This window comes from Streptomyces sp. NPDC003393 (assembly GCF_053589015.1).
Map to the genome: position 1 here is coordinate 1 of NZ_JBSFRB010000017.1, position 55,805 is coordinate 55,805.

A 55,805-nucleotide genomic window follows, 5' to 3' on the forward strand; every position below is an offset into this window, starting at 1 on the left:
CGGGTGGTGGCGCTCTGGCTGAGTACGACGGCGTCGGCGACCTGCTTCATCTGCAGGTGACCGCCCTCGCCGTCGTGCTGGCGGCTGAGCACGTCCAGCAGCGAGTACTCGCGCACACTCAGCCCGTGCCGGGCCTGCAGGGCGCGTTCGATGCGGGACTCGATCTTCCCGTGCAGCAGGGAGAGCGCGTACCAGCCCTGAGCGAGGGCGGTGAGCGCCGGGTCCGTGGCCGTCATGTGGTCGGGAACCTCCGTGTCCGTGCAGCTGGAGCCCAGGATAGGGCATCGCCGAAATTGCCGCTGTTCGCACATATGCGGCGTACGCAAGAAGGTGCGCGGGCCCGCGCCCGACACCCCCCACGCCGCCGAACTGTGCCGCCGCCTGGGCGAGTTGCCCGCCGGATCCGAGGGCGGCCGCCTTCGGCCCCTGCGGCCCGCCCGCTTCGCCGGCCGGCAGTGACCTCGCAGCCCCGGGCGCGGCCCACATCCGTGTCCCTGCCTCGACACGACCGGGAGGTAAGGACACATGGCACGGCGGTCCACGGTCACGAGCGTGCAGATCGCGCGGGAGGCGGGCGTCGCCCAGTCGACGGTCTCGCGGGTGCTGAACGGCGGGAGCGCCGCGCCCGAGACCAGGCGCCGGGCCCTGGAAGTGGTCGCCAGTGATCGGCGAGGTGGCCGGCCAGTTCGCGCAGCGTGCGCAGCCTGATCAAGTTGCGTGGCCGCGTACCACCGGCGGTCGGTGACCGGTGACCGGGCCGACACGGGGGGATCAGTGGCCCGAGCCCGTCACACAGGCGCAGTGCCTTGGGCGGCAGAAGTGGACCTCAGGATACCGACGCACTGGTCGGTCGTCGGCCTTGGATATACAGGGCTCCCCGGCCGCGTGACTCAGGAACTAATCCGACACATATAGTGATAAGTATGGCGATGGGGCCTCCCGTGCTCGTATCGACTCCGCCCTCTCCATGGGAAGTGCGGCGAGATGTCGACATGGCGGCGTCCCTGCGTCGGCTGTTTGAACGACTGCATCCAGCGACAGCCGCTGTGTACCTTCTTACCGACGACACCGGCGCCCTCGCCGCCTCCATGGTCCTCGACACCGCCCTGGGTTTCACTGTGGCTCCGGGAATGCCGGTCGAGGATTTCGACTGGGCTGGGGCGGCAGCCCAGCAGACGGGGGAGATCGTCGTCCGGGACAGCGTATCGACGCGCTGGGCCATCGAGAGCAACCCGGCGGTTGTCCAGTACCTGCCGTATCCCGTACTCACGGTGGCCGCGCCGCTGCGGACGGCCCGCAAGCGGTTCGGCGTGCTCGTCCTGCGCTGGGCACCCCCTCGGGATCCCGACAGCGCGATGCTGGGCTGCGTCCGGAACGTCGCAGAGCAGTTGTCCACCGATCTGGAACGCTCGGCGGAGCAGGGTGCGTCCATGGTCGCCCCTCCGGTCCCCTGGTTCGTTCCGGTTTCAACGGACGGCGCCGGCCCCGTCTCGCAAGGCGCCTCGGCCACAGCACCGCCCATCCGGCCGACAGGGCCCAGCGGGAGTTCCTCCTTCCTCTACCAATTCCAGCGGGTGGCCACCGAGTTGACCGCAGGCGTGCGGGCCCAGGACATCGTCGCCACCACACATGCCGAGGTGGTGCGGCCGTTCGGCGGGGCCGGGGTGACGTTGTACCTGATCGAGCAAGGACGGCTGCGGGTCGCCGGCTCGGCCGGGTCTGCCAAGTCGGCTCTGAAGGCGGTGGACTACCTGCCGCTCACGCCTGGCGCGCCTGAGGCGGACGCGGTGATCAACAACCAGTCGATGATGCTGAGTGCGGCGCAGTTGCGCGCCGGCTATCCGGGGCTGAACCGCTACCACGAAGGGGCCGCCTGGCTGTTCCTTCCCCTCATCGCCGATCGCCAGGTGGTTGGATGCTCCGTTGTCAGGTACGACCATCTCCAGCGGTTGCGGGACGACGAACTCGCGGCACTGATGATCATGTTCGGGCAGGTCGGGCAGTCACTGCAGCGGGTTCGCTCGCACGAGTGGGCGGCCTCCATCGCCCGGACCATGCAGCAGGGGCTGTTGCCAGGCAGCTTTCCACACCTGAAGGAGATCGTTGCCACCGCGCGCTACCTTCCGGCCACCCAGGGCGCCGAAGTGGGCGGCGACTGGTACGACGTGATCAGTCTGCCCGGGGGAGGGGTCGGACTGCTCATCGGGGACGTCGAGGGACACAGCCTGGAAGCCGCCGGGATCATGGCTCAACTGCGCAGCGGCGCCCGTGCGTACGCCACGGAGGGGCACGACCCGGCCGCTGTGCTGGCACGCAGCAACCGGTTGCTGGCGGGTCTGGACACCAGGCTCTTCGCCACCTGCTGCTGTATGTGGCTGGACCTGGACACCGGTGAGGCCACCATCGCCAGCGCCGGCCATCCCACGCCTGTCATCAGCGACCCGAGCGGTCGGGTCAGCACGCCGGTACTCTCCGCGGGCCCGCCGCTCGGCATTTGCCCGGAGACCGTCTACACCCAGGTCGATGCCGTGCTCGCACCGGGATCACTGATCGCTCTGTACACCGATGGCCTGCTCGACCTCACTCACCAGTCTCTCGAAACCGCCCTCGGCACGCTCCGGCAACGACTGGCCGACCAACGGGACCTGGACCTGGAAGTACTGGCCGACCGCCTGGTCTCCGATGACGGACCGCACACGGCGCGCGACGACGACCTGGCGCTGTTGCTGGTCCGGTACGAGGGCGCCGGCGAGAGCGCCGCGGAGCGGGTCGCACGGGTGTCCATCCAACGCAACGGCCTGCACGAAGTACGCCGGCTGCGGCACTTCCTGACCGACCTGATGAATACGTGGATGCTCAACGTCGACATCGACGCGTTGGAGCTCCTGGTGTCCGAGGTGGTGACCAACTCCTTGGTACACGCTCAGAGCGAGGTCGATGTGAGGCTCCGCAACTACCCGGACCACCTGCGTGTCGAGGTGCGGGACACCAATCCGCACCCGCCCGTCATGGCCGCCATCGTGGGCGCCGACCAGGCGGTGAACGACGAGGCGGAGTCCGGGCGCGGCCTGCTGATCGTCAACGCCCTTGCCGCAGCTTGGGGTACGTCCCCCGCGGGCCGCGGCAAAACCACCTGGTTCGAGCTGGACGTCGGTTCACACGCCGCGACTTCGTGACCGTTCGCCGACCGCACGAGGTCTGTCCGGCCGTTCGGGCCGTCGTGCGGGCCGCTCCGGTCGGCGACCGGTCGGTTGGTGGCTCGGGGGTTCGTAGGGCGCTGGGGCAACAGCGCTAACTCGGCAGGTCCGGCGGGCTTTCGGGGCGGCGGGTCGCCTCGATCGCCTGCGCCAGCCGCATCGAGCGCTTGAGTCCCTCACGGTCGGGCAGGACGCACAGGCCGGTCAGGATCAGTTCCAGCCGGATGAGCAGGTCGGCGAACAGGGACGGGGCGTCGGCGGGCCGGTCCGGCGCAGCCCACCGCCACAGTGCATCGAAGTAGGCCGCGCGGATCAGCTCTCCCGCTGTCTGTGCGCTGATGTCGTCGCGGATCTCACCGGACCGCTGCCCCTCCTCGATGACCCCGGCGAATTGGGTTGCCAGCGTCCGCTCCTCCAGGACGGGGCCGCCCCATTTGACCCAGGCCAGGGTGTAGACCCGGCCGGCTGCCGGCAACCGCTCGTAGGATTCCGCCAGCACCTGCATGATCAGGACCAGGCGTGCGGTCGCGGACTTCTCCGCGAAGGCCCGGTCGTCGAGCGCACGCGTGATCTCTTCGCGGCGGAGGACGCCCCAGGCGAGGACGAAGTCCTCCTTGCGCGGGAAGTGGTTGAAGACCGTCTGGCGGGCGACGGCCGCGGCCCGGGCGATTTCGTCGTATGTCGTCTCCTCGAAGCCCTGCGCGGCGAACAGTTCGGTCGCCGCTCTCAGGAGACGTTCGCGGGTCTCCGTCTTGCGTTGCTGCCGCGGCGCCGTAGCGGTTCTCTCGCCACTCATGGGACTCCCGTTGCTCTCGATCCGATGGCCTGCTGGGCAGTCCTACCCAATGTACTGAAGTCTAATAGTTAGGTCCGTGGTGGAACGTTGCTACACCTCGATTGTTGACATCCTCTGATGTCTGCCGCAGGCTGACGGCCAACAAACTGTACTTCAGTCCACTAATGGTTACCCGGCTGAGCCGCTCTCGGCCGAGCCGACTCAGCGTCGAGCGAATCGAAGGCCAGGATGCGCAGAGGTCGACCCAGGACGCGCAGAGCGCGTTCAACTCCCTGCTGGAGCAGAAGCCGGCCGCGATGCAGCTCACCGGCACGGCGGACACCATGCAGCTTCCGAATGCGGCACGTGCGGCCGTGCACACCATGGGCGGACTCGCGGTTGCCGACTACATGACCGTCCTCCGGACGGCCTGATCCATCCGAGAAAGAGAGCAATTCCATGACATCGCACACCCAGCGCAAGGTCGCCATCGTGACCGGAGGGTCCCGTGGCATCGGCCGGAGCTGCGTGGAACGACTCGCGGAAGACGGGTTCGCCGTCGTCGTGGGCTATGCCACCAACGCGGCCGAGGCCGGCGAAGCCGCCGCCGCGGTCACGGCACGCGGCTCCGAGGCGCTGGCAGTGAGTGCCGACGTGGGCGACGAGACCGCGGTCGCGGGCCTGTTCGACGCAGCCGAAAAGACGTTCGGTGGAGTCGACGTGGTCGTCCACGCGGCCGCACGGATGACGCTGGCACCGCTGGCCGACTTCGACCTCGACGAACTGGACGAGATGCTCCGGATCAACGTCCGCGGCACATATGTCGTGTGCCAGCAGGCCGCGCGGCGGCTGCGCCCCGGTGGCTCACTGGTCAACTTCTCCTCCTCGGTGCTCGGCCGCGCCCTTCCGAACTACACCGGCTACGCCGGGAGCAAGGGTGCGGTGGAGGCACTGACATTCATCCTCGCCCACGAACTGCGCGGGCGTGACATCAACGTCAACGCGGTCGCGCCCGGCCCGACCGGCACGGAGATGTTCCTCGAAGGCAAGACCGACGAACAGATCGAGCTCTTCGCGAAGGCGGCGCCCCTGGAACGGCTGGGCACGCCGTCCGACATCGCCCAGGCGGTCGCCTTCCTCACCAGTGCCGCAGGGCACTGGGTGAACGGACAGACGATCAAGGTCAACGGCGGCCTTCACTGAGCCGCGAGACAAGAGGGACCGGCATGAGTGTGCGGGCCGTACCGATCGGCCAGTTCCTCATCGCCGTGTACGGCGGATACTTCGGCGGAGCCGTAGGCATCCTGATGGTGGCCCTGTGGAACATCGGCCTGGGCCTCGATACCGCAGCCGGCAACCCGATGCGGATCCACCCAACTCGCGGCCGTCTTCCTCACCTCGGGCGCGCTGTTCCTGTTCACCTCGGATGCACTGCGCGCACCCCTGCCTCTGGTCACCCTGCTAGCCGGTGCGACCGCTGGGGGTTTCGTCGGCGCCCAGCTGGCCCGCCGTCTTCCCGCCCGGCTGCTGCGGGGAGCCCTCCTGGCAACGGCCACGGTGACGACCGTCCTGTACTTCCTGCGCGGCTGACCATGCAGGGAAGTCACGCCTGGTCAACTCCATCATCGAGAGCTGAAGGCTGACTGACGTGATCGAAAATGGTGCCGGAACCACGGTCCGGTACACGGATGCGCGCGGGCGAGGCTGGTGATGGCCTACGAGGCGAACTGGCCGACCTCGCCCGTGCGTGTGTTCCGATCGGCGAGCACGAGCTGAACCCCGAGGGCACCAATCGTTCACCGGGCACCGTGCCGGCCGACGCGGCCCGAGTGATCGGAGCTGCGCAACGGTTCTTCGAGGCCGTGGTCGTGTACGAGCGGATGGGCGGTGCCGACTGGCAGGTCGTCGGCAATGTCCTGGGCGTGTCTGCGCGTACCGCGCGGGTGCGCTTCGCGGCGGCCGAGGCCGCCTTCCGGGAACTGCTCTCCCCCGAAAGGGGGTCAGCCGCCGGCGAGGCGGAGGGGTTGCGCGCCTACATGGCCAGAGGCCGCAGGGCGGCCGGGACGACCAGTGCCCCGGTCGCCCTGCCCGTGCTGTCCAGCATCCAGCCCATGCGTTTCGGGGTGCGCAAGTTGATCGCGTTCTCCCGCACCTGGAGCTCGGGCAGGCGCGCCCCGAAGAGCCGCTCGATGTGGAGGATCTCCGCCACGGTGCGGGTCCACACGGTCATCGCGAGATTCGTCTCCCCCGTGGTGGAGACGCACATCCTGAGCTCCGGCAGCGTCGCCAGGGCGGTGACGGCACGATCGTGGCCGGCCGGTTCGACCCGGGCCGTCCAGGTGCTGCTCACCGACCAGCCGGACACCTCCGCGGCCAGCTCGCAGCGGAACGACACCAGGCCCGAGCCGAGCAGGCGGCTGAGCTGGCGGCGTACGGTCGCGGGGTTGCGGCCGGTGGCCCGGGCGAGGTCGGCGGCGGTCGCCCTGCCGTCCTGAGCCAGCGCCTCGATCAGCGGCCATGCATCGAAGGGAAGCGCCCCGGACGCCGCTCTGGACGTGGTCGAGGCGAGCCGCTCGAAGGCCGCCACCTGCACCGGGTCCAGCGCGTCCAGGCGCCAGTGGCTGCCGTGGCGGTGCACGGCCGTCGCCACGTGACTTCGCTGGCGCGCGACACCGGGCAGGCACTCCAGCGCGTCGAAGAGGAACGCCGTCAGGGCGGGCAGGTCGCGGGTGATCACGGTGAGCAGGAGATCCCGGCCCCGTGTCGACTCCTCAACGGTGACGACCCGTGCGTCCTCACACAGCGCCCGCACGACCCCGGGCCGCGTCCCGGGCAGGCAGTCCACCTCGACGAGCGCCAGCGTCACGTCACGGTAGGCGTTGCCGGGCTGCGCGCTCACCCACGCCAGCCCCGCCGACCTCATGCGCTCCCACCGTGCCACCAGCGTCGCCCGGGTGCCACCGAGAATGCGGGCGACGTCCGTCCAACTGGCGCGAGGGGCGATCTGCAGAGCATGCAGGAGCTGCAGATCGCGCTCATCCAGCTCATTGCGATGCACGAAACGACTCTGATTCCTGACTACTGTGCACGATTCGATCGATTCTAGCTCAGGTGTGCGATCGCTACCCACACTACTCACAACGACGACGGGAGGCCCATGACGTGACGATCCAGCAGGAAGCGCAGGCACTGGCGCCCGAGTTGACGGTTCTACGGCACACACTGCACACCCGTCCCGAGATCGGCCTCGACCTCCCGCGCACGCAGGCCGAGGTCGTCCAGGCGCTGAGCGGACTGCCGCTGGACGTCTCGCTCGGCAAGCGTGCCACCTCCGTCACGGCCGTCCTGCGTGGCAGTGCGCCGCAACCCAGCGGGGCGCGGCCGGCCGTGCTGTTGCGCGCAGACATGGATGCTGTACCGGTCCAGGAAGAGACCGGGCTCGCTTACGCCTCCCGGTCCGCAGGCGTGGCGCACGCCTGCGGACACGATCTGCACACGGCGATGCTGATCGGCGCGGCGCGACTGCTCGCGGCCCGGCGCGCGGAACTGCACGGCGACGTGGTGCTCATGTTCCAGCCCGGTGAAGAGGGCTGGGAGGGCGCACGCACCATGATCGAGGAGGGAGTGCTCGACGCCGCCGGGCGGCGGGTCCAGGCCGCTTACGCGCTCCACGTCTTCTCGAACATGGCGCAGGGTTTCTTCACCCGGCCGGGGGCGATGCTCGCCTCGTCGTCGGCGCTGCTGGTCACCGTGCGGGGCGAGGGCGGGCACGCCTCGGAGCCGCACCGGGCCCGGGATCCCATCACTGTCGCGGCGGAGATGGTCCTCGCCCTGCAGACCATGATCACTCGCCGGTTCGACGTGTTCGAGCCGGTGGTGCTGACCGTGGGGAGCCTGCATGCAGGCACCCGGCGCAACGTCGTCCCCGCGACCGCTGTCTTCGAGGCGACGGTGCGTACCCTGTCCGACTCGGTGGCGGAGCAGGTCGGGCAGAGCGCGCTGCGACTGCTGCACGGCATCGCCGACGCCCATGGAACGCGGGTCGATGCGCGGTTCGTCCGCGAACGACCGGTCACCTGGAACGAACCCGGCGAGACGGCGTTCGTCGACGCAACGATCCACGAGGTATTCGGCGAGGACCTGCACCGGCCCTTGGCCCATCCGTTCCTCGGCGCCGAGGACTTCTCCCGCGTGCTCGCCGAGGTACCCGGAGCCATGATCGCGCTGGGTGCGCTGCCCACCGGGGCGGACCCTGCGCACGCCCCGTTCAACCACAGCGGTCGCGCCCTGTTCGACGACGCGGTCCTGCCCCTGGGTGCCGCGCTCTATGCCGAACTCGCGCTCCGGCGCACCCGTGCCGCCCAGCCGCCGTCCCTCGACACCGCGAGGGTGCCGTACCCCAGCCCCACCCCGCCGCCGGAGGCCCGCCCATGAGAGAGCCCGGCCCCCTCGCTGTCACACGACTGCTGCCGAGCCCTCGCCATGACGGTCGCGAGCATTTTCGTCGCGGCCGGTGTGGCAGTCCTGCCCGGCGGGTACGTCGAGATGTTCCCTACGGGGATCGGCAGGGTCGGCCTCGCGGTGCCGTACTCGATGGCCGTTGCCGTATTCGGCGGGACTGCGCCGTGCCTGCAAACCTGGACGGCGAGCATGTCGGGCGTGCCGCTTTCAACGGCTACGTCGTCGTCCTCCTGCTGGTGTCTGTGCTGACCGTCATCGCCTTGCCGGAGACCACGCCGGCCGAACTCGGGTCTGCCGCTGCCGGCACCGACGGAAGAAATGAGGAACATGAGACTGCTCGAAGCGCTCCGTCACGGTATCGAGGCGATCGACCTCGCGCAGCCGTTGGAGACCGGCATGCCGGTCTCACCCACACATCCGGCCTTCCAGTTCGCGCTCCGTCAGCGGCACGACGACGTGGCCCGCGCCGACGGGATCACCGGCTCGCACGAGATGATCGTCCTCGGCGGTCACGTCGGGACGCACATGGACGCTCTGTGCCATGTGGCCGTCGACGGCCACATGTTCGGCGGCGTCCCGGTGGCCGACGCCCTGCACGGCGGACGCTACCGGGTGCACGGAATCGACCAGGTGCCGCCGCTCGTCCGCCGCGGTGTGCTCTACGACGTGCCTGCCGCACGCGGCGTCGACCGGCTCGGATCGGGCGAGCCGGTACGCCTCGATGACCTGCGGGCGCACGGTGCGGCGCAGCCCGAGCGCGGCGATGTCGTGCTGATCCGCACCGGCTGGGCACAGCACTGGAACGACCCGCCCGCCTATCTCGGAGACGAACGCGGAGTCCCAGGCCTCGACACGTCCGCGGCCGCCTGGCTCGCCCAGTGCGGCGTCGCGGCGGTCGGCGCCGACACCATCGCCCTGGAGCACATCCCACCCGGGGCAGGCCCCGCGGCGCTTCCCGTGCACCGCCTGCTGCTCGCTGAGTGCGGCGTCAACCTCATCGAGGTGATGAACCTCGAAGCCCTCGCCGCGCGCGGCGCGGAGGAGTTCCTTTTTGTCGGCGCGCCTCTGAACGTCCGGGGCGCCACCGGGGCGCCCATTCGCCCTCTCGCGCTCATCGGCGCCTGAGGACACGGACACCGGTCTCCTGGTGTGCTGAAGACGCTCCCGCCTCCTCGTGGAACCGCCCACCGTCTCGGACGTCGACGGGCCGAACCGCCCGTCGAGACCGACTCGCCCGGACTTCTGGAACTCCCGTGGCGACGCCCACCGCTGTGTCATCCAGTCAAGGATCGTGCGCAGCCAGGCGCGTCATCGCCGTCGTCACCGCTGCGGGCAACCGCGTCGTGCCCAGGTCTCCCGGTTCGACTGCCTCACGACAGCTCGCGCACCTCGACGACGCATAACTCAAGGGTGATCAGGCGGCAGTGGGTGGGATCTCGGTGCCTGGCTCAGGGCGCAGGCGGAAGCGTCCGCGGTCGCTTCGGACTGTCCCGGCGGTCGGCTGGGGGAAGTGGGTGCCGAGCAGCAGGGTGTCGGTGCCCGCCAAGTGGTTCAGGAGGCGGGTGCGGGTTCGGGTGCGCACCGCCTGCTGGGCGTCGGTGTCGACGCAGCTGGTGAGATGTGGGTGGGACAACTGCACAGGGTGGTGGATGCTGTCGCCGGTGATCAGTGCCGTGCGGTCGGTGCCGCGCACTTCCACGGCCACCTGCCCGGGCGTGTGGCCGGGGGCCGGGACAAGCCGGACCCCGTCGGCCACCTCGTGCCCGTGGTCGGGTACTTCCACGGGGACGTACTGTCCGCTGTCGCGGACGGGGTGCACGGAGTCGCGGAACATCTGGCGGCGGTGAGGGGAAGGGCATCGGCCTGCCCCCTCACCGCCGCTCGCTGCCCCGCTCAAGTCCGGAGGCCGCCGTCGACCGACAGGGCAGTGCCGGTGACGTAGGAGGCGTCCGGCGAGGGCAGCCACACAGCCGCGGCCGCAACCTTCGCGGACTCCGCCAGCCCGCGCAGCGAGGTCACGGCCGCCTGCCGGCCGGCATCTGCGTACCTGCCGAGGCGACGACACCGTCGAACATGGCGGTCTTCGCCAGTGCCGGGCGCAGCGCGTCGACCCGGATGCTGTCCGGACCGTAGCCCACGGCGGCCACCTTGGACAGGCCGACGACGCCGGTTTGGCGGGCGCTGTCCTCGTCCAGGTCGAGTACGGCGACCACGGCCCCGCGCCGGGCGAATTCGAGCGCGTTGGCCCGCCCGATCCCACTGTCGGCGCCGGTGATCAGACCGGCCTTGCCGGTGTAGCTGCTCATGCCAGCGGCTCGTGGTTGACCCAGATCGCCTTGTACGGGTGGCGGCCCTGCCAGCGCTTGATGAGGTCGACCGCCCCGGGCATGGTGAAAGCCGCGTCCAAGGCATCGATGTCGGCCAGGCGCAGTTGCAGGACGGCGCTGGCGACGGCCACCGGAGCGTGGTCGTCGCCCGGGACGCGGATGTGGTGCTGGGCAGCGAACGACTCGACCAGACCGGAACCCATCACGAGTTCCTCGAACTCCTTGAGGTACTGGCGCAACGCGCTCTCAGGAATCGGACTGTCGAACGCTACGATCATCGTGTGGTGAATCATGTCTGCAGTGAACAGGCGATTTTCCCTTGCGTCCAAGATCTGACCGTTCTTATTCCATTCCTGGCAGGAATGGAATAAGCGATAGCCTTGTGCCATGGCTGAGCTGGAGACCCGCGAGCTGGAGTACTTCGTCGCTGTGGCCGAGGAACTGCACTTCGGTCACGCCGCGGCCTGCCTGGGGATTGCGCAGCCGGCCCTGTCCAAAGCTATCCGGCGCTTGGAAGCCCGGCTCGGAGTGAAGCTGCTGGAGCGTTCCAGCAGGCACGTCGCCCTCACGCTCGCCGGCGAAGCACTCCTGCATCATGGCCGGCACGCGCTCAACGCTGTCAGCGCGGCTGCCGAGAAGGCCCGCCGGGCCGGCGATCGACAAGCCCACCTGCGTTTGGTGATCAAACCCGGCAGTGATGCCAACCTCCTGTCCGCCATCCTGGCCGCCTACGCCGGCCGGCCCGACGCCCGCCAGGTGGACATCCTCTTCGGCGGAGCCACCGACCGCGCCGATCACCTGCGCGATGGCCGCGCCGATGTTGCCCTGCTGTACGCGCCGTTCGACGACATGACCGGTCTGGACCATGCAACCCTGACGGTCGAAGGACGTGTAGCGATCCTGCCGCCGGACCACCGGCTCGCTTCTCGCTCGGAGGTCACCCTCGCCGACCTCGCCCAGGAAACACTGCCACGCTGGAAAGGCGTGCGCTGGACCGGAGCGCCCGGGGCCGGGCGGGGGCCCGAGGTCACGGACACGGCCGAAGCCCTGCACATGATCAAGCTGGGACGCACCGTCGCGATCTTGCCTCGCTCGCTGGCTCAGCCGATGCACCCCGACCTCGTCTACCGGCCCGTGACCGACGCCCCCGACAGTGAACTTGTCCTCGCCTGGCTGCGGGACGACCACCGGCGCCTGGTCGCATCCTTTGTCGCTGCCGCTGTAGATGCCTCAAGGACGACCTGAGGGGGCGGGCGATCGGAACCGTCGGCCTTACGCTTGACCGTCACGGTCTTGACGCGGCCTTGTACGGGCCGGTGCTGGTGCACGCGTACGTGTCCGACACCTTGCAGACGTACACGGGTCTGGGCATCGTGCGGGGTGGAGTCCCAGCGGCAGCCGTCACCGTCCTTCGGGGAGTCACGGTGCCGAAGTGCCCGCAACGGCCGTTGTGGCAGGTGGCGGAACCACCCACCGACCTGTGGTCGGGTCGGACATGACCTGCCGGCCACGCCTGGCGGAATGGACCGAGAGCGTGCAGCCGCAGCCCGGCGCCGGCCGCGGTGGCGAGCACGGCGTCAACGCCCTTGACCGACTTGCGGCGGCCCATGGAGTCGGCCCCTGTCAGCGGATAGTTCGCCAGCCGTACGCCACGTTTGTCGTGCCGGTCAACTGGGTTCCGTCCCCGCTGCCGATCCGACCGTCGCCCCGTCGCGGCCCGGCACGTAGCGTGGACGGCGGGCCGGGTTGAGGCGGTAGGCGGGGTCGAACGTCTCCCGCTCGTACGCCTTCGCCGCGGCATAGGCGTCATCTGTCAACTCTCCGTCTCCGGCGAGGAGAGCGCGCACCAGCCCGGTGCCGTACGGGGTGTTGTCGTGGGCGGACAGGATGACGAGTCCGGGCAGCAGGCGGTGGAGCCACTGGATGCGCCGCACTGTGTCGACGAAGACTTCCTGCGCGCCCGTCTGCATCTGCAGAACGTCGTCGACTGCCAGGTGCAGGATGGTGTAGAGAGCGTCACCTGCGAGCAGGGCGTGCCGACCGCCACCGAGGCCTACGAGGGCGCTCGTGCTGCCGGCGCTGTGTCCCGGAGTGGGCAGCAACTGGAACGAGCCGTCACCCAGCAGGTCACAGGAGCTGTCGAAGCCGCCGATGGCTGGTCCGTCGAAGTCGACGGGACGCCACTTACGCACGCCGGCGACAGACTTGGGGAACGCGAGCGGCGCGAGCCCGGCGATCATGGAGTCGCGGGCGTCGTACTCAGCACGGCCGAGGACGACTTCGGCATCGGTGAACAGCGGCAGCGAGCCGATGTGGTCCTCGTGGAAGTGCGTGATCACGACGGTGCGGATGTCCCGGGGCGTTCGGCCGTGCCGGTCGAGCTGTGCCTCGATCCGCTGGTCAGCGGGAAGGTCGTATTCGTCCTCGTCGGTGACGTACTCCATGATCGTGCCGCCGTAGTAGGCGTCGTGTGTGTCGGCCTGGGCGGGGGAGATCCCGGTATCGACGAGGATCGGACCCGCGGTGGGGTGCTCGACGAGGTAGGCGTGGATCGGAACCCAGATGAAGCCGGACGTGGCGGCGGCGAGGTTGAAAACCGAGAAGCCGTCGTGGCCGCCGTAGAACTGACCGTAGGGGACCTTCGTGCGTCCGACACGGAGTGGGAAGACCTTCATGATCCCTCCAGGAACGATGAGTGCCAAAAACGCGGAACTGTTCAGTTCCGCAATGGAACAGGCCTCAGCGTAGCCCTGGGTAACTCGAAACGCTACCGTTCCGTTTCGTGTTTCAGGTAGGATGACGGCCATGGACACCCGACGTCGTCGCGGCAGCCGCGGTCCAGCACTGCAGGAGAATGTCACGACCGCCATCGCCACGGCGGCTTTCGATGAGCTGGCCGGCAACGGCTGGACGCGCCTGTCGATGGACGCGGTGGCCCGTCGTGCGGGGGTCGGCAAAGCCGCTGTCTACCGCCGTTGGCCCTCCAAGGAGGCGATGCTGCTCGACCTCGTCCAGGACCTCGTCATCCGTCATCTGCCTGATGTTCCGGACACCGGCGAACTGCGCGGCGACGTTCGTGCGTTTCTCGAGCTGACGGTCCGGCAGGCCGCTGACCCCCGCGTTCTGCCTATCGGTATCGATCTGCTCGCAGAGTCTCAGCGTAATCCTGCCCTTGCCGCAGCCCTGCGGGAGGCTGTCGCTGTCCCGCGCCGCCGCGCTGCCGAAGAGATCCTGCGCCGTGCCGTCGACCGCGGGGAACTGCAGGCCGGCCTTGACCACAGCCTCGCCACCGACCTGCTGATCTCCCCTCTCTTCTTCCGTCTGGCGATCACCAGCGAGCCCGTCGACGGCCCCTTTCTCGACCGCATGACGAGCGCCCTCGTCGCCGCCGTGGCCGCAGCGGGCCAGTGACCCGGGTTTCAGTCGGTGCCCAGCCGGTCGCGGGGGACCGGCACGTGACGGTGCCGACCTCCGTTATGACCTTGCAGCGAGGCCCTCGCCCGTCTGCCTGAGCTCGCCTGCGGCGGTCTTCTCGGCTGCGAGCGCGGTTCAGCAACTCTGCGGACAGTCCGTCGCCACCGCCGAGGACGACGCCGGCTGGCCGGCCTTCCTGCGCTCGCTGATCGCCCGCGGCCTGTCCGGCGTGTCGTTTCGTCGCTCCTGTGGAGGTCGTGAATGCTGTCGGTTGTCGGACTGCTGGAACGAAAATCCCGCCCAGGGGGATGTCCGAACCTTCAGGGGCACGTGCTCGGTGTTCGCTCAGGACGTTCAGATCGAACTCGAAGGACGGGTCTCGCGCGACACCGATCCGATGCCCGCCGCGACCCCAACGGGCCGACCAGCTCGCGGAACATGACTTCCAGGACCAGCGGCCCCCCGGCGCCTGCCCGCCGCGTGAGCGAGGACTTTATCGGGGATGTGTTGCCCTCTTCAGGGAAGCCCCCCCCGCAGGCGCAGGCGCAGGCGCAGGCGCAGACGCGGCAATCGGCAAAGGGCCGCCGCGTCCGTCTTCGGGGGAAGCCGCGTGCCTCCTGTCGCGTCGGGACCGGCCTGCAGTACCGGAGAGGGACCCGCTACCCTTCTTCATCGACTGGGCCTCGTGGCCTTTCGGCGACGATGCACCGTCGCCCTGATGTGGCTGGCCACCTCGGCCGTCGTCTTTGCCGCCTCCCAGGCCCCGGAAACCTCCGACGAGCGGTTTTCCATGCCGGGCATCGAGGCGCAGAAGGCCTATGACCTGGCGGATGAGCGTTTTCCCGGGGCAACGGCCGACGGCGCGACCGCCCGGGTCGTGTTCGTTGCCCCGGACGGGCAGAAGGTGACCGCGTCCGACAGCGACCATCGAGAAGGCCGTCACGACCATCGAGAAGGCCGTCACGGAGCCGGCCGACGGCCCTCAGGTCGACAGGGCCGATGATCCCTTGGCGCGAAAAGAGGACCGACGTGGAGTCATCGTCGCTGATCCCGGTGCCAATGGTTTCCACCGAGCCGAAGGCGGAGAACCCGCTGTGCGGGCGCGAGCGTATTACTCGCCCAGTTGTCCTGTGGTATGCGGAGTGGTCGCGTGCGTGCTTCCCTCCGGCCACAGTGCACGGGCGGCGTCCGACAGCCTGTCAACTCCTGAGGGACCCAGGACTGTCAACTGGAGAATGAAACCGGGCACGATTGTCGCCATCAACTGGGCGACTTCGTCGGCTGAGGCCCCCGGGGGCAGGGCGCCGGCATTTTGATGCTGCCGCACGATGTTGACGATTTCACCGCAGGCCTCGACGATTGTGGCTTTGATCCGCTCGGTGAGTGCTGGGACGTACAGGGCTTCGGACCACACCAGCAGCGTGAGGGCGGCGAAGCCGTTCTCTGCGTGCTTCGTCTTGATGACCTCGAAGAGATCGGCGAGTGCTTCTCCGATGCCGACCGTGGGTCTCCGATCGGCCAGTTTGCGGACTTCGGTGACCACCTCGCCCAGGTTCTCCTCGGCGATCGCGACAATCATGTCCTGCTTGCCGGCGAAGTACCTGTACACGGCTCCCGTGGACAGGCCTGTCTCTGTCAGCACGTCCTGCATGGTCGTCGCGTGGAAGCCGTTGCGTACGAAGCAGCGCCTCGCGGCGCTCAGGATCTCTGTGCGGCGGGCGTCTAGGTACTCCTGGCTCACCTTGGGCATGCTGCCAGCGTACATGAAAAAAAATGAGTGATCGTTCTTCTTGACGAGGGGCGGTGATCGGTGCACAGTAGGCGAAAGAGAGCGTGCGTTCGTTTTTTATGTCTTGCGTGCTTCCACGGAGCCCCGCCCGGGCCTCCCTCAAGCGCAGGACACAGTGGTGCAGCTGTGTGTCCGATCCGACAGGCACGGATGGCCGCTCAGCGTTCCGAGTTCGCTCGCGGCCCCGTGCCCTGCTCTTGAAAACTCCCCGCCGAGCCGTGGGCGCCGCGGTCCTGCCAGAAGGAGAAGGAATCATGAAGAAGCGGCTCATCGTCGCCGCAGCCGCCGCGGTGCCGGTGGCGCGCCTGGCCCGCAGCTTCGCGTCGTCGCCACTGCCTGCACCTCCCCCTCTGTCCGACTCGATTCCGATTCCCGAGGCCAATCCACCGGCGGAACTGGACGTCGTCGCGGTGCCGACCGGCGTAAACAAGCGCGTCGCAGCCTACGGTTACCGCGGCGGATCGTTCTTCGAGAAGCGCGACTTCAACATGGGTGCCGTCCTCATCAGGCACCCCAGCGGCGATCTGCTGGTCGACACCGGGTTCGGCCGCGGTATCGACCAGCAGATGACCACCATGCCGCCCCTGTTCCAGCGCATGACCAAGTACGAGATGTGGAAGCCGGCCCGGGATCAACTCGAGTCCGCCGGCTACGACTTCGGTCGGCTCGCGGGCATCCTCCTCACCCACGCGCACTGGGACCACGTGAGCGGTCTCCCGGACTTCCCCGGGGTGCCGGTGCTGGTCACCGAGCGAGAGAAGGCCGCCTTCAACAGGGAAGGCATGCACGGCTACTTCGGCCCACCCTTCAGCGAGACCAGCATCCCCTGGAGCGTCATCCACTTCGAGTCCGGCCCCTACCTCGGCTTCCCTCGCAGCCACGACGTTCACGGCGACGGATCGATCGTCTGCGTTCCCGCCCCCGGGCACACCCCGGGCAGCATTATCGTGTTCGTGACGCTCACCAACCACGTGCGGTACGCCCTGGTGGGGGACCTTGTGTGGCAGCGCGAAGGTCTCACCCGGCTGGAAGAGCGTCCCTGGCTGGTGCGGAGGTTCGCCGATCTGGACGCGGACGGCAACCGACGTAATCTCCTGCGGATGGCCTCCATCCTCCAGCGTATCCCCGACATGATCGTCGTGCCCGCCCACGACCAACGCGCCTTCGCCGAGATGACCACCCTGCCCAATGTGATGACCAAGGGCCTCATCCTCTGACGGCGTTCGGCCGTGGCTCGACGTAGGACGCCGCCACCCAGTCCAGGGCCGCAGGCGTCCGAGCATGCCTGACAGCAGGTGACGCCGACCTTCGACCGACCATTCGGCGCTGCGAGTTCCCCGGCCGCTCGGGCTTCCGGCCCGGCCCTCAGCGTTTCACCGAAATGTTCTGAGCCGATGAAGAGAGAAACTCGTGACGAAAGCAAGCAGTGACACCGCTACGGAACACAACACCGACATGGCTGCGCCCCGGGTCGCGCACGCTGTGGCCAGGGCCCTGAAAGACAACGGGATCGACCGTATCTTCCTGGTCACCGGTGGCGATCTGCTCCTCTGGCAGGCGCTGCGCGATCACGGCATCGCCATGCACCTCGCACGCAGCGAGGCCGCGTCTGTCGTCATGGCCGACGCGTACGCCCGGGTGACGGGCAAACCCGCGGTTGTCTACGGGCAGTGGGGGCCGGGCGCGGCGAACGTCGCTGGAGCGCTCGCGGATGCCTGGTGGGCACACAGCCCCCTCGTCGCCATCACCAGCACGGTGTCCACACAGGTCGAGTACAAGAACGAGTACCAGGAGCTCGATCAGCCGCCGATGTTCCAGTCGATCACGAAGTGGCAGGCGCGTGTCACCCGCGCGGACCGCGCCGGAGAACTCGTCGCTCAGGCCGTGCGCACCGCGGCCGCGGGATGCCCACGGCCCGTGCACCTCGACATCCCCTCCGACACGATCATGGAAGTCGCGCCGAACGCCCGCTACGCGCCCGCCTTCACACCCACGCCGCCGGCCCCGTCGGCGAGCGCGGTGGACGACATCGTCAGCAGGCTCGCCCGAAGTGAGCGGCCGATGATCCTCGCCGGGAACGGAGTGCTGCTCGCCGAAGCCGCGCTCGACCTCGTAGAACTCGCGGAGACCGCGTCGGTGCCCGTCGTGACGACACTTGGTGGGAAGGGCGCCATACCCGAGAACCATCCGCTGTCGGTCGGCGTCGCGGGACGCTACTCAAGCAAGATCAGCAACGCGATCGTACGTGAGGCGGATCTCGTCCTGGCCATCGGCACGGATCTCGGAGGTCTCGCGACCGACACCTACACGCTACCCTCGGCCGCCACCGATGTGGTCCAGGTCGACCTCTCGCCCGAGGCCGTCGGCAGGACGCGCGCCGTGCAGGCGGGTGTGGTCGCCGATGCCGGCGAAGTGTGCCGCTCACTCGCTGCGGCGCTGACCTCGGAGCCGGTCACCGACGCGCGCCGCACGTGGTGCGAGTCCGTCCAGCGCAGGCGCACCACCTGGAAAGAGGATTTCCAAGCAGTGGCACGCCGACCCGCCACCGGGCATGTGCGGCCCGAGGCCATCGTCTCGATCCTTCGGGAACTCACCCACGAGCGCGACCTGCTCGTCGTGGACACGGGCTTCATGGGGGCCTGGGGCGGCGCCCTGTTTCCCGTCCACTCGCCCGGCCGGACCTTCCTGCGCGCCGCCGGCACACTCGGCTGGGCCTTCCCCGCCGTCCTCGGTGCCCAACTCGCGGCGCCGACGGGGCAGCGTGCCTTCGCGCTGGTCGGCGACGGCGGTTTCGGCTACAACGTCGGAGACCTCGAAACCGCGATGCGACTGGACATCCCGGCGGTGACCATCGTCCTGAACAACGCGAGTCTCGGCTACGAGCACGTCGGCTTCCAGCACGCCCTCGGAGGCGACGTCGTGCACGAGGTCTGCGATTTCATCGACGTCGACCACGCGAAGGTCGCCGCCGCGTACGGGCTGTTCACGGCTCGCGTCGATTCGGCGGAGGACTTCAGGGGAGCCCTGAAGCAGGCGATCGCCGGCTCCCGCCCAGCACTGATCGACGTCGTGGTCGACAAGGAACGGATCGCCCCGGTCACCACCTTCGACGCGCTGCTCAAGCGCGACGTCTGAATCGGCCCGGTGACCGCGACGACGGCATCTTCCACACGACGACGTGCTGATCGGCCGGTCCACCGGTGTCTCACCACCCTGGAAACGCACCTGCACGCTCGGTGTTCGGCTGTCGAGCACAAGGAGATCACCATGCGACCGCCACCGATTCCCACGCCGGGCTGCGCCGGACCAGATCGCGGCCCTGAGCGCCGGCTCGCGCCCGGCCGAGGACGAGATCCTTGCCGCAGATGTCGCTTTCACCCTGACCCGCGGCGGCGCGGTGCCGGGGCCGCTGTACGACGCAGCGGTCGCCAAGCTCGGCCAGCAGGGCTTCGCCGCGGTCGCATTCATCGCGTCCACCATCTGGCGCTCGGCACCCCGCTCAACGCGTATGACGTGCTCGCCGGCCGCGCCGTGACCCAGACCGACTAGGAACGAATCATGCCCGATATCAACGAACTCAAGGCCATGCTCGAGCACCCGGAGGACTTCGGCACGTTCGGGCGCTTCACCGAGACGCCGGTCGACCAGATGTCGCCGAAGATGCGCGAGGCGTTCGACTTCACGCTGAAGCTGCGCGGACTCGTGCTGGGTCCGCACAAGATCTGGGCGGCGAACCCGACGCTCCTCAAGACGGTCGCGCCGGTCGGGGCGTATTTCCAGACAGAGTCGACGTTGTCGAAGGCCGAGATCGAGATCGCCACCTGTGTGATCTGCGGGCGCTGGGGCGCCGCGTACGCCAGCTACGAGCACGAGAAGATCGGTGTGATCTTCGGAGGGCTCGAGGCGGAGAAGGCCCAGGCGCTGATCGCGGGGCTGCCGACCGCGTTCGACGACCCGCGGCAGCAGATGGTGTACGAGCTCTCCTCGACGCTGGCCGCTGCGCGGATCGTGCCGCAGGGGATGTTCCAGCGGGCGCAGGAGCTGCTCGGCGACGTCGGCATCGTGGACGTGACGGTCCTGATGGGCTGGTTCAGCGCGGTCTCTCTCACCCTGATGGCCTTCGACGTGCCCTCGAACGCCGTCGGTCTCGACCAGTAGGCCTCGTCGAGTACTGCCCGGCCGGGCTCGACCCAGTTCTGGTGGTCGCGCAGGGACGGTATGGCGGTCCGTCGACTCGGCGGACCGTCACGCACGCCATGATCAGGGACGGCCAGTTCTGTCGCGCGCTCTGCGGCAAGTGTTGTTCAGTGCCGCTTCACGGTGCCGGAAGGACGTGTGGAGGTGCCGTGCCCGACAGCACGACCACCACTGCGGAGTGGGCGGAGACGTGCACTGTGAACGGGTTCGTCGTGCAGGGGCTTCGAGTTCACGCAGGTGGGCGTGACGGCGGTATTGGTTACGGCACACGAACGGAACGCGGTGACGAGAGGCTGGTTGGCGAAGCCGATCAGGGTGCTGGCGACATGGGTGGTCGCCCGGTTGCCGACGATATGGTCCCCGACCAGCCCTGGCGGTTGTTCGGCCGTTTCTGGCTGATTCGTGGAGCAGCGGTGGCCGCGTCTTCCTGCTGGGCGACGCCGCACACACGATGCCGCCGACCATGGGCCAGGGCGCCTGCTCCGGGATGCGGGACGCCATCACCCTCGCGTGGAAGCTCGATCTGGTGCTGCGCGGAGAGGCCGCGGAGGACCTGTTGGCGACCTACGAGGCGGAACGCCGGCCGCACACCCGAACGATCATCGAGACATCGATCCTGCTCGGTGAGGTCGCTTACACGACGGATCCGGCGCATGCCGCCGCCCGCGATGAAGCGTTCCTCAGCGGCTCCATGCCGCCTCCGTTCCCCGTCCTCGAGACCGGAGTCGTCCAGACGACCGACGACGGCGCCCCGGCGCCGTTCGCCGGCACCCTCGCGCCGCAGGGGGTCGTATCCACCCCGGACGGCCGGGCGGGACGGTTTGATGACTTGTTCGGATGTGGCTTCAAGCTGGTGACACGGAAGGGGACCGACGGGCTTCTCGACTCCGACCAGCAGACGTTTTTGGACCAGATCGGCTGCACTGTGCACACGCTCGCCGACGGCGAGGCCCGCTCCTTGGGAGACGACGCGGGAACATACACGCGGTACCTGGACGAGATCGGCGCCGACATGTTCATCTACCGGCCGGACTTCGTGGTCTTCGGGTCATGCGTCGCTGCCGACCGGGGCGAACTGATCACACAGCTTCAGGACAAGCCGCACCACGTCGGGCTGTCAGACGTTGCGAAGCAGGCGGTCACTCGATGAACCAGTCGAATCCCGAAAGGACGGATATCACGTCGCCGGCGCAGAAACTGCTGGCTGCGCAGTGGCGGTCGATGACCCCGACCCGCATGTTCGATTACGGCGTATTGCCCTACGACATCGCCCGAATGCAGGCCATGACCGCCGAGGGTATGGCGTGGGACGTTGCCGCTGAGTCGCTGACCGATGTCCAGGAGCGTCGTGCGCAGCGGGCGCTGAGGGAAGGTCATGTGAAGACTGCGCTCGAGGCGTACCGTGCAGCTGCGGCAGACCTGATCTTCGCGCAGATGGCGTTCAACTACGACACCCCACGCAAGCGCCAGTTGTACGACCGGCTGATCACGGTGTTGTCCACCGTTAGCGGGATCCTCGGCGACCGGTTCGAGAAGCTGGAGCTGGGATTCGGTTCACAGCACTTGGTGGGATGGCTGGTCAGGCCGCCCGGAGGGGACGCGCTCGGCACCGTAATCGTGTTCGGCGGCCAGAGTGGGTGGGGCGCCGCATACTGGCGCCATGCCGACGCCCTGGCAGCGCGCGGTCTCGCGACCATCCTGGCCGAAGGCCCGGGGCAGGGAGAGACCCGACTGCGGCACCGGGTGTTCCTCGACGTGGACGTCGCTGCGGCCTACGGCAGGTACATCGACTACGTACAGGAGCACCCGTCCCTCGGCCCGGCGGTGGGGATCTTCGGCAACAGCCTGGGTGGCCTTTACGCAGCACTGACCGCGGCGGCAGACCGCCGGGTGCGAGCCTGCTGCATCAACGGCGCGCCGGCCCGGCCGTCGCTGCTGGGACACCGCAGCTTTGACGAACAGGCCGCGGCCATGCTGGGCACAGACGACACCGACCGCATCACCGCGAACTTCCGCCGTCTGGCGTTCGATCCGCAGCGCGCACACATAGGCTGCTCGCTGCTGGTACCGCACGGAGGGCACGACGTCTTGTTCGGACTCGATGCGCAGCAGCCCTTCCTCGACGGCGCCGGCGCGGACAAGACCCTGCGGGTCTGGCCGGACGGCGACCACACCATCTACAACCACTGCCAGGAGCGCACGTCGCTCGTCGCTGACTGGTTCGCCGACAAGCTCGCACAGCATTGACAGCAGCCTGCCATGCGTCGGTGCTGCGCGGCCGGAGCGTCGGTGTCGTGCAGCGCGCCCTCGGCGGTCGGTGCGGCACGGACATCCAGGCCAGGCGCCGGCAGAGCGAAGCACGCTGGTGCGGCCGGAGCGTGCAGCGGCGGTCACCCTCACGGGTGACGATGAGCATGGTTACCCGCTCGACCAAGGTGTGAGGCAGGCCGAGTACGGCGGGATGGAGAAGCAACGAGGCTCCTGTGATGCTGAGTTGAGATGTCGAACACCTCTCTCAACACACAGGAGCCTCGTGCGTTGCGAGACGCCGACCCGTCACCCGATCGGCGGCCGCTCCGAAAGAGCTCAGCGCTCGCCTACCTTGCCGCTCAGCGCTCGCCTACCTTGCCGTGGACCCACCTCGCACGCCCCCTGCTCCGCCTCGGCAGGTTCCGTGGGATGTGGCGGCCCCGGCGCGCGCGAGGGTGTCTGCCACTGTGGTGCAGGTCAGGCGCACCACGGCGCGGAGCTCTGCTTCGGAGGCGCCGGCGCGGCTCAGGACGGCGAGCGATTGGTTGACGGCGACGACGTAGGTGGTCAGCTCGTCGAGTACGTGGGGCTCGGCTTCGGAGTCCGCCAGGGCGGCGCGCACGCGCGCTCGCTGGGTGTCGAGCAGGGCACGCACATGGCTGCTGTTCTCCTCGCTGAGGACCGGCGCCTGCGCCGCGGAGTGCGCGATGAGGCATCCGGCGGGGACCGAGGGGTCGGCGATGCGCGCCAGGACGACTTCGAAGAACGCCTCGATCGCCCGCACCGGCTCGCCCGGGTGGGACGCAAGCGCGTGCTCGTATTGGGCTCCGTAGGTGCCGGCGTAGCGATCGAGACTCTTCCGGAACAAGGAGTCCTTGCCGCCGAACGCCCCGTAGAGAGAGCCGCGCCCCAGGCCTGTGGCGGACGACAGGGCGTCCAGGGAGGCGTCTGCGTAACCGCGCTGCCAGAACACGCGCATCACCTGGTCCAGGGCTGTGGTGACGTCGAACTGCTTGCGACCCGACATGGCGCTCCTCCCAGTGGGACCCCCAGTCTACCCATGTTGGATCGATCGTCCCAATAATGTTGGACCGATCGATCCAACATGGGTTAGCGTGGAGCCACAGCCGCTGGCGCTCTTGCAGTGGGGAAGGTTGTCATGATCGAAGAAATCGCTCCCGGTACCGAGACGCGGGCAGATCCGCCGTTCGACGCGCCTCGGACACGTGTCGGCTTCTGGCTGGTCGCAGCGGTGTACACGCTGGTCATGCTGGGATCGACACTTCCCGTTCCGCTGTACGTCCTGTGGGCTCCCGAGATGGGATTCGGACCGTTCACCACCACGCTGGTGTTCGCCGTCTACGCGCTGGGGACAGTGGTCGCGCTCGTACTGTTCTCGCCGATGTCGGATCGGGCGGGGCGCCGTCCGCTGCTGGCGGCCGGGCTACTGGTCACCGTGGTGAGCACGGTGCTGTTCCTGGCCGCGAGCGATGTCGGCACGCTGCTGGCGGCCCGGTTCCTGTCGGGGCTCGGCACGGGCGTCTACACCGCCACCGCGACGGCGACCCTCAACGAACTGGGCGGGCCGCGCAAAGCCCGTCGCACCTCGATGGTGTCGACCGCAAGCAACATGGGGGGACTGGGGCTCGGGGCGATCGCGGCGGGCCTGCTCGCGCAGTACGGCACGGACCCTACCCACCTGGTGTTCTGGGTGTTCCTGGGAACTCTGGTCCCCGCCCTCGTAGCTGTCGCCATCGTGCCGGAAACCGTCGCCGACCGGCACATGCCCACAGTGGACGCGCGCCGCCCCACCGTGCCCGACCAGGGCGCGGCGCGATCGGAATTCCTGCGCGCCGCGGCAGTGGTCCTCGCAGCGTTCGCGGTGTGTGGTCTGTTCTCCTCGCTGGTGCCCGCGTTCCTGCGAGAGGAACTGCACGTGCACAACTTCGCCGGCCTCGGTGCCGAGGTCGCCCTGCTGTTCTTCACCGCCGCGGCGGCACAGCTGACCGCTCCCCAACGGTGGCTCGACAGCCGCCGGCCGACCCCGACTCTCCTCGTCGCCGGTGTCGTGGTCTTCGAAGCCGGGCTGTGGTCCCAGTCACTGGCGGTGTTCATCGCCGGCACGGTTGTGGCCGGGATCGGTGTCGGCCTGGCCTTCCGTCGTGGGATCGGTGTGACGCAGCGTCTGGCCGACCCGCAGCGCCGCGCGGACCTGCTCGCCAGCTACTTCCTGGCCGCCTACAGCGGCACGATCGTTCCCACCCTCGCCCTGGGCCTGCTCGACCAGGCCCTCAACGAGAAGGTCGCCACGCTGCTGCCGGCTGTCGCGGTGGTGCTCACCACGGTGGCCGCGGCGCGCACCGCACCGCGGCACCGGGCCGCACACGCGATCCGGTGAGGCCGGCCGGTCCACACGCCACCTCCCGGCACACATTCACCCGCGCATTCGAAACGGAGATCTCAGTGACCGCCTCAACCACTCATCCGCCGGTGCCGGAAGGGCCCGGCGCAGCCTCGATGGCGCCCGGCCTGCCGGCAGGGTTCACCGACACGTTCACCAGCCGGTTCGTCGACACCGGCAAGGTCCGCCTGCACGCGGTCATCGGCGGCGACGGTCCGCCGCTGCTGCTCCTGGCCGGCTGGCCCCAGACCTGGTACGCATGGCGTCTGGTCATGCCGGCACTCGCCCGGGAGTTCCAGGTCATCGCCGTCGACCCGCGAGGTGTCGGCCTGTCGGACAAGCCGGAGGACGGCTACGACACCGGGACCCTGGCCGACGACATGGCGGCCCTGATGACGGAACTGGGCCACGACCGGTTCGCCATGGTCGGCCACGACGTCGGCATGTGGACCGCCTACGCGCTGGCAGCCGACCACCCCGGCCGCATCGAGCGCCTGGCTGTCGCCGAAGCCGCCATCCCGGGACTGTCCCCGTCGCCGCCGCTGTTCGCCAGTGACCAGGCCAACACCCGGCTGTGGCACTTCGGGTTCAACAGGCTGAGTGGGCTCAACGAAGAGCTCGTCCGGGGCCGCGAACACCTCTACTTCGGCGCCCAGTTCGAGAGCAAGGCCGCGCAGAAGCTTCCCGAGGAAGTGGTGCGCTACTACGTCGACGTCCTGGCGTCCGATCCCGACGCCCTGCATGCCAGCTTCGCCTTCTACCGGGCCCTGGACGCCACGATCGCGCAGAACGAGCAACGCCGTAAGCAGCCCCTGACCCTTCCGGTCCTGGCGATCGCCGGCGAGGCCAACTCCGGGGACCTGGTGGCCAACACCATGAGGCTGGGCGCCACGGAGGTGCACAGCGTGATCATTCCCGACTGCGGCCACTACCCGGCCGAAGAGACTCCCGACGTGATGCTGGACGCGCTGACCCGGTTCCTGGCCCCTTACCGCGACGGACTGCCTTGCGAACCTGTGCCCGCGGCGCAGCTGCCCGCCCGATGGAACGACGAGCAGGGGAACGCGAGCGTGGCGCAGCCCGTCCGCGCTGGGTCGTTCACGGCGCCGGACACCCGCATCGCGCCGCTGCCGATCAACCATCTCGGCATGCGTATCGAGGACATGGACGCGGCTCTCGGCTGGTACCAGAGCGTGCTGGGTTTCGAGTTGATCGACGGGCCGACCGAGTATTCCCCCACGAGTCCGCAGGCCGCGCGGCTCAACAGCATCTACGGGCCGACGTGGACTCGCATTCGCCAGGCACACCTGGCGACGGGCAACGGTGTTGGTCTGGAGCTCTTCGAGTTCAGTGGCGCATCCGAGAGCCGGGCCACTCCCTGGCGTCCTGGCACGGTGCCCCCGCCTGGCCTCTACCACTTCTGTGTCACCGACCACTGCATCGATGAGCTCGCCGACCGGATCAGCGCGGCCGGAGGACACCAGAACACCCCGATCACCGAACCCATACCGGGCATGTTGATGACCTATGCCGAGGACCTGTTCGGCCACGCGGTCGAGATCAACAGTCGCAGCTACGAGCAGTCCCATCCCAGCCGCAGCGTCCGCTCGTGACCAGCAGCCAGTACGAGGCGACCGCCCCGCGCCCGGCGCAGCACGGGCGCGGGGCGCCGCCGTCCAGCAACTACAGCCGGCCGGGCACCGGCAGCGGACTGCGACACCACGGGCCCGCGGCCGGGCGCCGGATGCTCGGCGGCCTTGCGGTCACCGCCGCGGTGTTCGTCGTGGGCGGCTTCGCCCTGGGACCCCTGGGATCACTGCTGGTTCTCGGTGTCCCCACGACCTTTGCCATGCCGGTACTGGCGGCTGTCGCCGACTGGGACGCAGGCGCACGCGGTCGCGGGGCGGCCCTCATCAATTCGCTGCTGATCATCGTCATTGCTGCGGGGCTGACATTGCTCGGGCAGATGCTGCTCGGTCACGGCGACCTGAACGGCGCAACACGAACCACCCTGGTGGTGTCAGGTCGTCAGATGCCCACGTTCCCTTACGAGATCCCTGTCGGAGCACTGGCGTTCGTGACATTCCTGCAGGTGTCGGTCGTCAGCGAGGGCCGCCTGGTGCTCCCAGCCCGCTACGGGCCGAAGGCCGGCCGCCTCGTGGTGCTCGGCTGCCTCGCCGTGGCCCTCATCGCATACGCGACGCTGGCGAACTGGGGCTCGGCGACCGCAGACGTGCGGCGACTGTCGCTGTGGGACCCGCACGGCCCGTTCGATGCACTCGACATCGCCGCCTGGCTGATCTCCGTGGCGATCTGGCAGACCGCGCACGGCCTGCTCCACGGATGGCCTTGCTCCTTGATCAAGGCCCGCCCCGCACGGGTGGCCCTTGCGAACGTCGCGGTCCTCGCGCTCGGCTCGGCCACCTACGAGGTCGCCACCGGCCCGCTCGGCATGACCGGCCCCCAACTGTCGGCCGCCGGCGCCATGTTCGTCGTCGGCGCGTCCATCACCGGCCCGCTCCTGAACGGATGGCCTCTCACCGGAGCCCCCACCGGCCGACGCCGCACCTGGCTGATCATCAGCGCAACTGCCATCGCGGCAGCGGCCTACGCCGCCTTGCACTGGCTGGGCCTTGCCACCGAGCACCGCTGGACACCCCAGGCGCCGGTCGAACTGTGGATGGTCATCTGTGGACTGAACCTGATCGGCGGCGCCGTTCCCTGATACACCCAGATCGTCCGGCACCAGACCCCTCAAAGTCTCGCTGGGGCAGAGCGGAGGGGGCCAGAGTGATTGACGTGCTCCCTTGCCGCAGCCTGTTGTTCAACCTCGGGGGTCACCCGACCGACGCGGTCCGGCTCGGCCCGGCCGACGACGCCGTCACCGCCGCCCAACTACGCGGCGTAGTCAAGGGCTTGACCGGTGCGGGTCACTGGAGCAGGGGTGCCCCGAGCTGCTGATCGTCGCTGACGCCGGCTACGACCTCGCCCGCCCAGCTATGGCCAGCTGATCACCTCCACCATCGATGACCGGCAAGTCTCGGCCGTCGCCTCGGTCGACCACCTCGGCGCGGATGTCGGCTCCCGTCTCCGGTGGCGCGTGGAACGCCTCGATCACGTAGGCGGCGAAGCGGCGGGAGGCCGTGACCCGGGCGGCATGCGGCATGTCGTGGAGGCCCCGGTGGGCCATGAGCATGAGGACCAGGTCGTCGACGACGAAGCCGGGGCGCAGCCGGCCGGTCTTCTGGGCACGGCGGGCCAGTTCGCCGACCGCGCGCAGAGTCCGCTCGCGGTCCGCGGTGAAGTCCATGGCCTCGGGGAAGGCCGTCATGAAGGCGTCGGCGAAGCCCCGGCTGTGCGCGTGGAGTTCGCAGATCCGCTCGATCAGGCTCCGGAAGCCGTGCCACGGGTCCGGGTCCGCGAGGGCGTCGCGGACCGCGGCATGGCAGGCGCGCCGCTGCTCGGCGAAGGTCTCCGCGATCAGTGCCTGCTTGGTCGGGAAGTGCCGGTACAGCGTGGCGGGGCCGACGCCTGCGTGCCGAGCGACCTCGCGCATGGGCGCGCTCAGGCCTTCATCGCCGAACACCGTGCGGGCGGCGTCCAGGATGCGGGCCCGGTTGTCGCGGGCGTCGGAGCGCACGGTCCGAGGCAAATCGCTGGTCATCATGTCTCACTTTACCGTAACGGACGGGGGCGTCCGTTACGGTCCGATGGCAGGTGCTGCCGGCCCGTCCGAGCGCTTCACCGGTGACGCACGGCTGTGGAGGCCGGCTCGACGCCCGCGGCCGCAGCAGCCGTGATCCGTCCTTCCACCGACCCGAGGAGCAGAGATGAAAGCCGTCGTGATCAGGACGTTCGGAGACCCCGATGGCCTGGAGGTCGTCGATGTGCCCATACCCGTTCCCGCCCCGGGGCAGCTGCGGATCGTCACGGAGGCGATCGGGGTGGGCGGTGTGGATGCCGTGATCCGCCGGGGAACGCTTGCCGCCCACGGCTTCCGGGAGGGCCATCTCCTCGGCAGCGAGGTGGCGGGAAGGGTCACCGCGGTGGGAGAGGGCGTGGACGCCTCGTGGATCGGGCGGCGGGTGTGGGCGTTCACCGGCCTGTCCGGTGGGTATGCCGAGCAGGCCGTCGCCGCGGTCGAGGACGTCCTTGCGCTGCCCGACGGCCTGACCGGTATCGACGCGGTGACCCTCGGCGGCTCCGGGGTGGTCGCCCACTTCGCCCTGGACCGGGCCGGTTTCACGCCCGGCGAGACGGTGCTCGTGCGCGGCGCGGCGGGCAGCATCGGGATCATGGCGGTCCAGCTCGCGGCCAGGGGCGGCGCGAGCGCGGTGGCGGTCACCACCTCGTCGGCGGAGCGCGGCGCCCGCCTGCGGAACCTGGGCGCGACCCATGTCCTCGACCGCCTGGGCGAGGCCGGCCCGGACGCACCGGTGGGTTTCGACGTGGTGATCGATGTCGTAGCGGGTCCCCAGCTGCCCCTCTTCCTGGACAAGTTGAACGCAGGCGGACGGTACGTGGCCGTCGGTGTGGTCGGTGGGCAACCGCCGGCGGACTTCGGCCTGCGGTTGATGGACGCCTTCCGCAGGTCGTTGTCGTTCGCCACGTTCAGCTCCGACACCGTCCCCGGACCCGAGCGGCAGGCCGTGCGGTCGTCCCAGTTCGCCGACGCCGCGCGAGGGCATCTGCGCACGGTCGTGCACGAAGTGCTGCCACTGGACCAGGCGGCGTCGGCCCACCGCGAGATGGACGCGGGGGAGGTGTTCGGCAGGATCGTGCTGACGCCCTGAGCCGGGCGAAGACGGTGTTCGCGGGTTGCGTTCTGGGAAGTGGTGGACCGGCTCCCACCTGATCCGGTCGTTTGCCCGGCAGCCAAGTGAGCGCCCGGACACAAGACGGCCACCGGCTGATCCTCGAGATGTCGAAAGCGCCAAGGAGATCAGCACGATGACCGCACCCGACGGTCTGCCCCCGCACGACCTCGCCGAGAACAGCCTCGCCCCGGTGAGTGACGATCTGCTGCGCGCGATGACCGATCTCGTGTGCCCGTACGCGCCCGGCCTCTGACCAGCGGCCTGGCTGTCCGTCCCGGCCGCCGAGACAACGACGCAGCCACGCCGTCCCCGCAGACGTCAGGTCCGGGCCGGGCAGCTTGGTCTGGACCGCCTCCGGACACTCGCGCGGGATCGGGACGGCAGCCCTTGCGCATGCTGTGCATCAGCAGACCCCGGCCCCAGGCGGGCGGCCATTCCCGGGGCCGTGGCCCCGGCCCCGAAGAACGCGGCGGCTTCTGGGCGGGCGGGCCCGCTGCCCGGCGGCGCCCCTGATGGCCTCAGCGCGTGGTCGGCCGCGACAGGTAGCGGCCGTGCGGGTCGCCGACCACCTTGCCGTCCGCGTAGACGGGCCGGCCGCGCAGGAACGTCGACTCCACCCGCGCCCCGATCTCCAGGCCCTGCAGCGGCGTGTACTCCTGCGCCGACTCCGAGTCCGCCGCGTCCACCGTCCAGGACCGCGACGGGTCGAGGAGCGCCAGGTCCGCGTCGTAGCCCTCCGCGATCACGCCCTTCGTGGCGAGGCCGAAGCGCCGGGCCGGGGTCCATGCCGTCAGTTCCGCGACCTTCTGCAGCGGCAGGCCGTGCGCGGGTGCCGCACCCACGAGGCCGGGCAGCAGGTACTCGGTGCCGCCGAAGCCCGACTTGGCCGCGAAGACGTCGCTTGCGGGGTCGCCGAACTTTGTCTCCTCCTTGCAGCACGCGTGGTCGCTGACCACCCAGTCGATGTTCCCCGCCACCAGGTGCTCCCACAGCGCGTCCACGTCGTCCTGCGGCCGCAGCGGCGGATTGACCTTCCCGCCGATGCCCGATGCGGTCTCGATGTTCGCGAGCAGGTGACCGATCGTGACCTCCCGCCGGAAGTCGACCTGCGGGAACGTCTTCGCCATCAGCATCGCGGCCTCGATGGCCTTGCGCGAGGACAGGTGCAGCAGATTGATGTTCGGCAGCTGCGTCTCCGCGGCGAGGTAGCTGGCGATGGTGACGGCGAGACCTTCGGAGTGGGGCGGACGGGAGGCGCTGTAGGCGGCGAGCCCGTCGAGTGTGCCTTCCTCCTCCACCAGCTTGGTGTAGGCCGTCATGATCTCCGCCGTCTCGCAGTGCAGCGACAGGGAGATGGCGTCCGCCAGTTCGGGGTACGCCTCGCGCGCCGCCTGCACACCGCGCATGACGAACTCGAAGTGCGCCAGGTCGTAGCGCTCGCCCGGCGGGATCATCAGGAACTCGTTCTGGTCCGCCGACCGGCCGTGCAGGCCGTGGCTGCCGTAGAACATGAACACCTTGAAGGAGGTGACGCCGAAGCGGGCGATCAGCTCGGGGATCTCCGCGATGTGCGACTTCTGCATCGGCGCGAGGTGGAAGCCGTAGTCGACGTAGGAGCGGCCCTCCGCGTTGTCGAGGACCAGTGGGAAGACCTCGTCGTAGCTGCCGCCCCGGTTCATGTAGTACTGGCCGGTCCTCATGTACGTCAGCGCCGTGGTCACACCGCCCTGGGCGCAGGCGCGGCTCTCCGTCGCGGTGTCGTCCGACAGCGGGTTGTAGATCCCCCAGTGCTGGTGGGCGTCGACGACGCCGGGGAACGCCAGCAGTCCGTTGCCGTCGACGACCTCGCGGGCGTCCGAGGCCGGGATGCCGGGGGCGATGCGGTGGAACACGCCGTCCTTGACGCCTAGGTCGGTGGTGGGGATGTCTGCCGCGTCGTGCTTCACCAGGCGCACGTTCTTGATCAGCAGGTCCAGTTCGCTCATGTGTGCTCGTGCCTTTCTTCGTGTACGTGAGTGTGGGCCAGGGCGGTCGCCGCCTGCCAGGCCAGTCCGAGGGCCGGCAGCAGGCCGTTGCCCGCGAGGTAGCCGTCGGCGCCGTGTCCCGAGATGCCGTGTGCCGCCCCGCCCGACGCGAAGAGCCCGGGGATCGGCGATCCGTCCTCGGCGAGGACGCGGGCGTCTTCATCCACCACGAGGCCGCCTTGTGTGTGGAACAGGGCGGGGATCACCTCGACGGCCGCGTACGGGGGGCGCAGCGGCTCCTCGAAGAAGGTCCTGCCGTACCGGTCGTGCTGTGCGGCCCCGGTGGCCAGGGCGGCCTGGCCGGTGACCGACTCCTTGAGCGCCGTGGCCTCGCAGCCGGTTCGTTGTGCGAGGCCGTCGAGGTCGTCGGCCCACACCAGCGCCCCGGCGTCCACCGTCTGGCGGAAGTCGGTGAACGGCAGGCACAGGTCGTGGACGCGCTGGTCGAGGACGATCCATCCGCAGGCTCCCGGGCGGGCCGCGAGGGCGGCCGCGTACTCGGAGTAGCCGGTGGTCTCGTCCCCGAACCGCCGGCCGTCGCGGTCGACCATCACCGCGCCGTGCATGATCGTGGCCCAGCCGACCAGGGTCCGCGAGCGCCGTGCGAGCGCCGCATGGCCCTGGTAGGCGTCCAGGTAGGCGGCGCGCGCGCCGTGCCGCAGGCCGATCCGCAGGCCGTCGCCGCGGGAGAACTGGCCGCCGTGGTAGTCGGCCTGCGCGATGTCCGGCAGGTGCCGGGCCACGAGGTCCCGGTCGGCGCCGTACCCGTTGGTGGCGAGCAGGACGGCTCGCGCGGGGATCGTCTCCCGGTGCCCGCTCGGATACTGCACGATCGCGGCCGTGACCTCGCCGTCCCCGCCCCGCTCGACGTCGGCGAGCCGGGCGGGGACGAGGAGGTCGACGTGGGGTGAGGACCGCACCCGGTCGTAGAGGTGGCGCAGGAGTGTGGACCCGTGCCGTCCCTCCACGGTGTGCAGCCGGTGCGCGGAGTGGCCCGGGTAGCCGAAGTCGGTGACGAGCTTCAGCGGCAGGCCCGCGTCGTCGACGAGCCACTCCACCAGCGGTGCGCTGATCCGCGCGAGGGCGGCGGCGAGGGCGGGGTCGGCGGTGCCGTGGGTCTTGGCGGTGATGTCGGCGACGAAGCGTGCGGGGCTGTCCTCGATCCCCGCCTCGCGCTGCCAGCGCGAGCCCGCGCCGGGGATCATCGCGGTGGACATGGAGGTGTTGTTCCCGCGCAGGAACTGCTCGTCCGGATCGACGACGAGGACGCTCAGCCCGGCCTGTGCCGCTTTGAGCGCGGCCGTCAGGCCGCCGCCGGCACCTGCCACGACGAGGTCGACCGCTCCCTCCTGCCCGTTCTCGGCGTTCGCCGGCGCGCCGTCGGTCATGCCCGCGCCCCTGCCGCCGGCAGCCGCAGGGCGCGGTCTGCCGGGCCGAGGAGCTTCACGGCGTGCGTCGCGTCCGTGTCCACGGCCGAGCAGCCGTTGATCACGGCGGTCATGCCGCGCGCGGCACAGCCGTCGAGGGCGCCGCGTCCGGCCTCGTTCCGCCGCCGGGTGCCGGGGATGGCGCCGAAGCCCGGGCCGAGCGCGGTGGCACCGGTGAACCACGGCCCCGGGCCGTCGTCCTCGATGTAGTCGGCCGGGCCGTGGTCCTCGAAGCGTTCGGCCGGGGCGCCGCCGATGATGCGGTCGCGAGTGACGGCGCCGGACACCCTCCCGGTGACCGCCAGGAGGGTCGTGGTCGGAGGCGGCGTGCCGACGGGGGGAAGGCCCGCACCGTGCGGCGTCACCGCAGCAGCGCGGTCCGGCGTGCGGAGGGCGGACGCCTTCTCGGCTGCCGCCGCCGGCGCCTTGGTGACGGAGGCGGTGGAGGCTCGGGCCTCGTCCTTGGCGGCCGACCGCCCGGGGGCGTCCTGGCCGTCGTGCTCCGGGACGACTTCCGCCCCCGGTGGCGAGAGGCGCCGTCGGCGGGTGCGGCGCCGTGCCGGCTCGTCGGTTCCGACGCGCACCGAGGTGACGGAGAGGGTTTTCACGCGATGCCTCCAGAGCTCGCCGCCGGGGCGGTCGTCAGGGGGGCGAGGTCCCGCGGCAGCGGTCCCACGTCGTCGGTCTCGGGCAGCCGGTCCGCGGCCCGCCGCAGCTGCCGAACCAGGGCGTCGTCGCCGAGCGGGCCGGTGAGGACGGCCCACGGCGTGGGGGGTGTGAAGGGGCGGTGGCCGGCTGTCGCCCGTCCCTCGGTGCACGATCCGGCGGCCGTGACGGCGAGGATGTCGAGCAGGAGGAGCGAGAAGTGCTCGCGGACGGTCCCGGGGATGTCGGACCAGGACAGTCGCGAGGTCAGGCGGGCGGGCTCCTTTGTCTGCGGTGCGGCCGCGTCCTTCGGATCGCGGGCCTCGTGCGGTTGTTCGTGGGACTGGCCGGCGGGCACCTGCTCCACCTCCCTCCATGCGTTCCATTCAGCGGAACGCTCTCACGTATCGATAATTTCAACGCATTCGAGAGCGCGTCAATACCTCTCGGTGAACCATCAATATTCCAGATATTTGCTGGGTGAAGACCCTTGACCCTGCCGAGGACCGGTGCTTGTCTGATGTTCCATTGAGCGGTACGGATGCAAGAGATTGCTACGGGTACCCCCCGACCACCACGCACGGGACAGGCAAGAATGGGCCCATGACGACTCAACCCGGAACCGAGACCGCAGGCCGCGTGATCGACGTCCTCCTGCTGTTCACCGACGGACCCGACGAACTCGGCGTCTCCCGGATCGCCCGTGAACTCGGCCTCAGCAAGGCCGTGGTGCACCGCATCCTGCAGACCCTCGTCACCCGCGGCATGGTGGCCCTCGACCCGCAGACCCGGCTGTACCGTCTCGGACCGACCACAGCGGCCCTCGGGGCCCGCGCACTGCGCGAGCTCGACCTGCGGGCCGTTGCCGCCACCACGCTCAGGCGGCTCCAGCAGGAGACACACGAGACCGTCACCCTCACCACGCTCGTGCCCGGCGGACGCGCCTACATCGACCAGATCGTCAGCACCCACGAGGTGAAGATGACCGTCGACCTGGGCCGCAGGTTCCCGCTTCACGCGGGCAGTTCGGGCAAGTGCATCCTTGCTTTCCTGCCGCGGGCGCGGCGCGAGGAGGTCCTCGCCGCCACGCTCACCGCCCTCACCGACAGCACCCAGACCGACCCCGACACGCTCCGCACCGAACTGAAGGCGATCAGGGAGCTCGGATACGCCAGCTCCCAGGGCGAGCGCCAGGCGGACGCCGGCTCCGTCGCCTCACCCGTGTTCGGCCTCGACGGCGACGTCCTCGGCGCGGTCTCCGTGTGCGGCCCGCGCTCTCGCTTCACCCCGCAGTTCGTCAGCGCCTGCGCGCCCAGCGTGGTCGAGGCGGCCCGCGGCATCTCCGCCGCGCTCGGCTGGACCGGTGACGGTCCCGCCGCGGACGAATCCGCTCTCAGGGCTGCCTCCTCCCACGCGACAACGGAAGGACCTCCATGACCGACACCGCACCCGCTGTTCCAGCAGCCAGCGACGCAGCCCTCGCCGGCATCAAGGTGCTGGACATCGCCACACTCTTCGCCGGACCCCTCGCGGCCACCCTGCTCGCCGACTACGGCGCCGACGTCACCAAGATCGAACACCCCAAGGGCGACCCGGTGCGCAGCCACGGTGCGAGCAGGGACGGCGTCGGCCTGTGGTGGAAGATGCTCTCCCGCAACAAGAAGGCCATCACCCTCTACCTGGGCAGCCCCGAAGGGCAGGACATCTTCCGCCGCATGGTCGCGGACGCGGACGTCGTCATCGAGAACTTCCGGCCGGGCACGCTGGAGCGCTGGGGACTGGGCTATGAGTCCCTCGCCGCGATCAACCCACGTCTCGTGCTCGCCCGTATCACCGGCTTCGGCCAGAGCGGCCCCTACGCCAAGCGGCCCGGGTTCGGCACCCTGGCCGAGGCCATGAGCGGCTTCGCCGCCATCACCGGCCAGCCCGACGGACCGCCGACCCTCCCGCCCTTCGGGCTCGCCGACGGCGTGTCCGCCCTCACCGCCGCCTTCGGCATCATGACCGCGCTGCACGCCCGCGAACGCACCGGGCGCGGGCAGGTGCTCGACCTCGCGATCATCGAACCGATGATCACCCTGCTCGGGCCGCAGGCCATCGCCTACGACCAACTCGGCGAGCTCCAGCCGCGCACCGGCAACCGTTCCGTGAACAACGCTCCACGCAACACCTACCGCACCAAGGACGGCAGTTGGGTCGCCGTCTCCACCAGCGCCCAGTCCATCGCGGAACGGGTCATGCACCTCGTCGGGCACCCCGAGTACGTCAACGAGCCGTGGTTCGCCTCCGGCGCCGAGCGCGCCCGGCACGCGGACGAACTCGACGCGGCGGTCGGCTCGTGGATCGCCGACCGCACCCGCAGCGAGGTCATCGAGGCGTTCGAGGAGGCCCAGGCCGCCGTCGCCCCGATCTACGACATGAGTGACATCTTCGAGGACCCGCAGTTCCAGGCACTGAGGACGATCACCACGGTGGAGGACGAGGAACTCGGCACGATCCGGTTCCAGAACGTGCCGTTCCGCCTCAGCGACACCCCCGGAGCCGTCCGCTGGCCCGGCCCGCGCAAGAGCCGCGACACGGCGGAAGTGCTGGGCCGGTACGGCGTCGGTGCCCAGGAACTGGCCGCCCTGGCCGAACGGGGCATCGTATGAGCAGCGCCCCGCGGGCCACCGGCACCGTGCGGTCCTGGCTCTACGTGCCCGCCACCCGCCCCGACCTCCTCGACAAGGCGATGGCAGGCCCAGCGGATGCCGTCGTCCTCGACCTGGAGGACTCCGTACCCCGCAACCGCAAGGACGAGGCCCGAGCGCACGCCGTCAAGGCGGCGGCCGCGCTCTGGCCCAAACCACTGTGGCTCCGCGTCAACCAGGTCCGACTCCCCGAGGGACGCGCCGACCTGGACGCCCTGGCCGGTACCCCCGTGCAGGGCCTCAGACTCCCCAAGTGCGAGAGCCCGGACGAGATCCGGGCGGTGCTCGACCGGGTCGACACCCCGCTGCACCTGCTGCTCGAGACAGCCCTCGGCGTGGAGCGCGCCTTCGAACTGGCCACGACCGCACCGCGGGTGGCCCTCCTCTCGCTCGGCGAGACGGACCTCGCCGCCGATCTCCGGGTGAGCGGCGACGGCGCGCTCGACTGGGCGCGCGCCCGTGTCGTCAACGCCGCCCGCGCCGCCGGCCTCGCCGGCCCCGTCCAGAGCGTGTGGACCGACGTCGCCGACGTGGAAGGACTCACGGCCGACACCGAACGCGCCCGCGTCTGCGGCTTCTTCGGCCGGTCCGTCATCCACCCGAGGCAGATTCCGTCGGTCAACGCGGCGTTCACCCCCCGGCCCGAAGAAGTCGAGGAGGCCCGTCGGCTCGTCGACTCCCTGCACCGCGCCCAGGACGCGGGCAGTGCGGCCTGGCTCGACGACCGCGGCCGGTTCGTCGACCCCGCGGTCGTGGCCCGCGCCCGCTGGGTGCTCCACCTCGCCGGCTGACCACCCAACACCGCGACCAGTTCCAGCCCCCCACCATCAACTCCTCCAGGCAAGGCAGGTCATGACTCCCGTCCGGCACACCACCAACCCCCTGCTCGCCGCGCTGCCGGCCGACCCACGCATCATCGAGCTGGGCCAGCCGCTGTTCACCGGCATGCCGTGCTCTCCCAACCATCCCGGTTTCCGCATGACCCTGGCCCGCCGCCACGGCGACATGGTCCGGCCCGACGGAGGCTCCGCCGCCAACGAGGTGATCATCACCGGTGGCCACGTCGGAACCCACATCGACGCCCTCTCCCACGTCAGCCACGACGGCCTGCTGCACGGCGGCATCGACGCGGCCGAAGCGCAGGCAGGCGGCTCCTTCTCGCAGCACGGCGCCGAGCGAACCCCGGCGATGGTGACCCGCGGAGTGCTGCTCGACGTGGCCGCGGCCCTGGGCACCGACACCCTCCCCGGCGGCCACGGCGTGACCGCGGCCGACCTGGAGAAGGCGGCCGAACTCGGCGGTGCGGAGCCGCGCAGCGGCGACGTCGCCGTGATCCGTACCGGCTGGGCCCGCACCTTCGACGACCCGGTCGCCTACCTGGGCAAGGAGTCCGGCGTCCCCGGCATCACCGAGGACGCGGGCGCCTGGCTCGCCGAGCGGGGCGTGCGGGCCGTCGGCTGCGACACCACCGCCTGCGAGCAGATACCACCGGGCGCCGGCCACAGCGTGCTTCCGGTACACCGGCTGCTGCTGGTCGACCACGGCATCTACATCATGGAGCACCTGGCACTCGAAGACCTGGCCGCCACCGGCGTGCACGAGTTCCTCTTCATCGTCGCCCCGCTCAGGATCGTCGGCGGCACCGGATCCCCGATCCGCCCGATCGCGGTGGTGGCCTGATGACCGACGCCTGCACCCCCCTGCCCACCGCCGCCCAGCGGCTGGCCTCGTTCGCCGCCGCAGCACGGGACTCCGGCCTACGCGCCGACCTGCGCGACAAGGTCACCGGCCACCTCCTCGACCTGCTCGGCAACAGCCTCGCCGCACTGCCGCAGCGGCCCGGCGCCGCCGTGCGGCAACTGGCCGAGGAATGGGGCGGCGCACCGGCCGCCACCGTCATCGGGTCGGCGACCCGCCTGCCCGCTCCGTCGGCGGCGCTGGTCAACGGCACCCTCGCGCACAGCCTGGACTTCGACGACACACACCTGCCATCCGTCCTGCACCCGTCGGCATCCGTACTGCCCGCCGCCCTGGCCACCGCAGAAACGGTCGGTGCCAGCGGTGCGCAACTGCTGGCCGCCGGCGCGGTCGGGATCGAGGTCACCTGCCGGCTCGGCATGGCGCAGTACGACCCGAAGCTCGGCAACTCGGTGTTCTTCGACCGGGGCTTGCACGCCACCGCCATCTGCGGAGCGATCGGCGCGGCCGTCGCCTCCGCGATGCTGCGCGGCCTGGACGCCGACGGGATCTGCTCCGCGATCGGCATCGCCGCAAGCATGGGCTCGGGCATCATCGAGGCCAACCGCACCGGCGGGACCGTCAAGCGTGTGCACTGCGGCTGGGCCGCCCACGCCGGCGTCGTCGCCGCGGACATGGCACGCCTCGGCCTGACCGGCCCGCCCACCGTCCTGGAAGGCCGCTTCGGCTTCTTCCAGGCATTCTGCGGCGACCGCTTCGACGCGCACGCCGTCGTCGCCGCGACGACCGAGGACCTGGGCGAACACTGGGAACTGTCCCGGCTGTTCATCAAGCCCTACCCCTGCAACCACTTCACCCACGCGGGCGTGGACGCGGCCATGCGACTGCGCGCCCGGGGGGTGGACCCGGAGCGCATCGCGCGGCTGACGCTGGGCGTCCCGGAACCCGTGCTGCGCACCATCGCGGAGCCGGCGGACGAGAAGGCCCGCCCGCGTTCCGGCTACCACGCGGCGTTCAGCGGCCCGTACACGGTGGCCGCGGGACTGCTCGCCCAGCCCGAAGACCCGGGCCACGGGCTCGGCGTGTTCCACCAGGACTTCACCGACGAGGCGGCGGCCGACCCCGCACGCCTCGCTCTCGCCGCGCGGGTGACCTGCGTCGCGGACGAGGAGTGCACCGCCGTCTTCCCGTACCAGTTCCCGGCCGTCCTCACCGCGGAACTCACCGACGGCACCACCGTGACCGAACGGGTCATGGTGAACAGGGGAAGCCCGGAGAACCCCCTCGACGCCGCGGAACTCACCACCAAGTTCTTCGCCAACGCCCTCGGCGCGGGTGACGAGCGGACCGTCAAGGCACTGGCCGACGCGGTCTGGCACATCGCAGCAGCCCCGGACACCGCGGAACTGACCCGCGCGCTGTCCGCGGCGGCGACCGGCACATGACACATCGCTGACTCCTCAACCCTCCCCGACCGAGGTGAACCATGAGTTCCTCGCGTTCCCGCGTCCGATGGCTGACGCTCGCACTGATCGTCGCCCTCATCGTCATCAACTACATCGACCGCAGCGCGGTCAGCTACGCGGTGGGCCCGCTCACCAAGAGCTTCGGCATCACCAAGTCCCAGTACGGGCTGATCAGCAGCGCCTTCTCCATCGGCTACATGGTGTTCGCCTTCCTCGCGGGCCCGCTGGTCGACTGGTACGGCGCGCGGCGCATTCTGCTCGTGGGCGTGGCCATCTGGTCGGTCGTCACCGCGGTGACCCCCGTCTCCGGCTCCTTCATCGGGCTGTTCGTGGCACGCATCGTCCTCGGTGCCGGTGAGGGCCCGGGCTTCCCGGCAGCGACCCGAACGGTCAGCCGCTGGCTGCCACAGAAGGAACGCGGGATCGCGCTCGCGATGGTCGGCGGTGTCGCCGTGGCCGGCTCGCTGCTCATCGGCGGTCCGTTGGTGACGCAGTTGATCGCGGGCGTGGGCTGGCGTGGCATGTTCTGGGTGCTCGCCGTGCTCGGCGCGCTCTGGCTCGCCGCCGCCTGCGTACTTTTGAGAAACACCCCGGACGACCACCGCGGGGTCTCGGCGGAGGAGCGCGCGCACATCGCGGCGGGCCAGCTGGAGGAGGAACGCACTTCCACGAACAGGGTCCAATGGCGGCCCGTGCTCACCAACCGCAACCTGTGGATCATCGCGGTGGGCTATTTCGCCTGGGGCTTCATGTTCTGGGGCTTCATGTACTGGCTGCCCGACTACCTGTCCTCGCAGTACGGCCTCAGCGTCACCGCGGTCGGACTGTTCACCGTGGCGCCCTGGGCGGCCGGTGTCGTGGGCGCGATACTCGGCGGCGTGATCACCGACCGGGTCTTCGCGCGCACCGGCAGCCCCCGCACCCGCCTCACCGTCATGGGCGTGGCGCTCCTGCTGTCCGGTGCCGCACTCGTGCCGATCACGGTGGAGCCGTCGCTGACGGTGTCGGTCACCTTCATCTCCGTCGGTGTCGGCCTGGGCTTCGTCACGGGCGGCATCTGGTGGGTCGCGGCCATTGACGCGGTGCCCTCTCAGCCCGGCGTCGCGGCGGGTTTCGCCGACGCGGCGTTCGCCCTGTCCGGTATCGTCGCGCCGTCCGTCATGGGCTTCATCGTCACTTCCACGGGCAGCTTCTCCAGCGGCTTCGTGGTGATGAGCGCCCTCGCCGTGATCGGTGCCGGCTCGATGCTGGTCCTGCCGAAGCCCTACCGGCGCCGGCTGGATCCCGCGTCGGACGGCACGGCCGACCTGGTCGCGCCCTGAGCAACGTCCCGAGCCCGGTCCCTCCATCCCGCCCGGATGCTGGTGGCACCGGGCCGGTCGCAGGCGGTGATGTGCTCGGCCGCCTCGACCACAGCGGTCCGTCCCCTCCCGTGTCCCGGTCCCGCGCGGTGTCAAGGACCTTGTCGATGCTGCTTCCGACCGGGGTGAGGAGCACCGGGCGTCTTGGCGGCGGCCCGGTCGGCGGCCGGCGCCCGGTGCACTTCACATCCATCCCGGTGGTGTGTCACATCCAGGGCCGGTTGCCCTGCTCCTGGCGCGGCGGGTCCGCCCGGCCGGCCCCGCAAGGGCTGTCCCGCGATCCCCGGCGGGCACGCGACGCCGGCTACGGCACCTCGCCGCGTTGTCGGAACGTCCGCGTCCTTCCAGCGCGCGGATGTCCCTCCGCCCTGCGGCACCGCATCCGAGCCGCACGCTGATCCACCGCGGATCACGCACCAGTCCTCAGGCAGAGCAAGATCCGCCGTCTCGTACTGGGCGAGGCGGCAACCGAACGCCCGGCTACGGCAGTTCGGGCCGCTCACGGCATGGCTCCGACATGTGCAGCGCCGTGATCAGGCACCCCCACCCGCCGGCGCCACCGGCTGATGTCCGTGCTCGGTCACGCCGGTCAACCGCTTTCAGGGCCTGGGGGACGCAGGTGTGGCCGATGGTCTTGGAGGCACCCTGCCGCCCACCGTCCACGGCGAGATGATGACGCACGGCACCCGAAAGCCGAGCCTCACCGGCAGTTGCCGCCGGGACGGAGGCCGGCGGGAGGCCATGCCGGCGAACTCGCCTGTGGTGCCGGCCGGAAGGCCGGGGGAGTACCTGGTCGAACAGGCCGTCGTTCTCGTCGTAGTTGAGGATGAGGACGGCGGTCTCGGTCTCGGCCCAGGAGGTGACTGCCGGTTCGAGCCCGGTCGGCAGGGCTGGGAGTCGCCTTCCTCGCACACCTCGATGGCCGGCCGGGACGTCGATCCGGGCCGGAACCGGTAATCCAGGCGCGGCCCGCACCACGGGTGCACCCGGAAAGAGCCGGTATGTTCCCTGGTCAGTCGCCCCCCGCTGGAACAGAATGGTCCGGTACCGGTGAAGATCGCGCGGCGGGCCGGGCAAGCCCCGCCGGCCTCGGCGGGGGAGAGGTGCTCAGGTGGCGGAAGGACCGGCGGAACAACGGTAGTCGGGTTCCGCGGCGGACCCGGTGAACATCCGACACGGGGGCGAACGTCCGGGTGGCAGCCCGGGGAGGGACGGCACGGCCTTGGCAGAACAACCGGCGATCCCGGACGATTCGCCTGCAGTCCTCGGACCCCGGCTGATCGGACGGTCGGCGGAACTGGGCCGGGCCGTGCGCGCCCTCACCGCCGCCACCCCCGCGACCGTCCTCATCGAGGGCGAGGCCGGCATCGGCAAGACCCGGTTGCTGCAGGAGATGCTGGACATCCCCGCGCTCGACGGAGTGCTCGTGGCGGGCTGCCCGCCGTTCCGTGAGGCCCTCACCCTCGGCCCCGTCGTGGACGCCGTACGCCAGGCCCACTCCCCGGTGGCCGGTCGGAACCTGTCCGCCCTGGCCGGCGCGCTGCGCCCGCTCTTCCCGGAATGGGCGGACGTCCTGCCGCCCGCGCCCGAACCGCTCGACGACGCCGGGGCCGCCCGGCACCGCCTCTTCCGGGCCCTCCACGAACTCCTCACCACGTGCGGTACCACGCTGCTCGCGGTCGAGGACGCCCACTGGGCCGACGCGGCCACCCTGGACTTCCTGCTGTTCCTCGCCACCCGGCCCGCCGCCGATCGGATCAGCCTGGTGCTGACCTACCGGCCCGAGGACGTGCCGGCCGGCTCCCCCCTGCTGAGCCTGCTGGCCAGACCGGTCCCCGGCACCGTCCACACCCGGATCGCGCTCGCTCCCCTCACCGTCTCCCAGACCGCGCAGTTCGTGTCCTCGATGCTGCACGACGAACACGTCTCCGACGCCTTCGCCGCGTTCTTGCACAAGCACACGTCAGGGCTCCCGCTCGCCCTGGAGGAGTGCGTGCGCCTGCTGGGCGAGCGCGCCGACCTGATCCGGCGCGACGGCGAGTGGCGACGCAGGACCCTGACCCAGATCGAGGTCCCGCCGACGATCCGCGACGCCGTCCTGGAGCGCGCCGCCCGGCTCGGCCCGGATGAGTGCCAGGTGTTGCGCGCCTCCGCGGTCCTGGCCGAAGCCGTGCACCCGACGGTGCTCGTCGCCGTCTCCGGTCTGCCGCAAGACCGCGGCCGTACCGCCCTCGCCGCGGCCGTTCGGGCCAGGGCGCTGGTCGAGGACTCCGGCGGACGGGTCCACTTCCGCCATCTGCTGGCGGCCCGCGCCGTCTACGACGACATCCCCGGCGGTGAACGTCGTGCCCTGCACCTGCGTGCCGGCCGGGCCCTGGAGGCCCTGTCCCCGGTGCCGGTCGCCCGGCTGCCACGGCACTTCGCGGAAGCCGGCGACATCGACGCCTGGCGGCACTACACCGAACGCGCCGCCGACCTCGCCCTCGCCTCGGGCGACCAGCCCGCCGCCGTCACCGCCCTGCACACGCTGCTGTCGGCCGGCGACCTGCCGGCCGGAGCCGTCGCCCGGCTGTGCCGGAAGTTCCCCGTCTTCGCGTTCTCCGGCTACCTCGGCAGCACCGAGCTGCTCCGGGTCCTGCGCGACCTGCTCGACGGCGGCGCGCTGTCCGCGTCCGAACGTGGCCAGGTCCGGGCTCAGTTGGGCCGGATGCTGATGCACGCCGGGCAGTACACGGCGGGCGCCGCCGAACTGGAACGCGCCATCGACGACCTCGACGACCACCCCTACGAGGCCGCCACCGCCATGAGTTCGCTCAGCCGTCCGGCAGGCGCCGACTGGCCGGTCTCCGCCCACCGGCGCTGGCTCGACAGGTCCATCGAACTGGTCGAGGTCCGCATCCCCGCGGAGCGACGGCTTTCCTTCCGCGTCGACCAGGCGACCTCCCTGCTGGAGATGGGCGACCCCAGCGGCTGGGACGTCGCCGCCGAGATCCCCGAGACCGCGGACCGCCCGGCCGACGTGCTGAGCGTCATCCGTGCCGACCTCAACATCGGGGACGCCGCGATGCATTGGGGGCTGTATCCGCAGGCCCGGCGCCGCCTCGACCGGGCTGTCGAGACCGCCACGGAGAACGGCTTTTTGCGGGTGAGGGACATGGCCGAGGTGACCCGGGCCCACCTCGACTGGTACACCGGCCGCTGGCAGGCTCTGGCCGAACGCCTCGCCGCACTCGCCGCCATCGAGGAAGAGCCCCTGATCGTCCTGGACCGCCTTCTGCTCACCGCGTTGCTCACCTCGGCCACCTCCACCGACCCCGACGAACTCGCCGAGGCCGGCGAGCAGTTCGAACGGGTCCTGGCCGAGGCGACGCGCCGCGGGATCGTCGACATGCGGCTGGAGCCCACGGCCGCCCTCGCGGCGATACGGCTTGCCGACGGCACCGACGCCGACAGCCTCGCCCTGACCGACGAGGGCATGCGGATCGTCACCCGCAAGGGCATCTGGCTGTGGGCCACCGAGATCGCCCCGGTACGCGTCCAGGCCCTCGTGGCCGCCGGGCGCACCACCGAGGCCGACGAACTCCTCACTCGCTACGCACGCAAGCTGCGTGGCAGCACAGCCCTCAGCGCCGCGGCCGCACTGACGGTCTGCCGGGCCTGGCTCGCCGAATCCCGTGAATCCCCCGACCGGACGGCGCAACGCTGGCAGGCCGCGGCCACCGCCTGGGACCGGCTGCCGCGGCCCTACTCGGCACTGCTCGCCCGGGAACGACAGGCCCTCGCGCTGGCCGCGGCGGGCCGTGACAGCGAGGCAGCCGAACTGCTCACCCGCGTCGAGGCCGGACTGCGGACTCTCGGCGCCGAACGTGACGCCCGAAGGGTGGCCGCGCGGGACCGGCGGGTGACCCGCGGCGGCCGGCGCGGCTACGGCGACCGGCTCTCCCCACGGGAGCTGGAGGTGGTGCGGCTGATGCTGACCGGGCTGTCCACCCCGGACATCGCCAGGGCGCTGTCGCGCTCACCCAGGACGGTGGCGGCACAGCTCAACTCCGCGATGCGCAAACACCGGGTCAAGTCGCGCACCGCTCTCGCGGTGGCCGCGCTCCAGGCCGGCATCGCCCCCGCCGAGGCCTCATTGGATCCCGAGCCGCACGTCTAGCACCTCTAGCACGGTGCGGCCCGGCCGGACGCGGGCGGACACGGCCGAACACGGCGGGATGCACAGCGAACCGCTCACCGACCACGGCTGAACTTTAGGTCACTTGACGCATCGTTGGGCGATCACGGTTGTCGCCATACTCACCCCCGCGCGCACGCTCAGCCCCCCGCGACAGCAAACGGAGATCAGCACCGTGAACCGCTCTGGTGAGGACCCCCCGCACGACGGGTGTCCGGCCGGACCACAACCCTCGGACGGACCGTCACCGCTCCAGGCGGAGCAGACCGTCGCCGAGACACCCGACGCCACCACGGACTCGGACGACGACCCCCTCACGTTCTACGAACCCCTGTGACCGGACGGCCCGTGACCTTGCCCACCGAAAGGCGACCAACGCTTTGAACCGACCCATACCCCTGACCAGGCGCGGCAGGAGCGCACTGTGGGCGATGGCGCTCGCCACGGCCTGCGGCCTGTTCGTCGTGCCCGCCTCCGCCGCACAGGACGAGGCACCCGCCGCCTTCACCCGGACGCCCGCCGCCCAGGCCGCCACCGCGGACTGCCAGGTCACCCTGCCCGGCGGCCTCAAGGCCACCGTCACCCCCGACGGTACCCGCGTCACCGACCCGGCCGCCGCCGGGCAGACGATGCTCACCTACCGCAGCGACGGCCACCAGTACCTCGTCCCGGAGAACGTCGCCGGCCAAGCCGGGACGAAGAGCCAGGCCGCCTACGACACCACCGCGCTCGCCCAGCGGACCTGCGGCACAGGCGAGTTCGCGCCGACCGCCCGGCACACGGCTCCGGCCGGCCACGACGCGTACACCATGGGCAGACTCACCGCTCACCTGATCGACAGCGAGGGACGGCCTGCCGTCGGGGGCCTGCTCATCCTCGCCGACGCCGACCACACCACGTACGTCACCCGGCGCTTCGGCGTCGCCTACGGCAGCCTGAAGATCTCCGTACCCACCGGCCACTACGAGGCCGTCTATGTCGACGGCTCGCACATCACCGTCGCACCCGAGGTGACGGTCGAGGACGGCACCAGCATCACCCTGGACGCCCGCACCTCCACCCACGAGATCCCGGTGCCGGCCACGCCCCGTCCGGCGACGCTCACCAGCACCGAACTGTCGCTGTACCGCAGCGACGGCACGCCGAGCGGCGACGCGGCCGGGCCGCTCCTGCAGGTCCAGAGAATGGGCTCCACTCCGGCCGGCATCACACTCAACACCACGGCACCGGTCAAGCACGGCCGGTTCGAGGCGGTGGTCACCGCCGACTTCGCCTCGCCGGCCGATGCGCCGCAGCCCTACGCGTACCACGTCGCCCACTCCTACGATCATCTGCCGAGTTCGTACCCGACGTCCGTCGACCCGAAGTCGCTGGCCACGGTCACCCGGACCTACTCCGCGCCCACCGGCCCCACCGGTAGCGACCTGCTGGTCACCAACGTGACGCCGGTGTGGGCCGCCACCGCCGGCGTGCAGACCGCCACCGGGATCGAGTTCGTGACCCCCGGCACCGTGCGCACCGAGTACGTCAGCTCGCCCGCCGGCCTCGACTGGCGCACCCAGGTGGAGGACGAGCAGACCCGTCGCCTGCTCACCGGCAAGGACACCACCTACCGCCCGGGCGCCCGCAGTTCTGAGACGTGGGAGGCCGGCGCCCCGCACCCGGCCGTGCAGCTCGACACCGGCACCGGCGCCGTCTACTGCGGCGCCTGCGCGAGCACGGACACCATGGTCTTCGGCATCGGCGAGGACAGTGACACCAGCCCCGGCACCATCGGTCTGGGATACGACGACTCCAGCACCGTCACCCTGACCCGCAACGGCACGCTCCAGGCCACCGGCACCACCAGCCTGTTCGGGGCCGGCGTCGACGTTCCGCCGGGCCGCGCCACCTACCAGCTGCGGCAGCAGACCACGCGCGGTCACGGCGACCTGTCGCCCAGCACCGACACGACGTGGACCTTCACCGCCGACCCGGGCAAGGGCAAGGCCCTGCCGGCCCGCGTGCACTGCGCCGGCCCCGTCGACTCGTGTGCCGCGCTGCCGCTGCTGTTCGCCTCCACCGACACCGACGCGGACATCCAGCACCAGCTCGACGCCGGCCGGCACACCATCGATCTGCACGTGACGCGCCAGCAGTTCGCCTCCGCCCCGCCGGTCTCCGGTGCCCGGCTCCACGTGTCCTACGACGACGGCAAGCACTGGCAGAGCCTGAGGCTGACGGGCAGCAACGGCGTCTACCGGGCCGACTACACCGTCCCTGCCCGTGCGGTCGGCGGCACCGTCTCCTTCAAGCTCGCTGCCTGGGACAGCCAGGGCAATCGGATCGACCAGGTGCTGCCCGGCGCCTACCGGGTGCGGTGACCGTGACCACCACAGTTTCTCAGGAGCCCTCTGTGACGAAGAAACGCCTCATCCGGCCTCTGGTCGGCGCAGTCGCGGTCGCCGGCACCGTGCTCGGCCTGATCACGGTGGTCTCGCCCGCCTCCTTCGGGGCCGACGGCAGCGACACCGGCACCGACAGAGACACCGCCCCGGTGGCCGTCTGCTCCGCCCCGCCGCCCGGACAGCTCGCCTGTCAGGCGGACGTGATCCCGGACCACTCGATCGCGGACCGCCGGTCCTTCGCCGGCAAGAACGCCGACGAGCTCCCCAAGGGCTACGGGCCGGCCGACGTCCAGTCCGCGTACGCCATCGCCGACGCGGTCAAGGCACACGCCGGCCAGGGCCGCACCGTGGCCATCGTCGACGCTCACGACGCGCCCACGGTCGAGGCCGACCTCGCGCACTACCGCGCCACCTTCGGGCTGCCGGCCTGCACCACCGACAACGGCTGCTTCCGCAAGGTCAACCAACGCGGTGACGCCGGACCGCTGCCCGCGGTCGACCCCAGCTGGGCGGTGGAGATCAGCCTGGACGTGGACGCCGTCTCGGCGGCCTGCCCCGACTGCAAGATCCTCCTGGTCGAGGCCGACTCGGCCAGCGCGGACGCCCTCGCCGAGGGCGTCGACACCGCTGTGCGGCTCGGTGCCGATGCCGTCTCCAACAGCTACAGCGCCCCGGAGACCGCGGTCACGGACAACGACTTCACCGCGAAGGGCGGCCTGCCCGCGGCCGCCGGCTCCTACGCCCACCCCGGTGTGCCGATCCTCGCCGCGTCCGGCGACGCCGGCTTCCAGCTCGACGCCCCCTATCCGGCGGACCTCACCTCGGTCATCGCGGTCGGCGGCACCTCTGTGACCCGCAGCGACACCGCACGAGGCTGGACGGAGACCGCCTGGGGCTCGACCGACCGTCCCCAGGGCGCCGGGGCGTCCTGCTCGGCGCACATCGACAAGCCGGCCTGGCAGCATGACACCGCCTGCCCGGGCCGGAGCGTCGCCGACATCTCCGCCCTCGCCGATCCCCTGACCGGACTCGCCGTCTACGACAGCACCCCGGACCCCGCCGACGGCCTGCCCGGTGGCTGGCTCCGCGCCGGCGGCACCAGCGCGGCCACCCCGCTCGTCGCGGCCATGTACGTGATGGCCGGCCCCGCCGAGGGCATCAAGGACGCCTCGGGCCTGTACGCCCACCGCGACCACCTCAACGACGTCGTCGGCGGCCCGAGTGTCAGCGTGGCGGGCAGCGGCCAGGAGTGCCCCGCCACCAGTTACCTGTGTGCCGCGCTCAAGGGCTACGACGCCCCCACCGGGCTCGGTTCCCCCAACGGACTGGAGGCACTGCGATTCTGAGACCCGGTGCGTTCTCGCATCACCCGTGACGTCCTCGTCGCGGTCCGCACCACCCGGCCCCGGGCACGGTCCGCCGTGCCCGGGGCCCCGCCGACGGCAGCCGCGGGGCGGGAACGGAGCGGCGCATGGCGGCCACAGGGGATGCACCGGCGTGGATCACCGACTGCCGTGTGCACACCCGTCTTCAGCGCAGGCCCAGCCCCCGGCGGCCGGTGTCGTTGAGCTGGTCGATGGTGAACCGGCCGCTCCGGGAACGCTCGTAGTGTTCCCCGGGGAAGTCGCTGGGGCTCGAGCCGGTGAGGAACGCATCGCGGACCTCGGCGGCGTAGCGCTCATTGCGGGCACACCACGGGGCGGCCGGGATGTACATGACGTCGCCCCAGTCCTTCTGCCCGGTGACCGGGGCGACGCTGTGGACCATGTCGCAGTGCCACCACACCGAGTCCCCGGCGCGCACGTCCGGGATCGGGGTGAGGGCGCGGTAGAGCGTCGGATGCCAGCGCTCGGTGACCGGGAAGACCTGGTTGACGGTCGCGCCGCACATCGAGTCCTCGGGTACGTCCGGCAGGAGCGGGCGCAGCAGCAGGTAGGCCATGATCTCCGGGATCGGCACGGTGTGCAGCACGCCCTGGTCGGCGTCCATGTCGGACAGCGCGGTCCAGCCCTGGAAGGTGCGGAAGCGTCCAGTCGGCCCGCACGGCGTCCGACCGGTGACACCGCCCGCACACCGGCCAGAAGGGAACGGAGCGTCAGAGGGGCTGCGAAGCCAAGCGCGCACCCCCGGCGGCATCCTGGTCACCTCCACCGGCCGCGGACCGGACGAGTAGGCCCGGCAAGAACTGGCCGCACCGGACGCCGACGGGGCACACACCTTGGGACCGCCGCCCGCCAAGGAGGCGCACCTGCACCTGTTCTGCGGGCTGTCCGGCTGCCCCCGCACTCTCCGCGCACCGCATCGACGACGGTGTCCGACCCCCCCTTGCCCACAGCACACAGCTTCTGAATAAGGTTAGCCTCGCCTAAATCGTTCAAGGTGAAAGTACCAACGCTAGGAGCTGGGACACATGTCTCTTTGGCGCCGCGGTCCGGCCGCAGTCGCTCTCGCCGTCACCGCCGCCCTCTCACTCGCGGCGTGTGGCAGTGATTCCACGGACACCAGAGCGGGGGCAGACTCCTTCGCCGCGGCCGACGCGGGCACGAAGGACTCGAAGTCGGTCGCCAAGGGCGGCAAGAACTTCGCGGACGCCGCTGAGAAGACGGCCGAGCTCGGCACGACCGCCAAGCCCGGCCAGTGGCCGCGCACCATCAGGCACGCGATGGGCAGCACCGTGATCAAGGCACAGCCCAAGCGCGTGGTCGTGCTGGACGTCGGCGAGCTCGACAACGTCGTCTCCCTGGGCGTGAAGCCGGTCGGTGTGGCCCTGACCGAGGGCTCCCCGCAGATGCCGTCGTACCTGAGGAAGCAGGCCGGAACACCGAAGAACGTCGGCACCATCAACAGCCTCAACCTGGAGGCGATCGCGGCCCTCAAACCGGACCTGATCCTGGGCAGCCAGCTGCGGGCCGCCGCCTCCTACGACGAGCTGTCACAGATAGCGCCGACCGTCTTCTCCATCCGCCCCGGCTTCACGTGGAAGGAGAACTACCTTCTCAACGCCGCCGCGCTGGACAAGACGGCACAGGCCAAGGCCAACCTGGCCGCCTACGAGAAGCGGGCGAAAGCGCTCGGCGACAAGCTCGGCGCCCACAAGCCGACCGTGTCGATGGTCCGTTACATGCCCGGCGGCGTCATCCGGCTGTACGCCAACGACTCCTTCATCGGCACGATCCTGAAGGACATCGGCATACCCCGCCCCAAGAACCAGGACATCGAAGACCTGGCCGCCGAGATCAGCGCGGAGAACATCGACCAGGCCGACGCCGACTGGATCTTCACCGGTGTCTACGGCGACCCCAAGGCCACGGCCAAGAGCACGTCGCAGGGCAACCCGCTGTGGAAGAACCTCAAGGCGGTCAAGGACGGCCACGCCTACGACGTGCCGGACGAAACCTGGTACCTGGGGCTCGGCGTCACCGCCGCCGACTCGGTGCTGGACGACCTCCAGAAGTACCTGACGGCCTGACGGCAGAAAGCGAGCGCGGCGCATGTCGCCACTTCTTCGCCGCCGGGCGGGCTGGCTGCTGGCCGGCACGGCGATGCTGCTGATCGCCGTCCTGCTGAGCCTCGCCGTGGGCAGCCGGCAGATAGCACCGGGCCAGGTGATCCAGGCCCTGCTCCACGGGGGCACCAGCGACGACGCCCAGGTGGTGCGGTCCTTGCGGATGCCCCGCACGGTCATCGGCGTGATGGCGGGCGCGGCACTCGCGGTCGCCGGGACGATGATGCAGGGCATCACCCGCAACCCCATCGCGGAACCCGGCATCCTCGGCATCAGCCAGGGCGCCTCGCTGGGCGTGGTGTGCGCGATCGCGTTCGGCGGCGTGCACACGGTGAGCGGGTACGTATGGTTCGCGTTCACGGGCGCGGCCCTGGCGGCGGCAGGCGTGTACACCATCGCCAGCCGCGGACGCGCAGGAGCCTCGCCCGTCCGACTCGCCCTCGCCGGCGCCGCGATGAACGCCTTCCTCGCCTCGCTGGTGTCCGGTATCTCCGCCACCGACGCCCGCGCGCTGGACGAGTTCCGGTTCTGGCAGGTGGGCTCGATCAGCGGACGCGACAGCGCGGTCATCGGCCAGCTCCTGCCCTTCCTCCTGGCCGGCCTGGTACTGGCCGCGGCGTTGGCCCGGGGCCTGGACGCGCTCGCGCTCGGCGACGACGCCGCGAAGAACCTCGGGCACAACGTGGGCCTGCTGCGCATGCTCGGCGCGCTGGGCGCGACCGTGCTGACGGGCGCGGCGGTGGCCGCGGCCGGCCCGATCGCGTTCACCGGCCTGGCCGTGCCGCACATCGCCCGTGCCCTGCTGGGCACCGCGCACCGCTGGGTGCTGCCGCTGGCCGCACTGCTGGGGCCGGTGATGATCCTCGGCTCCGACGTGCTGGGCCGCATCCTCTTCCCGCCCTCGGAGGTTCCGGTGGCCGTCATGACCGCGCTGATCGGCGTGCCGTTCCTGATCGTGCTCGTCCGCCGGCGAAGGGCGGTGCCCGCATGAGCCGGACCACGGCCACCGCCCCGCTCACCGTCCGCCCGGCCGGCCACGCCGTGCTGCGCCGGGGACGCGCCAGCTTCCTCGTGCACCGGCGCTCCGTCGCCGTGGCCGCCGCCCTGACGGTGCTGCTCGCCTGCGCGGTGGTGGCGTACCTGTGCGTCGGCGAGTCCTTCGTCCCTCCCGGCGAGGTCGTCCGCGTGCTCCTCGACCGGCCCAGCCCCGACGAGCTGGTGGTGGGCACGCTGCGCCTGCCCCGGCTGGTCGTCGCACTGCTGACGGGGGCCGCGTTCGGTGTCGCGGGCGCCCTGGTGCAGACCGTCGTCCGCAACCCGCTGGCCAGTCCCGACGTCATCGGTGTCACGCACGGCGCGGGCGCGGCCACGGTCGCCGCCCTGAGCTTCGACGCCGTCGCCTCCGACGCGCTCCCGTACGTCTCCGTCGCCGGCGGCCTGACGGCCGCGCTGTTCGTCTACCTGTTCGCCTGGCGGCGCGGCACCCACGCGGCGCGTTTCGTGCTGATCGGCATCGGTGTGTCGGTCGCACTCGGTTCCCTGACCCAGTTGTTCCTCACCAAGGGCGACTACCTGGTGGCCCAGCAGGCCAAGATCTGGCTGACCGGCTCCCTCAACGGCCGCGGCTACGCGGAGGCACGCCCCCTCGCCCTCGTCCTGCTGCTCGCCGTCCCGGCGGCCGCCTGGGCCGCGCGGGCCCAGCGCGGGGCGTCCTTCGACGACGACACCGCCACCGCACTGGGCGTACGCCTGGACCGGGTCCGGCTCGGCCTGACCGTGCTCGGCGTCGTACTGGCGTCCGTGGCGACCGGCGCCGCCGGACCGGTCGACTTCGTCGCGCTCCTCGCCCCGCACATCGCGCGCAGGCTCACCCGCACGGCCCAGATCCCCCTGCTGTCCTCGGCACTGACCGGCGCACTGGTCGTCGTGACCGCGGACCTGCTGGCCCGTCGCCTGTTCTCCCCGATCGAGCTGCCGGTCGGAGTCCTCACCGCCGCGGTGGGCGCCCCGTACCTGATGTGGCTCATCGCCCGTACCCGCGGCCGCTCCGGAGGCGCATCATGAACACCCCGCCCGTCAGCCGCCTCACGGCCCAGGACCTGACCCTCGCCTACGAGGACCGCGTCGTCGTCGAGAACCTGGACCTGCAGATCCCCGACGGCAAGGTCACGGTCATCGTCGGCCCCAACGCCTGCGGCAAGTCGACCCTGTTGCGGGCACTGGGCCGCCTGCTCAAGCCACGGCGGGGCACCGTGCTGCTGGACGGCACCGAACTCGCCCGCCTGCCCGGCCGCCAGGTCGCCCACACCATCGGGGTCCTGCCACAGTCCCCCACCCCACCCGACGGCATCACCGTCGCGGACCTCGTCGCCCGCGGCCGCCAGCCGCACCAACGATGGTGGCAGCAGTGGTCCGAGGCCGACGAGCGGGCCGTCGGGGAAGCGATGGAACGCACCGGCGTCACCGACCTCGCCGACCGGCCGGTCGACGAACTCTCCGGCGGCCAGCGCCAGCGGGTGTGGATCGCCATGGCACTGGCCCAGGACACCGACCTGCTCCTGCTGGACGAGCCCACGACCTATCTGGACATCGCGCACCAGGTGGAAGTCCTGGACGTGCTCCGCAGGATCAACCACGAACGGGGCCGCACCGTGGTCGCCGTCCTCCACGACCTCAACCAGGCCGCCCGCTACGCCGACCACCTCGTCGCGATGAAGGCCGGCCGTATCGTCGCCCAGGGCGCGCCGGACAAGGTCGTCACCGCCGAGACCGTCCAGGACGTCTTCAATCTCTCCTGCGTCGTCGTGCCCGACCCGGTCACCGGCGGCCCCCTCGTCGTCCCCTCCCACGCCTGGCAGCCCGCACCCCTGCAGCAGGAGCGGACCCGCTGACCGACGGACGCGGAAATCTGTTTCGAGCCCTGCCCTGGTGCCTCTACTGTGGCGCGGTGACGACTCAGGTGATCGTTCTCAACGGTGGTTCCAGTTCGGGGAAGTCCGGGATCGTCCGGTGTCTGCAGGCGGTCCTGCCCGATCCGTGGCTGGCCCTGGGGACAGACACGCTGGTTGACGCGATGCCCGCGTCCATGCAGACGTCGGACGGGGGGATCGAGTTCGCTGCGGACGGAACGGTGATCGTCGGTCCGGAGTTCCGAACCCTGGAAGCGGCATGGATCGCGGGGGTCGCCACGATGGCCCGTGCCGGCGCCCGGGTCATCGTCGATGAGGTCTTCCTCGGCGGAGCGGACTCACAGCAGCGATGGCAGAAAGCCCTGGGCGAACTGCGGGTGCTGTGGGTCGGCGTCCGGTGCGACGCCGCGGTCGCCACAGGCCGTGAGGTCGCGCGAGGCGATCGGACGATCGGAATGGCCGCCTCCCAGGCGGGAGTGGTCCACCAGGGCGTGACCTACGACCTGGAGGTGGACACCACGCATGCGGAGGCGATGGAGTGCGCACGGACCATCGCCGCACATGCCAAGTGAGCGACGGCCCGGCCGTCTGCTGCTGTGACCGCAGCACCGGGACGCGTCAGGCCGCGGCGCGACAGCCCGCGCGCTAGGGACGCAGTTCCAGACAGACGTGCGGGGACAGCGCGCGCAGGAAACCGGCCGCGTCGAAGATCTCGCCGGCCGAGGCGACACCGGCCGTCCTGGTCCGTCCCGTCAGGAGGCGGTCAACCGCTTCCACCACCAGCGGCGCGGTGACCGCGTAGATGTCCCGGCCCCTGGCCACGGCGCGCCGCTCGGCGCCGCCGCAGCGGACGACGACGTCGACGAGGAAGGTCTGTGCCGACCGGCCGCGCTCGTCGACCGCGGTCGGCGCCGGTGTGTCCGGGGCCGCCAGATCACCGGCCGCCTCGGTGGTCATGTAGGTGCGGACCTCGGGGACGGCCAAGTGGCTGGGGACGGTGACGACGTCGGCCATCGTGAAATCCCCGAGGACGGTCCGGGGGCCCAGCGGGTCGGGGAACGGCCACTTCAAGGTGGTCAGGGCATCGTCGTGGTACTCCAGCCGCCCGTTAGTGAAGCGGACGCGCCGCCCGTTCCGCCGCTGTGCGGAGACCTCGCCCGCGGCGCGGGTCCCCTGCGTGGGGTGCCAGCTGTCCAGCCCGTACGCGACGTGCACCTCGTCGGCCGCGGTCCAGTCGCCCATCGCCGCGGTGGCAAGCAGGTCGCCGAGGCCGCCGTAGAAGGCCATCGCGGGGACGACGGCCACTCCCGCGGCGCGGGCGCGGTCCGCGAAGTGCGCGAACGTGTCGGCGTTGGCCTCGATCTCAGCCGCCACGTCCACGTACGGGATCTTCGCGCGCAGCGCCGCCTCGATCACGGGAGCGGCGGTCGTGGCGAAGGGCCCGGCACAGTTGACCACCGCGGCGGTACCGGCCAGCGCGCGGGCGAGTGAGACCGGGTCGTCGACCGTTGCCGTACGCACCTCAAGCCCGGGACAGGACACTGCCAGCTCCCGCAGCTTGCCGGCGTCACGGCCGGAGAGGACCGGAACGAACCCCCGCTCGCGCAGGTGCGCCACCACGAACCGCCCCGTGTGCCCGTACGCGCCGAACACCACCACCATCTGCCCCGACCCCATGGCTCCTGCCCCCACACTCGAACGGTCAACTGCGGCCATCCTGACGGGGAGCAGCAACCCACCACCAGTGTCCGGAACGACATCACACATACAATTACGGACATGAGTTCTGTCTCGCTGGCCGTCACCGACGGAATGCTGCACTTCGAACTGTCCCTGGCATACGAGGTCTTCGGTACCGCCCCGGCCCAAGTGGCAGGCCCCTGGTACG

51 protein-coding genes and 4 pseudogenes (1 of these 55 running past the window's edge) are annotated in these 55,805 nt (G+C 70.5%); 35 read left to right on the forward strand and 20 right to left on the reverse strand.

The window, feature by feature from the left end; all coding sequences use genetic code 11:
- A pseudogene (locus ACWDUZ_RS18225) lies at window positions 1-236 on the reverse strand (MarR family transcriptional regulator); the annotation flags it as partial.
- Window positions 237-525: 289 nt separating this feature from the next.
- Here ACWDUZ_RS18225 and ACWDUZ_RS18230 point away from each other — a divergent pair.
- Complete coding sequence (locus ACWDUZ_RS18230; RefSeq protein ID WP_451632816.1) at window positions 526-708, forward strand: LacI family DNA-binding transcriptional regulator; 183 nt, start codon at window positions 526-528, stop codon at window positions 706-708.
- Between the two features lie 338 nt (window positions 709-1,046).
- A complete protein-coding gene (locus tag ACWDUZ_RS18235; RefSeq protein ID WP_451632817.1) occupies window positions 1,047-3,176 on the forward strand; it encodes an ATP-binding SpoIIE family protein phosphatase in 2,130 nt (709 codons plus the stop codon).
- A gap of 115 nt (window positions 3,177-3,291) precedes the next feature.
- Here ACWDUZ_RS18235 and ACWDUZ_RS18240 read toward each other — a convergent pair whose 3' ends face one another.
- Complete coding sequence (locus ACWDUZ_RS18240) at window positions 3,292-3,993, reverse strand: TetR/AcrR family transcriptional regulator (protein WP_451632818.1); 702 nt, start codon at window positions 3,991-3,993, stop codon at window positions 3,292-3,294.
- 164 nt (window positions 3,994-4,157) lie between these two features.
- Here ACWDUZ_RS18240 and ACWDUZ_RS18245 point away from each other — a divergent pair, with 164 nt between their 5' ends.
- Window positions 4,158-4,406 (forward strand): hypothetical protein, encoded by a 249-nt coding sequence (locus ACWDUZ_RS18245; protein WP_451632819.1) that lies wholly within the window; start codon window positions 4,158-4,160, stop codon window positions 4,404-4,406.
- 25 nt (window positions 4,407-4,431) lie between these two features.
- Complete coding sequence (locus ACWDUZ_RS18250; protein ID WP_451632820.1) at window positions 4,432-5,175, forward strand: SDR family oxidoreductase; 744 nt, start codon at window positions 4,432-4,434, stop codon at window positions 5,173-5,175.
- Window positions 5,176-6,004: 829 nt separating this feature from the next.
- Here the strand turns inward: ACWDUZ_RS18250 and ACWDUZ_RS18255 are convergent.
- Window positions 6,005-7,030, reverse strand: coding sequence for an Lrp/AsnC family transcriptional regulator (locus tag ACWDUZ_RS18255; RefSeq protein ID WP_413951050.1), 1,026 nt, complete (start codon window positions 7,028-7,030; stop codon window positions 6,005-6,007).
- 104 nt (window positions 7,031-7,134) lie between these two features.
- On the opposite strand from ACWDUZ_RS18255, the gene ACWDUZ_RS18260 reads away from it, so the two are divergent.
- Together ACWDUZ_RS18260 and ACWDUZ_RS18265 are read left to right on the forward strand one after the other, a co-directional pair.
- A complete protein-coding gene (locus ACWDUZ_RS18260; RefSeq protein WP_451632821.1) occupies window positions 7,135-8,406 on the forward strand; it encodes a M20 metallopeptidase family protein in 1,272 nt (423 codons plus the stop codon).
- Between the two features lie 354 nt (window positions 8,407-8,760).
- Window positions 8,761-9,558: a cyclase family protein gene (locus tag ACWDUZ_RS18265; RefSeq protein ID WP_451632822.1), complete on the forward strand. Its 798-nt coding sequence runs from the start codon at window positions 8,761-8,763 to the stop codon at window positions 9,556-9,558.
- Window positions 9,559-9,847: 289 nt separating this feature from the next.
- Here the strand turns inward: ACWDUZ_RS18265 and ACWDUZ_RS18270 are convergent, their stop codons facing one another.
- Genes ACWDUZ_RS18270 through ACWDUZ_RS18285 form a run of 4 tightly spaced genes read right to left on the reverse strand, consistent with a single transcriptional unit; the run spans window position 9,848 to window position 11,053 of the window.
- On the reverse strand, window positions 9,848-10,267 hold the full coding sequence (locus ACWDUZ_RS18270) for a hypothetical protein (RefSeq protein ID WP_451632823.1): 420 nt from the start codon (window positions 10,265-10,267) through the stop codon (window positions 9,848-9,850).
- A gap of 59 nt (window positions 10,268-10,326) precedes the next feature.
- Complete coding sequence (locus ACWDUZ_RS18275; RefSeq protein WP_451632824.1) at window positions 10,327-10,452, reverse strand: SDR family oxidoreductase; 126 nt, start codon at window positions 10,450-10,452, stop codon at window positions 10,327-10,329.
- Complete coding sequence (locus tag ACWDUZ_RS18280; RefSeq protein ID WP_413951046.1) at window positions 10,449-10,739, reverse strand: SDR family NAD(P)-dependent oxidoreductase; 291 nt, start codon at window positions 10,737-10,739, stop codon at window positions 10,449-10,451. The genes ACWDUZ_RS18275 and ACWDUZ_RS18280 overlap by 4 nt, the downstream gene beginning before the upstream one ends.
- Window positions 10,736-11,053, reverse strand: a complete 318-nt coding sequence (locus ACWDUZ_RS18285; protein ID WP_451632825.1) for a hypothetical protein — start codon at window positions 11,051-11,053, stop codon at window positions 10,736-10,738. The genes ACWDUZ_RS18280 and ACWDUZ_RS18285 overlap by 4 nt, the downstream gene beginning before the upstream one ends.
- A gap of 94 nt (window positions 11,054-11,147) precedes the next feature.
- On the opposite strand from ACWDUZ_RS18285, the gene ACWDUZ_RS18290 reads away from it, so the two are divergent.
- Window positions 11,148-12,005 (forward strand): LysR family transcriptional regulator, encoded by an 858-nt coding sequence (locus ACWDUZ_RS18290; protein ID WP_413951044.1) that lies wholly within the window; start codon window positions 11,148-11,150, stop codon window positions 12,003-12,005.
- A gap of 26 nt (window positions 12,006-12,031) precedes the next feature.
- On the opposite strand, the pseudogene ACWDUZ_RS18295 reads toward ACWDUZ_RS18290, so the two are convergent.
- Both ACWDUZ_RS18295 and ACWDUZ_RS18300 read right to left on the reverse strand, forming a co-directional pair.
- Window positions 12,032-12,181, reverse strand: a pseudogene (locus ACWDUZ_RS18295) (RNA-guided endonuclease TnpB family protein); the annotation flags it as partial.
- Window positions 12,182-12,427: 246 nt separating this feature from the next.
- A complete protein-coding gene (locus ACWDUZ_RS18300) occupies window positions 12,428-13,435 on the reverse strand; it encodes an N-acyl homoserine lactonase family protein (RefSeq protein ID WP_413951043.1) in 1,008 nt (335 codons plus the stop codon).
- A 130-nt stretch (window positions 13,436-13,565) separates the two neighbouring features.
- Between ACWDUZ_RS18300 and ACWDUZ_RS18305 the strand changes: the two genes are divergently transcribed.
- A complete protein-coding gene (locus tag ACWDUZ_RS18305) occupies window positions 13,566-14,171 on the forward strand; it encodes a TetR/AcrR family transcriptional regulator (protein ID WP_451632826.1) in 606 nt (201 codons plus the stop codon).
- Between the two features lie 721 nt (window positions 14,172-14,892).
- Window positions 14,893-15,177, forward strand: a complete 285-nt coding sequence (locus ACWDUZ_RS18310; protein ID WP_413951041.1) for a hypothetical protein — start codon at window positions 14,893-14,895, stop codon at window positions 15,175-15,177.
- Between the two features lie 108 nt (window positions 15,178-15,285).
- On the opposite strand, the gene ACWDUZ_RS18315 is transcribed toward ACWDUZ_RS18310, so the two are convergent.
- Entirely contained in the window at window positions 15,286-15,924 is a 639-nt protein-coding gene (locus ACWDUZ_RS18315) for a TetR/AcrR family transcriptional regulator (RefSeq protein WP_451632827.1), read from the reverse strand.
- Between the two features lie 257 nt (window positions 15,925-16,181).
- Between ACWDUZ_RS18315 and ACWDUZ_RS18320 the strand changes: the two genes are divergently transcribed.
- From ACWDUZ_RS18320 to ACWDUZ_RS18345, 6 genes are all read left to right on the forward strand, one after another.
- Window positions 16,182-17,180 carry an MBL fold metallo-hydrolase gene (locus ACWDUZ_RS18320; RefSeq protein WP_451632828.1) on the forward strand — a complete coding sequence of 333 codons (999 nt, stop codon included), beginning with the start codon at window positions 16,182-16,184 and terminating at the stop codon, window positions 17,178-17,180.
- A gap of 238 nt (window positions 17,181-17,418) precedes the next feature.
- On the forward strand, window positions 17,419-19,098 hold the full coding sequence (locus ACWDUZ_RS18325) for a thiamine pyrophosphate-binding protein (RefSeq protein WP_451632829.1): 1,680 nt from the start codon (window positions 17,419-17,421) through the stop codon (window positions 19,096-19,098).
- Window positions 19,099-19,141: 43 nt separating this feature from the next.
- Complete coding sequence (locus ACWDUZ_RS18330) at window positions 19,142-19,498, forward strand: hypothetical protein (protein WP_451632830.1); 357 nt, start codon at window positions 19,142-19,144, stop codon at window positions 19,496-19,498.
- A gap of 23 nt (window positions 19,499-19,521) precedes the next feature.
- Complete coding sequence (locus tag ACWDUZ_RS18335) at window positions 19,522-20,121, forward strand: carboxymuconolactone decarboxylase family protein (protein WP_451632831.1); 600 nt, start codon at window positions 19,522-19,524, stop codon at window positions 20,119-20,121.
- Between the two features lie 430 nt (window positions 20,122-20,551).
- Entirely contained in the window at window positions 20,552-21,310 is a 759-nt protein-coding gene (locus ACWDUZ_RS18340) for an FAD-dependent monooxygenase (protein WP_451632940.1), read from the forward strand.
- On the forward strand, window positions 21,307-22,407 hold the full coding sequence (locus tag ACWDUZ_RS18345; protein WP_451632832.1) for an alpha/beta hydrolase family protein: 1,101 nt from the start codon (window positions 21,307-21,309) through the stop codon (window positions 22,405-22,407). Before ACWDUZ_RS18340 ends, ACWDUZ_RS18345 begins: the two co-directional genes overlap by 4 nt.
- Window positions 22,408-22,516: 109 nt before the next feature.
- On the opposite strand, the pseudogene ACWDUZ_RS18350 reads toward ACWDUZ_RS18345, so the two are convergent.
- Window positions 22,517-22,633: pseudogene (locus ACWDUZ_RS18350) on the reverse strand (IS5/IS1182 family transposase); the annotation flags it as partial.
- 147 nt (window positions 22,634-22,780) lie between these two features.
- Complete coding sequence (locus ACWDUZ_RS18355; RefSeq protein ID WP_451632833.1) at window positions 22,781-23,437, reverse strand: TetR/AcrR family transcriptional regulator; 657 nt, start codon at window positions 23,435-23,437, stop codon at window positions 22,781-22,783.
- A gap of 111 nt (window positions 23,438-23,548) precedes the next feature.
- Here ACWDUZ_RS18355 and ACWDUZ_RS18360 point away from each other — a divergent pair.
- The 3 genes and pseudogenes from ACWDUZ_RS18360 to ACWDUZ_RS18370 all read left to right on the forward strand — a co-directional run.
- Window positions 23,549-24,808 (forward strand): annotated as a pseudogene (locus tag ACWDUZ_RS18360) (MFS transporter); the annotation flags it as partial.
- Between the two features lie 65 nt (window positions 24,809-24,873).
- Entirely contained in the window at window positions 24,874-26,424 is a 1,551-nt protein-coding gene (locus tag ACWDUZ_RS18365) for an alpha/beta fold hydrolase (protein ID WP_451632834.1), read from the forward strand.
- The gene (locus ACWDUZ_RS18370) at window positions 26,421-27,536 is read left to right on the forward strand and encodes a hypothetical protein (protein WP_451632835.1); all 1,116 of its coding nucleotides are present in this window, start codon (window positions 26,421-26,423) and stop codon (window positions 27,534-27,536) included. The genes ACWDUZ_RS18365 and ACWDUZ_RS18370 overlap by 4 nt, the downstream gene beginning before the upstream one ends.
- A 252-nt stretch (window positions 27,537-27,788) precedes the next feature.
- Here ACWDUZ_RS18370 and ACWDUZ_RS18375 read toward each other — a convergent pair whose 3' ends face one another.
- Window positions 27,789-28,475, reverse strand: a complete 687-nt coding sequence (locus ACWDUZ_RS18375; RefSeq protein ID WP_451632836.1) for a TetR/AcrR family transcriptional regulator — start codon at window positions 28,473-28,475, stop codon at window positions 27,789-27,791.
- Window positions 28,476-28,641: 166 nt separating this feature from the next.
- Here ACWDUZ_RS18375 and ACWDUZ_RS18380 point away from each other — a divergent pair, with 166 nt between their 5' ends.
- A complete protein-coding gene (locus ACWDUZ_RS18380; RefSeq protein WP_451632837.1) occupies window positions 28,642-29,604 on the forward strand; it encodes a zinc-dependent alcohol dehydrogenase family protein in 963 nt (320 codons plus the stop codon).
- Between the two features lie 542 nt (window positions 29,605-30,146).
- Here the strand turns inward: ACWDUZ_RS18380 and ACWDUZ_RS18385 are convergent.
- From ACWDUZ_RS18385 to ACWDUZ_RS18400, 4 genes are read right to left on the reverse strand one after another with little or no spacing between them, the layout of a single operon-like run.
- The gene (locus ACWDUZ_RS18385) at window positions 30,147-31,613 is read right to left on the reverse strand and encodes a dihydroorotase (RefSeq protein ID WP_451632838.1); all 1,467 of its coding nucleotides are present in this window, start codon (window positions 31,611-31,613) and stop codon (window positions 30,147-30,149) included.
- Window positions 31,610-33,040 (reverse strand): FAD-dependent oxidoreductase, encoded by a 1,431-nt coding sequence (locus ACWDUZ_RS18390; protein ID WP_451632839.1) that lies wholly within the window; start codon window positions 33,038-33,040, stop codon window positions 31,610-31,612. Before ACWDUZ_RS18390 ends, ACWDUZ_RS18385 begins: the two co-directional genes overlap by 4 nt.
- On the reverse strand, window positions 33,037-33,687 hold the full coding sequence (locus ACWDUZ_RS18395) for an aspartate/glutamate racemase family protein (protein ID WP_451632840.1): 651 nt from the start codon (window positions 33,685-33,687) through the stop codon (window positions 33,037-33,039). Before ACWDUZ_RS18395 ends, ACWDUZ_RS18390 begins: the two co-directional genes overlap by 4 nt.
- Window positions 33,684-34,091 carry a hypothetical protein gene (locus ACWDUZ_RS18400; protein ID WP_451632841.1) on the reverse strand — a complete coding sequence of 136 codons (408 nt, stop codon included), beginning with the start codon at window positions 34,089-34,091 and terminating at the stop codon, window positions 33,684-33,686. Before ACWDUZ_RS18400 ends, ACWDUZ_RS18395 begins: the two co-directional genes overlap by 4 nt.
- A gap of 236 nt (window positions 34,092-34,327) precedes the next feature.
- Between ACWDUZ_RS18400 and ACWDUZ_RS18405 the strand changes: the two genes are divergently transcribed.
- From ACWDUZ_RS18405 to ACWDUZ_RS18430, 6 genes are all read left to right on the forward strand, one after another.
- Complete coding sequence (locus ACWDUZ_RS18405; protein WP_451632842.1) at window positions 34,328-35,161, forward strand: IclR family transcriptional regulator; 834 nt, start codon at window positions 34,328-34,330, stop codon at window positions 35,159-35,161.
- Window positions 35,158-36,375, forward strand: coding sequence for a CaiB/BaiF CoA transferase family protein (locus tag ACWDUZ_RS18410; protein WP_451632843.1), 1,218 nt, complete (start codon window positions 35,158-35,160; stop codon window positions 36,373-36,375). The genes ACWDUZ_RS18405 and ACWDUZ_RS18410 overlap by 4 nt, the downstream gene beginning before the upstream one ends.
- Window positions 36,372-37,205 (forward strand): HpcH/HpaI aldolase/citrate lyase family protein, encoded by an 834-nt coding sequence (locus tag ACWDUZ_RS18415; RefSeq protein WP_451632844.1) that lies wholly within the window; start codon window positions 36,372-36,374, stop codon window positions 37,203-37,205. Before ACWDUZ_RS18410 ends, ACWDUZ_RS18415 begins: the two co-directional genes overlap by 4 nt.
- Window positions 37,206-37,266: 61 nt before the next feature.
- Complete coding sequence (locus ACWDUZ_RS18420) at window positions 37,267-38,094, forward strand: cyclase family protein (RefSeq protein ID WP_451632845.1); 828 nt, start codon at window positions 37,267-37,269, stop codon at window positions 38,092-38,094.
- Window positions 38,094-39,557, forward strand: coding sequence for an MmgE/PrpD family protein (locus ACWDUZ_RS18425; RefSeq protein WP_451632846.1), 1,464 nt, complete (start codon window positions 38,094-38,096; stop codon window positions 39,555-39,557). Before ACWDUZ_RS18420 ends, ACWDUZ_RS18425 begins: the two co-directional genes overlap by 1 nt.
- A 41-nt stretch (window positions 39,558-39,598) precedes the next feature.
- Entirely contained in the window at window positions 39,599-40,900 is a 1,302-nt protein-coding gene (locus ACWDUZ_RS18430; protein WP_451632847.1) for an MFS transporter, read from the forward strand.
- A gap of 519 nt (window positions 40,901-41,419) precedes the next feature.
- On the opposite strand, the gene ACWDUZ_RS18435 is transcribed toward ACWDUZ_RS18430, so the two are convergent.
- Window positions 41,420-41,917 carry an alkaline phosphatase family protein gene (locus tag ACWDUZ_RS18435; RefSeq protein WP_451632941.1) on the reverse strand — a complete coding sequence of 166 codons (498 nt, stop codon included), beginning with the start codon at window positions 41,915-41,917 and terminating at the stop codon, window positions 41,420-41,422.
- A 244-nt stretch (window positions 41,918-42,161) separates the two neighbouring features.
- On the opposite strand from ACWDUZ_RS18435, the gene ACWDUZ_RS18440 reads away from it, so the two are divergent.
- The 4 genes from ACWDUZ_RS18440 (at window position 42,162) to ACWDUZ_RS18455 (ending at window position 48,849) form a co-directional block, all read left to right on the forward strand.
- Window positions 42,162-45,098: an ATP-binding protein gene (locus ACWDUZ_RS18440; protein ID WP_451632848.1), complete on the forward strand. Its 2,937-nt coding sequence runs from the start codon at window positions 42,162-42,164 to the stop codon at window positions 45,096-45,098.
- Window positions 45,099-45,291: 193 nt separating this feature from the next.
- Window positions 45,292-45,453 carry a hypothetical protein gene (locus ACWDUZ_RS18445; RefSeq protein ID WP_451632849.1) on the forward strand — a complete coding sequence of 54 codons (162 nt, stop codon included), beginning with the start codon at window positions 45,292-45,294 and terminating at the stop codon, window positions 45,451-45,453.
- Window positions 45,454-45,496: 43 nt separating this feature from the next.
- Window positions 45,497-47,479 (forward strand): hypothetical protein, encoded by a 1,983-nt coding sequence (locus ACWDUZ_RS18450; protein WP_451632850.1) that lies wholly within the window; start codon window positions 45,497-45,499, stop codon window positions 47,477-47,479.
- A 32-nt stretch (window positions 47,480-47,511) separates the two neighbouring features.
- Window positions 47,512-48,849: a S53 family peptidase gene (locus ACWDUZ_RS18455; RefSeq protein WP_451632851.1), complete on the forward strand. Its 1,338-nt coding sequence runs from the start codon at window positions 47,512-47,514 to the stop codon at window positions 48,847-48,849.
- A 184-nt stretch (window positions 48,850-49,033) separates the two neighbouring features.
- Here ACWDUZ_RS18455 and ACWDUZ_RS18460 read toward each other — a convergent pair whose 3' ends face one another.
- Window positions 49,034-49,639 carry a YbiU family protein gene (locus ACWDUZ_RS18460; protein WP_451632852.1) on the reverse strand — a complete coding sequence of 202 codons (606 nt, stop codon included), beginning with the start codon at window positions 49,637-49,639 and terminating at the stop codon, window positions 49,034-49,036.
- Between the two features lie 274 nt (window positions 49,640-49,913).
- Here ACWDUZ_RS18460 and ACWDUZ_RS18465 point away from each other — a divergent pair, with 274 nt between their 5' ends.
- From ACWDUZ_RS18465 to cpt, 5 genes are read left to right on the forward strand one after another with little or no spacing between them, the layout of a single operon-like run.
- Complete coding sequence (locus tag ACWDUZ_RS18465; protein ID WP_451632853.1) at window positions 49,914-50,972, forward strand: ABC transporter substrate-binding protein; 1,059 nt, start codon at window positions 49,914-49,916, stop codon at window positions 50,970-50,972.
- A gap of 22 nt (window positions 50,973-50,994) precedes the next feature.
- Entirely contained in the window at window positions 50,995-51,999 is a 1,005-nt protein-coding gene (locus tag ACWDUZ_RS18470; protein WP_451632854.1) for a FecCD family ABC transporter permease, read from the forward strand.
- Window positions 51,996-53,072, forward strand: a complete 1,077-nt coding sequence (locus ACWDUZ_RS18475; protein WP_451632855.1) for a FecCD family ABC transporter permease — start codon at window positions 51,996-51,998, stop codon at window positions 53,070-53,072. Before ACWDUZ_RS18470 ends, ACWDUZ_RS18475 begins: the two co-directional genes overlap by 4 nt.
- Window positions 53,069-53,899: an ABC transporter ATP-binding protein gene (locus ACWDUZ_RS18480; RefSeq protein WP_451632856.1), complete on the forward strand. Its 831-nt coding sequence runs from the start codon at window positions 53,069-53,071 to the stop codon at window positions 53,897-53,899. The genes ACWDUZ_RS18475 and ACWDUZ_RS18480 overlap by 4 nt, the downstream gene beginning before the upstream one ends.
- Before the next feature lie 56 nt (window positions 53,900-53,955).
- On the forward strand, window positions 53,956-54,489 hold the full coding sequence (cpt, locus tag ACWDUZ_RS18485) for a chloramphenicol phosphotransferase CPT (RefSeq protein ID WP_451632857.1): 534 nt from the start codon (window positions 53,956-53,958) through the stop codon (window positions 54,487-54,489).
- A gap of 73 nt (window positions 54,490-54,562) precedes the next feature.
- Here the strand turns inward: cpt and ACWDUZ_RS18490 are convergent, their stop codons facing one another.
- Entirely contained in the window at window positions 54,563-55,594 is a 1,032-nt protein-coding gene (locus ACWDUZ_RS18490) for a saccharopine dehydrogenase family protein (RefSeq protein ID WP_451632858.1), read from the reverse strand.
- A 102-nt stretch (window positions 55,595-55,696) separates the two neighbouring features.
- Between ACWDUZ_RS18490 and ACWDUZ_RS18495 the strand changes: the two genes are divergently transcribed.
- On the forward strand, window positions 55,697-55,805 hold the beginning of the coding sequence (locus tag ACWDUZ_RS18495) for a helix-turn-helix domain-containing protein (RefSeq protein WP_451632859.1). The gene runs 896 nt beyond the window's last position; only the first 109 of its 1,005 coding nucleotides appear in the window; the start codon lies at window positions 55,697-55,699; the stop codon falls past the right edge of the window.

Bases quoted from the DNA above. Each gene is read 5' to 3' on its own strand.
- ACWDUZ_RS18345 (WP_451632832.1), top strand. From the start codon at position 21,307: ATGAACCAGTCGAATCCCGAAAGGACGGATATCACGTCGCCGGCGCAG.
- ACWDUZ_RS18470 (WP_451632854.1), top strand. From the start codon at position 50,995: ATGTCGCCACTTCTTCGCCGCCGGGCGGGCTGGCTGCTGGCCGGCACG.
- ACWDUZ_RS18310 (WP_413951041.1), top strand. From the start codon at position 14,893: ATGTGGCTGGCCACCTCGGCCGTCGTCTTTGCCGCCTCCCAGGCCCCG.
- ACWDUZ_RS18325 (WP_451632829.1), top strand. From the start codon at position 17,419: ATGGCTGCGCCCCGGGTCGCGCACGCTGTGGCCAGGGCCCTGAAAGAC.
- ACWDUZ_RS18490 (WP_451632858.1), bottom strand. From the start codon at position 55,594: ATGGGGTCGGGGCAGATGGTGGTGGTGTTCGGCGCGTACGGGCACACG.
- ACWDUZ_RS18460 (WP_451632852.1), bottom strand. From the start codon at position 49,639: ATGCCGCCGGGGGTGCGCGCTTGGCTTCGCAGCCCCTCTGACGCTCCG.
- ACWDUZ_RS18245 (WP_451632819.1), top strand. From the start codon at position 4,158: ATGGTTACCCGGCTGAGCCGCTCTCGGCCGAGCCGACTCAGCGTCGAG.
- ACWDUZ_RS18300 (WP_413951043.1), bottom strand. From the start codon at position 13,435: ATGAAGGTCTTCCCACTCCGTGTCGGACGCACGAAGGTCCCCTACGGT.
- ACWDUZ_RS18240 (WP_451632818.1), bottom strand. From the start codon at position 3,993: ATGAGTGGCGAGAGAACCGCTACGGCGCCGCGGCAGCAACGCAAGACG.
- ACWDUZ_RS18265 (WP_451632822.1), top strand. From the start codon at position 8,761: ATGAGACTGCTCGAAGCGCTCCGTCACGGTATCGAGGCGATCGACCTC.
- ACWDUZ_RS18270 (WP_451632823.1), bottom strand. From the start codon at position 10,267: ATGTTCCGCGACTCCGTGCACCCCGTCCGCGACAGCGGACAGTACGTC.
- ACWDUZ_RS18290 (WP_413951044.1), top strand. From the start codon at position 11,148: ATGGCTGAGCTGGAGACCCGCGAGCTGGAGTACTTCGTCGCTGTGGCC.
- ACWDUZ_RS18480 (WP_451632856.1), top strand. From the start codon at position 53,069: ATGAACACCCCGCCCGTCAGCCGCCTCACGGCCCAGGACCTGACCCTC.
- ACWDUZ_RS18230 (WP_451632816.1), top strand. From the start codon at position 526: ATGGCACGGCGGTCCACGGTCACGAGCGTGCAGATCGCGCGGGAGGCG.
- ACWDUZ_RS18465 (WP_451632853.1), top strand. From the start codon at position 49,914: ATGTCTCTTTGGCGCCGCGGTCCGGCCGCAGTCGCTCTCGCCGTCACC.
- ACWDUZ_RS18355 (WP_451632833.1), bottom strand. From the start codon at position 23,437: ATGTCGGGTCGCAAGCAGTTCGACGTCACCACAGCCCTGGACCAGGTG.
- ACWDUZ_RS18380 (WP_451632837.1), top strand. From the start codon at position 28,642: ATGAAAGCCGTCGTGATCAGGACGTTCGGAGACCCCGATGGCCTGGAG.
- ACWDUZ_RS18410 (WP_451632843.1), top strand. From the start codon at position 35,158: ATGACCGACACCGCACCCGCTGTTCCAGCAGCCAGCGACGCAGCCCTC.
- ACWDUZ_RS18305 (WP_451632826.1), top strand. From the start codon at position 13,566: ATGGACACCCGACGTCGTCGCGGCAGCCGCGGTCCAGCACTGCAGGAG.
- ACWDUZ_RS18420 (WP_451632845.1), top strand. From the start codon at position 37,267: ATGACTCCCGTCCGGCACACCACCAACCCCCTGCTCGCCGCGCTGCCG.
- ACWDUZ_RS18280 (WP_413951046.1), bottom strand. From the start codon at position 10,739: ATGAGCAGCTACACCGGCAAGGCCGGTCTGATCACCGGCGCCGACAGT.
- ACWDUZ_RS18425 (WP_451632846.1), top strand. From the start codon at position 38,094: ATGACCGACGCCTGCACCCCCCTGCCCACCGCCGCCCAGCGGCTGGCC.
- ACWDUZ_RS18390 (WP_451632839.1), bottom strand. From the start codon at position 33,040: ATGACCGACGGCGCGCCGGCGAACGCCGAGAACGGGCAGGAGGGAGCG.
- ACWDUZ_RS18315 (WP_451632827.1), bottom strand. From the start codon at position 15,924: ATGCCCAAGGTGAGCCAGGAGTACCTAGACGCCCGCCGCACAGAGATC.
- ACWDUZ_RS18430 (WP_451632847.1), top strand. From the start codon at position 39,599: ATGAGTTCCTCGCGTTCCCGCGTCCGATGGCTGACGCTCGCACTGATC.
- ACWDUZ_RS18375 (WP_451632836.1), bottom strand. From the start codon at position 28,475: ATGACCAGCGATTTGCCTCGGACCGTGCGCTCCGACGCCCGCGACAAC.
- ACWDUZ_RS18285 (WP_451632825.1), bottom strand. From the start codon at position 11,053: ATGATTCACCACACGATGATCGTAGCGTTCGACAGTCCGATTCCTGAG.
- ACWDUZ_RS18385 (WP_451632838.1), bottom strand. From the start codon at position 31,613: ATGAGCGAACTGGACCTGCTGATCAAGAACGTGCGCCTGGTGAAGCAC.
- ACWDUZ_RS18405 (WP_451632842.1), top strand. From the start codon at position 34,328: ATGACGACTCAACCCGGAACCGAGACCGCAGGCCGCGTGATCGACGTC.
- ACWDUZ_RS18335 (WP_451632831.1), top strand. From the start codon at position 19,522: ATGCCCGATATCAACGAACTCAAGGCCATGCTCGAGCACCCGGAGGAC.
- ACWDUZ_RS18475 (WP_451632855.1), top strand. From the start codon at position 51,996: ATGAGCCGGACCACGGCCACCGCCCCGCTCACCGTCCGCCCGGCCGGC.
- ACWDUZ_RS18415 (WP_451632844.1), top strand. From the start codon at position 36,372: ATGAGCAGCGCCCCGCGGGCCACCGGCACCGTGCGGTCCTGGCTCTAC.
- ACWDUZ_RS18250 (WP_451632820.1), top strand. From the start codon at position 4,432: ATGACATCGCACACCCAGCGCAAGGTCGCCATCGTGACCGGAGGGTCC.